Origin of the sequence: Roseateles sp. (genome assembly GCF_047654805.1) — a bacterium.
Classification (GTDB): domain Bacteria; phylum Pseudomonadota; class Gammaproteobacteria; order Burkholderiales; family Burkholderiaceae_C; genus Pelomonas.
The window spans coordinates 4601521-4657667 of record NZ_JASGIV010000001.1 but is presented as its reverse complement, the minus strand read 5'-3'; the positions used below and the strand labels follow the sequence as shown (position 1 = coordinate 4657667).

General features: G+C 69.4%; 54 protein-coding genes (2 of these 54 only partly in view). 31 read left to right on the top strand and 23 right to left on the bottom strand.

The features are described from left to right. The 5 genes from QM732_RS20955 to QM732_RS20935 form a co-directional block, all read right to left on the bottom strand. A protein-coding gene (locus QM732_RS20955; protein WP_415658029.1) for an alpha/beta hydrolase family esterase crosses the window boundary here: on the bottom strand, nucleotides 1–354 show its start. Its footprint begins 609 nt before the window's first position; only the first 354 of its 963 coding nucleotides appear in the window; the start codon lies at nucleotides 352–354; its stop codon lies beyond the left edge, outside the window. A gap of 1 nt (nucleotide 355) precedes the next feature. Beyond that, the gene (locus QM732_RS20950) at nucleotides 356–1735 is read right to left on the bottom strand and encodes an efflux transporter outer membrane subunit (RefSeq protein ID WP_415658028.1); all 1380 of its coding nucleotides are present in this window, start codon (nucleotides 1733–1735) and stop codon (nucleotides 356–358) included. A 2-nt stretch (nucleotides 1736–1737) separates the two neighbouring features. Further along, nucleotides 1738–4878, bottom strand: coding sequence for an efflux RND transporter permease subunit (locus tag QM732_RS20945; protein WP_415658027.1), 3141 nt, complete (start codon nucleotides 4876–4878; stop codon nucleotides 1738–1740). Between the two features lie 14 nt (nucleotides 4879–4892). Next, the gene (locus QM732_RS20940) at nucleotides 4893–6110 is read right to left on the bottom strand and encodes an efflux RND transporter periplasmic adaptor subunit (protein ID WP_415658026.1); all 1218 of its coding nucleotides are present in this window, start codon (nucleotides 6108–6110) and stop codon (nucleotides 4893–4895) included. A gap of 136 nt (nucleotides 6111–6246) precedes the next feature. Beyond that, a complete protein-coding gene (locus QM732_RS20935) occupies nucleotides 6247–7503 on the bottom strand; it encodes a multifunctional CCA addition/repair protein (RefSeq protein ID WP_415658025.1) in 1257 nt (418 codons plus the stop codon). 28 nt (nucleotides 7504–7531) lie between these two features. On the opposite strand from QM732_RS20935, the gene fghA reads away from it, so the two are divergent. Next, complete coding sequence (fghA, locus tag QM732_RS20930) at nucleotides 7532–8380, top strand: S-formylglutathione hydrolase (protein ID WP_415658024.1); 849 nt, start codon at nucleotides 7532–7534, stop codon at nucleotides 8378–8380. Here the strand turns inward: fghA and QM732_RS20925 are convergent. Next, the gene (locus QM732_RS20925) at nucleotides 8352–9473 is read right to left on the bottom strand and encodes an HDOD domain-containing protein (protein WP_415658023.1); all 1122 of its coding nucleotides are present in this window, start codon (nucleotides 9471–9473) and stop codon (nucleotides 8352–8354) included. The two genes, fghA and QM732_RS20925, sit on opposite strands and share 29 nt — an antisense overlap. A 203-nt stretch (nucleotides 9474–9676) precedes the next feature. On the opposite strand from QM732_RS20925, the gene QM732_RS20920 reads away from it, so the two are divergent. Next, on the top strand, nucleotides 9677–11551 hold the full coding sequence (locus QM732_RS20920; RefSeq protein WP_415658022.1) for an ATP-binding cassette domain-containing protein: 1875 nt from the start codon (nucleotides 9677–9679) through the stop codon (nucleotides 11549–11551). Further along, entirely contained in the window at nucleotides 11548–11928 is a 381-nt protein-coding gene (locus tag QM732_RS20915) for a hypothetical protein (RefSeq protein ID WP_415658021.1), read from the top strand. The genes QM732_RS20920 and QM732_RS20915 overlap by 4 nt, the downstream gene beginning before the upstream one ends. Nucleotide 11929: 1 nt before the next feature. Here the strand turns inward: QM732_RS20915 and QM732_RS20910 are convergent, their stop codons facing one another. From QM732_RS20910 to QM732_RS20870, 9 genes are all read right to left on the bottom strand, one after another. Then, nucleotides 11930–12532, bottom strand: coding sequence for a hypothetical protein (locus QM732_RS20910; RefSeq protein WP_415658020.1), 603 nt, complete (start codon nucleotides 12530–12532; stop codon nucleotides 11930–11932). Between the two features lie 98 nt (nucleotides 12533–12630). Further along, nucleotides 12631–13008: a DUF6916 family protein gene (locus tag QM732_RS20905; protein ID WP_415658019.1), complete on the bottom strand. Its 378-nt coding sequence runs from the start codon at nucleotides 13006–13008 to the stop codon at nucleotides 12631–12633. Beyond that, nucleotides 13005–13505: a GNAT family N-acetyltransferase gene (locus QM732_RS20900; RefSeq protein ID WP_415658018.1), complete on the bottom strand. Its 501-nt coding sequence runs from the start codon at nucleotides 13503–13505 to the stop codon at nucleotides 13005–13007. Before QM732_RS20900 ends, QM732_RS20905 begins: the two co-directional genes overlap by 4 nt. Nucleotides 13506–13515: 10 nt before the next feature. Next, complete coding sequence (locus QM732_RS20895; RefSeq protein WP_415658017.1) at nucleotides 13516–14037, bottom strand: phage tail protein; 522 nt, start codon at nucleotides 14035–14037, stop codon at nucleotides 13516–13518. 10 nt (nucleotides 14038–14047) lie between these two features. Continuing rightward, nucleotides 14048–14548, bottom strand: coding sequence for a phage tail protein (locus tag QM732_RS20890; protein ID WP_415658016.1), 501 nt, complete (start codon nucleotides 14546–14548; stop codon nucleotides 14048–14050). Between the two features lie 14 nt (nucleotides 14549–14562). Next, nucleotides 14563–15078 (bottom strand): phage tail protein, encoded by a 516-nt coding sequence (locus QM732_RS20885; protein WP_415658015.1) that lies wholly within the window; start codon nucleotides 15076–15078, stop codon nucleotides 14563–14565. Nucleotides 15079–15087: 9 nt separating this feature from the next. Then, complete coding sequence (locus tag QM732_RS20880; RefSeq protein WP_415658014.1) at nucleotides 15088–15396, bottom strand: DUF6916 family protein; 309 nt, start codon at nucleotides 15394–15396, stop codon at nucleotides 15088–15090. Further along, nucleotides 15389–16111: a PEP-CTERM sorting domain-containing protein gene (locus QM732_RS20875; RefSeq protein WP_415658013.1), complete on the bottom strand. Its 723-nt coding sequence runs from the start codon at nucleotides 16109–16111 to the stop codon at nucleotides 15389–15391. The genes QM732_RS20880 and QM732_RS20875 overlap by 8 nt, the downstream gene beginning before the upstream one ends. 88 nt (nucleotides 16112–16199) lie before the next feature. After that, nucleotides 16200–17648, bottom strand: a complete 1449-nt coding sequence (locus QM732_RS20870; RefSeq protein WP_415658012.1) for a PLP-dependent aminotransferase family protein — start codon at nucleotides 17646–17648, stop codon at nucleotides 16200–16202. Between the two features lie 73 nt (nucleotides 17649–17721). Between QM732_RS20870 and QM732_RS20865 the strand changes: the two genes are divergently transcribed. The 28 genes from QM732_RS20865 to QM732_RS20730 all read left to right on the top strand — a co-directional run bounded on the left by QM732_RS20865 (nucleotide 17722) and on the right by QM732_RS20730 (nucleotide 44908). Next, the gene (locus QM732_RS20865; protein WP_415658011.1) at nucleotides 17722–18639 is read left to right on the top strand and encodes a DMT family transporter; all 918 of its coding nucleotides are present in this window, start codon (nucleotides 17722–17724) and stop codon (nucleotides 18637–18639) included. A gap of 11 nt (nucleotides 18640–18650) precedes the next feature. Next, a complete protein-coding gene (locus QM732_RS20860) occupies nucleotides 18651–18932 on the top strand; it encodes a DUF2917 domain-containing protein (RefSeq protein ID WP_415658010.1) in 282 nt (93 codons plus the stop codon). Then, a complete protein-coding gene (locus QM732_RS20855; protein ID WP_415658009.1) occupies nucleotides 18929–19624 on the top strand; it encodes an aspartate/glutamate racemase family protein in 696 nt (231 codons plus the stop codon). The genes QM732_RS20860 and QM732_RS20855 overlap by 4 nt, the downstream gene beginning before the upstream one ends. Before the next feature lie 28 nt (nucleotides 19625–19652). Next, nucleotides 19653–20861 carry a PLP-dependent aminotransferase family protein gene (locus QM732_RS20850; RefSeq protein WP_415658008.1) on the top strand — a complete coding sequence of 403 codons (1209 nt, stop codon included), beginning with the start codon at nucleotides 19653–19655 and terminating at the stop codon, nucleotides 20859–20861. Between the two features lie 149 nt (nucleotides 20862–21010). Then, on the top strand, nucleotides 21011–22240 hold the full coding sequence (locus tag QM732_RS20845) for an ABC transporter substrate-binding protein (protein WP_415658007.1): 1230 nt from the start codon (nucleotides 21011–21013) through the stop codon (nucleotides 22238–22240). A gap of 154 nt (nucleotides 22241–22394) precedes the next feature. Then, nucleotides 22395–23270 (top strand): branched-chain amino acid ABC transporter permease, encoded by an 876-nt coding sequence (locus QM732_RS20840; protein WP_415658006.1) that lies wholly within the window; start codon nucleotides 22395–22397, stop codon nucleotides 23268–23270. A 3-nt stretch (nucleotides 23271–23273) separates the two neighbouring features. Next, nucleotides 23274–25181, top strand: a complete 1908-nt coding sequence (locus QM732_RS20835) for an ABC transporter permease subunit (protein ID WP_415658005.1) — start codon at nucleotides 23274–23276, stop codon at nucleotides 25179–25181. After that, complete coding sequence (locus QM732_RS20830; RefSeq protein ID WP_415658004.1) at nucleotides 25181–25903, top strand: ABC transporter ATP-binding protein; 723 nt, start codon at nucleotides 25181–25183, stop codon at nucleotides 25901–25903. Before QM732_RS20835 ends, QM732_RS20830 begins: the two co-directional genes overlap by 1 nt. A 1-nt stretch (nucleotide 25904) precedes the next feature. Then, nucleotides 25905–26360, top strand: coding sequence for a GNAT family N-acetyltransferase (locus QM732_RS20825; RefSeq protein WP_415658003.1), 456 nt, complete (start codon nucleotides 25905–25907; stop codon nucleotides 26358–26360). Then, entirely contained in the window at nucleotides 26353–27192 is an 840-nt protein-coding gene (locus QM732_RS20820; RefSeq protein WP_415658002.1) for a PhzF family phenazine biosynthesis protein, read from the top strand. Before QM732_RS20825 ends, QM732_RS20820 begins: the two co-directional genes overlap by 8 nt. Then, on the top strand, nucleotides 27192–27902 hold the full coding sequence (locus tag QM732_RS20815; RefSeq protein ID WP_415658001.1) for an alanyl-tRNA editing protein: 711 nt from the start codon (nucleotides 27192–27194) through the stop codon (nucleotides 27900–27902). The genes QM732_RS20820 and QM732_RS20815 overlap by 1 nt, the downstream gene beginning before the upstream one ends. A 16-nt stretch (nucleotides 27903–27918) precedes the next feature. Further along, nucleotides 27919–28434: a GNAT family N-acetyltransferase gene (locus QM732_RS20810; RefSeq protein WP_415658000.1), complete on the top strand. Its 516-nt coding sequence runs from the start codon at nucleotides 27919–27921 to the stop codon at nucleotides 28432–28434. A 17-nt stretch (nucleotides 28435–28451) separates the two neighbouring features. Then, entirely contained in the window at nucleotides 28452–29345 is an 894-nt protein-coding gene (locus QM732_RS20805) for an SMP-30/gluconolactonase/LRE family protein (RefSeq protein ID WP_415657999.1), read from the top strand. A 160-nt stretch (nucleotides 29346–29505) separates the two neighbouring features. Beyond that, nucleotides 29506–30003, top strand: coding sequence for an ATP synthase subunit I (locus QM732_RS20800; protein WP_415657998.1), 498 nt, complete (start codon nucleotides 29506–29508; stop codon nucleotides 30001–30003). 16 nt (nucleotides 30004–30019) lie between these two features. Next, the gene (gene atpB, locus QM732_RS20795) at nucleotides 30020–30874 is read left to right on the top strand and encodes a F0F1 ATP synthase subunit A (RefSeq protein ID WP_415657997.1); all 855 of its coding nucleotides are present in this window, start codon (nucleotides 30020–30022) and stop codon (nucleotides 30872–30874) included. 66 nt (nucleotides 30875–30940) lie between these two features. Next, complete coding sequence (gene atpE / locus QM732_RS20790) at nucleotides 30941–31207, top strand: F0F1 ATP synthase subunit C (protein WP_409983278.1); 267 nt, start codon at nucleotides 30941–30943, stop codon at nucleotides 31205–31207. Nucleotides 31208–31279: 72 nt separating this feature from the next. Continuing rightward, entirely contained in the window at nucleotides 31280–31750 is a 471-nt protein-coding gene (locus QM732_RS20785; protein WP_415657996.1) for a F0F1 ATP synthase subunit B, read from the top strand. Beyond that, nucleotides 31751–32284, top strand: a complete 534-nt coding sequence (locus QM732_RS20780) for a F0F1 ATP synthase subunit delta (RefSeq protein WP_415657995.1) — start codon at nucleotides 31751–31753, stop codon at nucleotides 32282–32284. A 105-nt stretch (nucleotides 32285–32389) separates the two neighbouring features. Then, nucleotides 32390–33943, top strand: coding sequence for a F0F1 ATP synthase subunit alpha (gene atpA / locus QM732_RS20775; RefSeq protein ID WP_415657994.1), 1554 nt, complete (start codon nucleotides 32390–32392; stop codon nucleotides 33941–33943). A gap of 59 nt (nucleotides 33944–34002) precedes the next feature. Next, nucleotides 34003–34875: a F0F1 ATP synthase subunit gamma gene (gene atpG / locus QM732_RS20770; RefSeq protein WP_415657993.1), complete on the top strand. Its 873-nt coding sequence runs from the start codon at nucleotides 34003–34005 to the stop codon at nucleotides 34873–34875. A gap of 43 nt (nucleotides 34876–34918) precedes the next feature. Next, a complete protein-coding gene (atpD, locus tag QM732_RS20765) occupies nucleotides 34919–36331 on the top strand; it encodes a F0F1 ATP synthase subunit beta (RefSeq protein ID WP_415657992.1) in 1413 nt (470 codons plus the stop codon). A gap of 132 nt (nucleotides 36332–36463) precedes the next feature. Beyond that, nucleotides 36464–36877, top strand: coding sequence for a F0F1 ATP synthase subunit epsilon (locus tag QM732_RS20760; protein WP_415657991.1), 414 nt, complete (start codon nucleotides 36464–36466; stop codon nucleotides 36875–36877). 257 nt (nucleotides 36878–37134) lie between these two features. Continuing rightward, a complete protein-coding gene (locus tag QM732_RS20755; protein ID WP_415657990.1) occupies nucleotides 37135–37521 on the top strand; it encodes a hypothetical protein in 387 nt (128 codons plus the stop codon). Further along, the gene (locus QM732_RS20750; RefSeq protein WP_415657989.1) at nucleotides 37496–38560 is read left to right on the top strand and encodes a CsgG/HfaB family protein; all 1065 of its coding nucleotides are present in this window, start codon (nucleotides 37496–37498) and stop codon (nucleotides 38558–38560) included. Before QM732_RS20755 ends, QM732_RS20750 begins: the two co-directional genes overlap by 26 nt. A 455-nt stretch (nucleotides 38561–39015) precedes the next feature. Further along, nucleotides 39016–39864: a D-hexose-6-phosphate mutarotase gene (locus QM732_RS20745; protein WP_415657988.1), complete on the top strand. Its 849-nt coding sequence runs from the start codon at nucleotides 39016–39018 to the stop codon at nucleotides 39862–39864. A gap of 39 nt (nucleotides 39865–39903) precedes the next feature. Then, nucleotides 39904–40983 (top strand): uroporphyrinogen decarboxylase, encoded by a 1080-nt coding sequence (hemE, locus tag QM732_RS20740; protein WP_415657987.1) that lies wholly within the window; start codon nucleotides 39904–39906, stop codon nucleotides 40981–40983. A 328-nt stretch (nucleotides 40984–41311) separates the two neighbouring features. Beyond that, nucleotides 41312–43381, top strand: a complete 2070-nt coding sequence (locus tag QM732_RS20735) for a primosomal protein N' (RefSeq protein ID WP_415659424.1) — start codon at nucleotides 41312–41314, stop codon at nucleotides 43379–43381. Between the two features lie 18 nt (nucleotides 43382–43399). Next, nucleotides 43400–44908 (top strand): alkaline phosphatase D family protein, encoded by a 1509-nt coding sequence (locus QM732_RS20730; protein WP_415657986.1) that lies wholly within the window; start codon nucleotides 43400–43402, stop codon nucleotides 44906–44908. On the opposite strand, the gene QM732_RS20725 is transcribed toward QM732_RS20730, so the two are convergent. The 8 genes from QM732_RS20725 to QM732_RS20690 form a co-directional block, all read right to left on the bottom strand. Continuing rightward, a complete protein-coding gene (locus QM732_RS20725) occupies nucleotides 44905–45627 on the bottom strand; it encodes a PEP-CTERM sorting domain-containing protein (RefSeq protein WP_415657985.1) in 723 nt (240 codons plus the stop codon). The two genes, QM732_RS20730 and QM732_RS20725, sit on opposite strands and share 4 nt — an antisense overlap. A gap of 140 nt (nucleotides 45628–45767) precedes the next feature. After that, nucleotides 45768–46142 (bottom strand): hypothetical protein, encoded by a 375-nt coding sequence (locus QM732_RS20720; protein WP_415657984.1) that lies wholly within the window; start codon nucleotides 46140–46142, stop codon nucleotides 45768–45770. Nucleotides 46143–46248: 106 nt separating this feature from the next. Further along, nucleotides 46249–48312, bottom strand: a complete 2064-nt coding sequence (locus QM732_RS20715) for an ATP-dependent helicase (RefSeq protein ID WP_415657983.1) — start codon at nucleotides 48310–48312, stop codon at nucleotides 46249–46251. 10 nt (nucleotides 48313–48322) lie between these two features. After that, nucleotides 48323–50920, bottom strand: a complete 2598-nt coding sequence (locus QM732_RS20710) for a hypothetical protein (protein WP_415657982.1) — start codon at nucleotides 50918–50920, stop codon at nucleotides 48323–48325. A gap of 228 nt (nucleotides 50921–51148) precedes the next feature. Further along, nucleotides 51149–52180 carry a serine/threonine protein kinase gene (locus tag QM732_RS20705; RefSeq protein WP_415657981.1) on the bottom strand — a complete coding sequence of 344 codons (1032 nt, stop codon included), beginning with the start codon at nucleotides 52178–52180 and terminating at the stop codon, nucleotides 51149–51151. Between the two features lie 160 nt (nucleotides 52181–52340). Continuing rightward, entirely contained in the window at nucleotides 52341–53411 is a 1071-nt protein-coding gene (locus QM732_RS20700) for a PEP-CTERM sorting domain-containing protein (RefSeq protein ID WP_415657980.1), read from the bottom strand. Nucleotides 53412–53469: 58 nt separating this feature from the next. Then, on the bottom strand, nucleotides 53470–54834 hold the full coding sequence (locus QM732_RS20695; protein WP_415657979.1) for a sensor histidine kinase: 1365 nt from the start codon (nucleotides 54832–54834) through the stop codon (nucleotides 53470–53472). Next, nucleotides 54834–56147 carry the 3' portion of a sigma-54-dependent transcriptional regulator gene (locus QM732_RS20690; RefSeq protein ID WP_415657978.1) on the bottom strand. Its footprint extends 36 nt past the window's final position, so only the last 1314 of its 1350 coding nucleotides appear in the window; the start codon falls outside the window, past its right edge; it ends in the stop codon at nucleotides 54834–54836. Before QM732_RS20690 ends, QM732_RS20695 begins: the two co-directional genes overlap by 1 nt.

Below are 56147 nucleotides of genomic sequence, written 5' to 3'. Positions count from 1 at the left end.
CCAGGTTGCAAAGCGGCCGCCCGGCAGCTTGCTGTAGCCATTGGGGAAGGCGACGACGAAGCCGGCCTCGTCGGCCTTCTTCTGCAGGCCGTAGTTGGCGTCGTCGGCCATGTGCCCGGCATTGCCGCCGCCGCCATGGAAGGCCAGTACCAGTGGCGCGGGCCGGGCCGCGTCATAGCCGGCTGGCAGGTGGAGCAGTACCTTGCGGCCCTGCACCTGGAGTTCCTGCAGGCCGCCCTTGTCAGCGCGGCGCTCCTCGAGACGGGCCTTGATGCGCTCGCGCATCGTCCCTTCGGCCTGCGCTGCGGGCAGCAGCGCGGCCAGGGCGATGGCGAGCACCAGCAGGCCGCGCACTTCAGCTGCCTCCGCCGCCCAGGGCGCGGTACAGCGCGACGAGGTTCTGCGCGCGCTGGCTTTGCACCTGCACCAGCGTCTGCTGGGCGGCAAAGAGCGAGCGTTGCGCATCCAGCCGGTCCAGCGCGTTGGACACGCCGGCCGTGTAACGCTGCTCGGCCGCGTTCAGGCGGCGCGTCTCGGCGTCCACCTGTGCGGCCAGAGCAGCGCGCTGCTCGGCCAGCGTGGCGCGCCCGGCCAGGCCATCCGCGACCTCGCGGAAGGCCGTCTGGATGGCCTTCTCGTACTGGGCCAGCGCGATGTCGCGGGACGCGCGGGCGCTCTCCAGGTTGGCACGGTTGCGCCCGGCGTCGAACAGCGGCTGCACCAGCGACGGCGCGAAGCTCCAGGCCGAGTTCTTGAACAGGTCCGACAGGTGGCCGCTGGCCGTGCCGACGCTGCCGGTCAGCGTGATGCGCGGCCAGAAGGCGGCGCGGGCGGCATCGATGTTGGCGTCCGTCGCGCCGAGCTGGAACTCGGCCTGGCGGATATCCGGGCGGCGCGTCAGCACCTCCGACGGCAGGCCTGCGGGCAACTCGGCCAACGGCTCGAAGTCGGCCAGGTCGCCGGTGGGTGCGGGCAGGTCGGCCGGCAGCGGACCGCCGATCAAGAGCGCCAGAGCGTTCTCGTCGAGCTGGCGCTGGCGCTGCGCCTGGGCGTAGACGGCGCGCGCGGCCTGCCACGACGACTCGGCGGTACGCAGGTCGATCTCGGCGGATACGCCGCCCTCGAAGCGCTGGCGGGTCAGCGACAGCGACTGCTCGCGAGAGGCCAGCGTGTCGCGCGTGATCTTCAGCAGCGCCTCGTCGGCCTGCAGTGCGATCTCGGCGTTGGCCACGCCGGCGACAAGGGCCGTGCGCACGGCCTGCTGCGCCGACTGTGCGGCCAGCACCTGGGCCGCGGCGGCGGCGCTCAGGCCGCGCAGGCGACCGAACAGGTCGAGCTCGTAGGCCGAGACCTGCAGGCCGGCCTGGTAGAGGCTGTTGATGCCGCCGGCGGCCGTGGGTGTGCGCGAGCCGTTGAGGCCGGCGTTGACCGTGGGCCACAGGTCGGCGTCGCGTGCGGCGGCCGCGGCGCGGGCGGTCTCGATGTTGAGTGCCGCGATGCGCAGGTCGCGGTTGTTGGCCAGCGCCAGCGGGATGAGCTTTTGCAGTCGCTCTCCCTTGAAGGCCTGGGCCCAGGGCAGCTCGACCGCGGCGGCTCCGCCCGCGCCGCCTGCCTGCGGGAAGGCGTTTGGCACTGCGGCAGCGGCGGCCTCGGACGCGACGGGGCGCCTGGGTTCAGGGCCCGCGCAGGCGGCGAGCAACGTGGCCAGAGCGATGAGACTGAGGGTGGCTTTCATGCTCAGTCCTCCTGGGGCAGGTGGGCATCGTGGCGGTGCTGCCGCTCGCTGCCGGGGAAGCGCTTGCGCACGACGACGAAGAAGACCGGGACGAGGAAGACGGCGAAGACAACCGCGGTGATCATGCCGCCCATCACGCCGGTGCCGATGGCACGCTGGCTGGCGGAGCCGGCGCCGCTCGCGAGCACCAGCGGCAGCACGCCGAGGATGAAGGCCAGCGACGTCATCAGGATGGGGCGGAAGCGCAGGTGCGCGGCCTCCACGACCGCTTCGAACAGGTCGCGGCCCTGCGCGTGCAGGTCCTTCGCGAACTCGATGATGAGCACCGCGTTCTTCGCCGACAGGCCGATGATGGTGATCATGCCGACCTTGAAGTAGACGTCGTTCTCCAGCCCACGCAGGTTGGCCCCCAGCACCACGCCCAAGATGCCCAGCGGCACGACCAGCAGCACGGCCATCGGGATGCTCCAGCTCTCGTACAGCGCGGCCAGGCACAGGAACACGGCCAGCAGCGAGAAGCCGAACAGGATGAAGGCGGTGGAGCCCGAGAGCTTTTCCTCGCGCGACTGGCCCGTCCACTCGTAGCCGAAGCCCTCTGGCAGCTCGGCGGCAAGGCGTTCCATCTCGGCCATGGCCGCGCCCGTGGACACGCCCTTGGCCGGCTCGCCGGCGATGCGCATTGCGGCGTAGCCGTTGTAGCGCACCGTCTGCATCGCGCCGGTGATCCACTTGCTGCTGGCGAAGGCGCTCAGCGGCACCGGCTGGCCGGCGCTGTTGAGCACGTTGAGCTTGAGCAGGTCCTCGGGCTGCATGCGTGCGGGCGCGTCGGCCTGCACGATGACGCGCTGCAGCCGGCCGGTGTTGGGGAAGTCGTTCACGTAGCTGGAGCCCAGCGACGTGCCCAGCACCGCGTTGACGGCGCTGATGTTCAGACCCAGCGCCATCGCGCGCTCGCGGTCGATGCTCAGCTCCAGCTGGGCGGCGTCTTCCAGGCCGTCTGGGCGCACGGCGGTCAGCAGGGGGCTCTTGGCGGCGGCTGCCAGCAACTGGTTGCGCGCGGCCAGCAGTTCGGCGCGCGTGTGGCCGCTGCGGTCCTGCAGGCGGAACGCGAAGCCGTTGGCGCGACCCAGGTCGCGGATGGGGGGCGGGCTGGTCGGGAAGATGACCGCGTCGCGGATCTTGCCCAGCTCGGGGAAGGCGCGCGACACCAGGCCCTGGGCGGAATGCTCGGCGCCATGGCGCTCGTCCCAGGGCTTGAGCGTGACGAAGGCCAGGCCCGCGTTCTGGCCGGAGCCGGCGAAGCTGAAACCCACCACGCCGACCATGCTCTCCACCTCGGGCTGCTTGAGCATGTAGTCCTCGACCTGCTTCACGACCTCCAGCGTACGCGCCTGCGTGGCGCCGGGCGGCAGCTGGATGTTGACGAGGATGTTGCCCTGGTCCTCGTTCGGCACGAAGGACGTGGGCAGGCGCTGGAACATCAGCACCGCCGCCGCGATGACGGCGGCATAGATGAAGAAGGACCGGCCCGCGCGGTGGATGAGCCTGGCCACCGCGCCTTCGTAGCGCTTGGCCGTGCGGTTGAAGCCACGGTTGAACCAGCCGAAGAAGCCGCGCTTGTCCAGGTGGTGGCCGGCCTGCACGGGCTTGAGCAGCGTGGCGCACAGCGCCGGCGTGAACGACAGCGCCATGAAGGCCGAGAACGCGATGGAGCTGACCATCACCGCCGAGAACTGGCGGTAGATGTTGCCGATGGAGCCGCTGAAGAAGGCCAGCGGCACGAACACCGAGATCAGCACCACGGTCACGCCGATGATGGCGCCCGAGATCTGGCCCATGGCCTTCTTGGTGGCCTTGTAGGGCGACAGGCCCTCCTCGCTCATGATGCGCTCGACGTTCTCCACCACCACGATGGCGTCGTCCACCACGATGCCGATCACCAGCACCATGCCGAACATGGTCAGCACGTTGATGGAGAAGCCCAGGGCCAGCAGCGTGGCGAAGCTGCCCAGCAGCGCGATGGGCACGACCAGCGTCGGGATCAGCGTGTAGCGGATGTTCTGCAGGAACAGGAACATCACGAGGAACACGAGGAACACGGCCTCGATCAGCGTCTCGACGACCTGCGAGATGGAGATGTCGATGAACAGCGAGCTGTCGAAGGGGATGGAGGCCTTCACGCCCTGCGGGAAGTAGGGCTCCAGCGTCTTGAGCTTTTGCTTGATGAGCTTGGCCGTCTGCAGCGCGTTGGCCGACGGCGCGAGCTGCACGCCAACGCCGACGGAGGGCTTGCCGTTCAGCCGCGTGGAGCGGCCGGTGTAGCTGTCGGCGCCCAGCTCGATGCGGGCCACGTCCTTGAGCCGCACGGTCGAGCCGTCGGCATTGGCACGCAGCACGATGTTGCCGAACTGCTCGACGCTGGCGAGCTGGCCGCGCACGACCACCGTGGCAGCGACTGGCTGCCCCGGCACGTTGGGCAGGTCACCGATGGAGCCGGAGCTGACCTGGGCGTTCTGGGCCTGGATGGCGGCGTTCACGTCGGCGGGTGCCAGGCGCAAGCCCACCAGCTTCGCCGGGTCCAGCCAGATGCGCATGGCGCGCTCGGTGCCGAACAGCAGTCCCTGTCCGACGCCGGGCACGCGCTGGATCTCGGGCAGTACGGTGCGCGCTGCGTAGTCACCCAGCGCGATGGGGTCGAACGCCGGGTTGTCGCTCGACATGATGATGAAGAGCAGGAAGTTCGGATTGGCCTTGTCGACACGCACGCCCTGCTGGATGACGGCGGCCGGCAGGCGTGGCGTGGCGCGGGCCAGCCGGTTCTGCACGTCCACCTGCGCCAGGTCGGGGCTGGTGGCGGGGTCGAAGCTCATCGTGAGCGAGCCCGTGCCGTCGGCCTGGGCCACGGCCTCCATGTAGATGAGGCCGGGGGAGCCGTTCATCTCGCGCTCGATGACGCTGATGACGGAGTCCTCCAGCGTCTGTGCCGAGGCGCCGGGATAGGTCACCGACAGCACGATGGACGGCGGTGCCACGGGCGGGTACTGCGAGATCGGCAGCTGCGTGACTGCCACGCCGCCGATGACGAGGACGAAGAGGGCGATGACCCACGCGAAGATGGGTCGGTCGATGAAAAACTGCGCCATGGTGGGTCAGGTCCTCAGCGCGATGCGGCGGAGGCCGGGGCGGTCGCTGGCGCCGCAGCCGGGGCTGCGCCCGCGGGCACCCAGGGCACGGGCCGCGCCTTGCCGCCGGCCTTGACGCGCTGCAGGCCGTCGACGACGACCTTCTCGCCCGCCCTCAGGCCGCTCAGCACCAGGGCCTTGCCGCCCTGGGCCAGGCCGAGCTTGACGGGCCGCGCGCTGACGCCGCCGTCCTCGGCCACGACCAGCACGCTCTCGCCCGTCGAGCCGCGTGCCACCGCCTGCTGCGGCAGCCAGATGGCGTCGGCCACCTCGGCCTGCGCCAGGCGCACCCGCACGTACAGGCCGGGCAGCAGCAGGCCCTTGGAGTTGGGCAGCTCGGCGCGCAGCGTGATCTGCCCGGTGGTGGTGTCCACGCTGAGGTCGGAGAACAGCAGCCTGCCGGTCTCGGGGTAGATGCTGCCGTCCTCCAGCAGCACCTGGACCTGCGCGGTTTCCTTGCCGCCGGCGCGCTGCAGCCGCCCCTCGGCCAGCGCCTGGCGCAGCCGCATGACCTCGGCGGCAGACTGCGTGAAGTTCACATACAGCTTGTCGACCTGCTGCACGACGGCCAGCGGCGTCGCCTCGCCCTGGCCCACCAGTGCGCCTTCGGTGACAAGGGCGCGGCCGATGCGGCCTGCGATGGGTGCGGTGACGGCGGAGTAGCCGAGGTTGATCTGCGCGGTCTGCACGGCGGCCTTGCCGGCAGCCACGTCGGCGCGCGCCTGCTGGGCTGCGGCCTGGGCGTTCAGTGCCTCTTGCTGGCTGACGGCCTGGGTCTTGGCCAGCGGCGCGTAGCGGTCGGCCAGCGCCTGGGCCTGCGTGAGGTTGGCTTCGGCGCGCGCGAGCTGGGCCTGGGCGCTGGCCAGCGTGGCGCGATAGGGTGCCGGGTCGATCTCGAACAGCGCCTGGCCCGCCTTCACGTCGCTGCCTTCGATGAACAGCCGCTTTTGCAGGATGCCGGCGGCGCGGGCGCGCACCTGGGCGACGCGAAAGGCCTCCAGGCGGCCCGGCAGCTCGGTGGCCAGGTCGGCCCGGCCCGGCGCCACGGTGACGACACCCACCTCGGGCGGCGGCGGTGCGGCCGGCGTGGTCGGGCTGCTGGACTGGCCGCAGCCCGCCAGCAGGGCGCCCAACCCGGTACTCAGGACGACCATCGCGCCCATGCGGACGTTGCTACCCCATGCCAACTTCATCTTTGTGACCTTGTTCGATTGCCGGTGGGCCTGCCCCGCCGCCGTTGGCCGTTAGGGCAAAACCGGCAACTGTAGCGAGGCGTCAAGACACGTGTTGGTGAAGCAACGCAAAGCCCCGGGCCCGCGCCGGGCCGCGTCAGTCCTGGACAGAAGTCACGTTGTCCAGGGGCGAAGCGTGCAGGGCCTGCAGCCGGGCGCGCTGCACGGCGCGCCCGATCTCCGGCCCCTTGGCCCCGCGCGCGATGGCCTCGGCGCTGGCAGCGGCGAGGTCCACGCCCTGGGTTGCGCGCAGGTCGGCCATGAGGCGTTCGCGCTGCGGGTAGTCGCGCTCCTCCAGTCCGAGGCGGCCGCGGGCGTCGCATTCGCAGGCCCACAGCAGTTCGGCAAAGCGCTCGGGCCGGCGCCAGGCGTCGCAGCGCTCCAGCAGCCGCAGCCGGGCCTCGGCGCTGAAGCCCTGGCTCTGGTGCACATGGGTGTGCTCGCGTGCGACCAGCTCGGCCAGCTCGCGGCAGTCGGTCGGCACCTTCCAGCGCGCGCTCACGCCACGGGCGAGCTTCTCGCTGCGGCCCTCGTGGCCGATGTGCCGGGGCAGCTCCTCCTTGCGCGTGGTGCCCTTGCCGAGGTCGTGGCAGAGGCAGGCGTAGCGCACGGTCAGCGGCGCCGCCAGCCGGGCGCACTGGTCCAGGACCATCAGCAGGTGCAATCCGGTGTCGACTTCCGGGTGATGGGCCTCGGGCTGGGACACGCCGAACAGTGCCTCGACCTCGGGCAGCAGCCTGGCCAGCGCGCCGGCCTCGCGCAGCACCTCGATCATGCGCGAGGGCCTTCCTTCCATCAGGCCGCGCGAGAGCTCCTGCCAGACGCGCTCGGCCACCAGCGCGTCCACCTCGCCGGCGGCCACCATCGAGCGCATCAGCGCGACGGTCTCGGGTGCCACGGTGAAGTCGGCGAAGCGCGCGGCGAAGCGGGCCAGCCGCAGGATGCGCACGGGGTCCTCGGCGAAGGCGGGCGAGACATGGCGCAACACCTTGTCCTGCAGGTCGCGCCGGCCGCCGTAGGGGTCGATGACCTGGCCGGCCTTGTCCTCTGCCATCGCGTTGATGGTCAGGTCGCGGCGCGCCAGGTCCTGCTCCAGCGTCACGTCGGGTGCCGTGTGGAAGGCGAATCCGTGGTAGCCCGCGGCGGTCTTGCGCTCGGTCCGGGCCAGGGCCACTTCCTCGTGCGTGGCGGGATGCAGGAAGACGGGGAAATCCTTGCCCACGGGCTGGTAGCCAGCGGCCAGCAGGTCCTGGGGCGACGCACCGACGACGACCCAGTCGTGGTCCTGCACCGGCAGGCCGAGCAGGCGGTCGCGCACGGCGCCACCGACGAGATAGGTCTGGAATTGGGGCATTGCCGCATTCTGCGGCCACACTCGCGGTATGCAGATCCTCAGTGAACACCTTGCCTTCGGCGGCGCCCAGCGCTTTCACCAGCACGACTCGGCCGAGATCGGCCTGCCGATGCGCTTTGCCCTCTTCCTGCCACCGGCGCCGCGGGCGCTGCTGGTCTTCCTGGCCGGACTGACCTGCACGGAAGAGACCTTCACGATGAAGGCTGGCGCGCAGCGCCTGGCCAGCGAGCTGGGCCTGGCCCTGCTGATGCCAGACACCAGCCCGCGCGGCGCTGGCGTGCCCGGCGAGAGCGAGGCGTGGGATTTCGGCGTCGGCGCCGGCTTCTACCTCGATGCGACGCGCGAGCCCTGGGCCCGGAACTGGCGCATGGAGAGCTGGCTGATGAAGGAGCTGCTGCCGCTGGTGCAGCGCGAAACCGGCCTCGAGCGCGTCGGCCTGTTCGGCCATTCGATGGGCGGCCATGGTGCGCTGACGCTGGCCCTGCGCCACCCGGGGCGCTTCGCGTCGCTGTCGGCCTTCGCGCCCATCGCCGCGCCCATGCAGTGCCCCTGGGGGCAGAAGGCCTTCACCGGCTACCTCGGCGACGACCGCGCGGCCTGGGCTGCGCATGACGCCAGTGCCCTGATGCAGGCGCAGGCTTCAGCGCCCTATCCCCAGGGCATCCTCATCGACCAGGGCCTGGCGGACAAGTTCCTGGCCGAGCAGCTCCATCCCGAAGCCTTCGAGGCTGCCTGTGCCGCCGCCGGCCAGCCGCTGACGCTGCGCCGCCACGCCGGCTACGACCACGGCTACTACTTCATCGCCAGCTTCGTCGACGACCACCTGCGCCACCACGCGGCGCAGCTGCTCAGCGCGCCGGCCCCATCAGCCGGCTGACCACGCGCAGCATCGCCGGCGCGTCCAGCTCCTGCGCCAGCCCGTCCAGCGGCGGGCGGGACAGGCGCGGGCGCAACGCGGCCATGTCGGGGCGCGTGTCGTGCGCCGGGTCGAACAGCGCCTTGCCCACCTGGCCGCGGGCGATGCGCTCGCCCAGCATGGCGCACAGGGCGCCAAGGGCGAGGGCGGCCTCGCGCTGCGGTGGCACGGTCCGTTCGGGGTCGAAGCGCAGCGCCGACAGCGTGCGGGCATCGTCAGCGAGGTCCCGCGGCACGTCCCAGGCGCGCATCAGCAGATGGCCCAGTTCGTGAGACACCAGCCCTAGCGACTGCTCCTCGTGCAGGGCGCGCTGGTAGGCGTCCATGCCGTCAAGATCGGCTTCGTCCAGCAGCGCCGCACAAGCCTGCCGGCCCAGGAAGGACAGCACCAGCAGCGTGACCAGCGAGGCCGTTTCCGGCACGCGCAGCCGCGTGGCGAGCTGCTGGTAGAGCTCGCCGGCGATGCTGCTGGCCCGCCAGAGCAGGTCGAACTCGCGCTGCTGGGCGGCGTCGCGCGGCTTGAAGCAGTCGGCCAGCAGGTGCTGCAGGCACTGCTGGCGCACGCTGGCCAGGCCCAGGAACGTGATGGCCTGCCCCACGCTGGTGACGGGTTGCTGCAGCCCGTAGAGCGGCGAGTTGGCCGCCGCGACCACCCGCGCGGCCACGGCCGGCTCGCCCATCACGAGGGTCGCCAGCTCCGCGGAAGAGGCCGCCTGCACGAACTGGGGCGACATCAGCGTGTGAATCGCACGCGGCGGCCGCGGCAACTGGCGCAGGGCCTGCACCAGCAGCTCGGCCTGCGGCCCGTCCAGCAGCTCGGCGGCGCGCAGCGGCAGCGCCACGGGCGGCAATGGCGGCAGTGGTGCGGAGCCGTCGTCGGGCGGCGTGGCGGTCCGGGCCTGGCCGGCCGGCAGCGCGGAGGGCCCGGCGTCCTGCCCGTCCCGTCGCGCGGGGGGACGGGGCCTGGCGGGTGGCGCGGCGGGGCGCGAATGCAACCACCACCAGGCAGCGACCGCCACCACCAAGCCTGCCAGCCCCAGCAGCATCAGCGCCATGCGAATCCCTCCAGTCCTTGTGCAGTGTCAGCCGCCCAGCATAAGCACCAGCGGCGGCCGCGCGAACCCGGTGGGTGCGAGATTGCGCAGGACTGGCGCCTGCCATGTGTCCGCTATATACCCGCCTGGTGCCCGCCTGATGCCCGCCCCGAGTCCACCCTGTGTCCGGCGCGCGGCCCCGCAGCGTCAAGGACAATCCGTCGATGGCAGTCCTTTCCCTCACCAACGCCCACCTCGCATTCGGCCACGTCGCCCTGCTGGATGGCGCCAACTTCGCGCTCGAGACCGGCGAGCGGGTAGGCCTCATCGGCCGCAACGGCACCGGCAAGTCCTCGCTGCTGAAGATCCTCGCCGGCATCGAGAAACTCGATGACGGCCTGCTGCAGCAACAGCAGGGCCTCACCAACGTGTATGTGCCGCAGGAGCCCGAGCTGCGTGGCGACGCCACCATCTTCGACGTCGTCAGCGAGGGCGTGGCCGAGGCGAAGTCGCTGCGCGAGCGCTACGAGCGCCACGACGAGGGCGACGACCTGGCCTGGGTGCAGGAGCGCATCGAGCACATCGGTGCGTGGAACTGGGAGCAGCGCGTCGATGAGACGCTGCACCGCCTGGGGCTGGACGGCTCGCGGCTGGTCGGGAGCCTGTCCGGTGGCCTGAAGAAGCGCGTCGCGCTGGGCCGTGCGCTGGTGGCCCAGCCCGACGTGCTGTTGCTGGACGAGCCCACCAACCACCTGGACCTGGACGCGATCACGTGGCTGGAGGGCCTGCTGAACGATTTCAAGGGTTCTCTGCTGCTGATCACGCACGACCGGCAGTTCCTCGACAACGTCGCCAACCGCATCGTCGAGCTGGACCGCGGCCAGTTGCGCGGCTACCCCGGCAACTTCGCTGCGTTCCAGGCCGCCAAGGCTTATGAGCTGGAGAATGAGGCGCTGGCCAACGCGCGCTTTGACAAGCTGCTGGCGCAGGAGGAGGTGTGGATACGCAAGGGTGTGGAGGCGCGGCGCACCCGCTCCGTCGCCCGCGTGCAGCGCCTGCACGAGATGCGCGAGCAGCACGCCGCGCGACGCGACGTGCAGGGCAAGGTCAGGCTGGACATCGACACCGGCGCCAGCAGCGGCAAGATCGTCGCGGAGCTGGAGAACGTGTCAAAGAGCTTCGGCGAGCGCGCCATCGTGCGCGGCTTCACCAGCACCATCCTGCGCGGCGACAAGGTGGGCCTGATCGGCCCCAACGGTGCCGGCAAGACGACGCTGCTGAAGATGATCCTCGGCGAGCTGCCGCCCGACAGCGGGAGCGTGAGGCTGGGCTCGCGGCTGACGGTGGCCTACTTCGACCAGATGCGCGACACGCTGAACCTGGATGCGACGCTGGCCGACACCATCAGCCCCGGCTCGGAGTGGATCGAAATCGGTACGCAGAAGAAGCACGTCAAGAGCTACCTGGGCGACTTCTTGTTCTCGCCCGCGCGCGCCAACTCGCCGGTGCGCACGCTGTCGGGCGGCGAGCGCAACCGCCTCTTGCTGGCGCGGCTGTTCGCGCGGCCGGCCAACGTGTTGGTGCTGGACGAGCCCACCAATGACCTCGACATCGAGACGCTTGAGCTGCTGGAGGAGTTGCTGGCTGACTACGACGGCACGGTCTTTCTCGTCAGCCACGACCGGCGCTTCCTGGACAACGTCGTCACGTCCACCATCGTCTACGAGGGTGAGGCGCGCTGGCGCGAGTACGAAGGCAGCGTGCAGGACTGGCTGACGCAGTCCAGGCGCGCGGCGGCGCTGCAGGCGCAGGCCGCGCCGGCCGTCGCGGCTGCACCGCCGCCGCCCGCGCCCGAGCCGGCCCCGGTCGTCGCGACCAAGCGCAAGCTCAGCTACAAGGAGCAGCGCGAACTGGACGAGATCCCCGGACGCATCGCCGCGCTGGAAGCCGAGCAGACCCAGCTCAACGCGCTGCTGGCCGGCACCGAGCTCTACGCCCAGGGCGCGGCGCGCATCCAGGCCGTTACCGAGCGTGCAGCCGAGGTGGACGAGGAATTGCTGGTGTTGCTGGAACGCTGGGAAGTACTGGAAGCGAAATGAACGCCTTGCACCACGAATGGCTGGCGCTGCAGGCGCAGTACGAGCGCTACGAAACCCTGGCCCTGGCCGTCAAGTTGCTGGCGTTCGCGGCGGTGGTGCTGGTGCCCGACAACGGGCTGGCGCTGGCGCTGCTGGCCCTGCTGTGGCTGCAGGAGGCTGTGCTCAAGACCTTCCAGGGCCGGCTGGGCGAGCGCCTGCTGGTTGTCGAGGGGGGGCTGAAGGTGGGCGATGGCGTTGTCGCGATGCAGCTTCACGGTGAGTGGATGGCGCACCGCCCGCGCGGTGCGGCACTGCTGGCTCAATACCTGAAGAGCGCGCTGCGCCCTACGGTGGCCTTGCCCTATCCCTTGCTGATGGCCCTGGTCGTGGCGATCTGATTCAGGCCGGCAGCAGCTTGTCGACGGGCACGAAGCTGCTCTGCCCCTTGAGCAGGACGACCGTTCCGCCGTTGCGGTGTACGACGTGCTCGGCCACGTGCAGGCCGCCGTTGAAGCGCACGCGGTCGCCGGGCTTGACGACGAGCTGAGGCGGCAGCACGGGCCGCGCCGCCGTGCGGGTGCCGCGCGCGGCATCCCGCGCTGGGGCGGGTGTCTTCCAGGCCAGCGCCTCCAGAGAACGCGTCATCTCGGCCTTGAACTGATCGGCCGTGAACGGCTTTCTCAGCAGGAAGCGGGCGCCGTGGGCCTCGGCCTCGAACTGGTGCTGCGGCGTCAACTCGAAGCTCAGCAGCGACAGATGCAGCGAAGGCTGTTCCTCGCGCAGGCGCTGGCAAAGCTGGATGCCGGTGAGCGCGGACTTGGGGAACCAGTCCGTGATCAGGAAGTGCGGCTTGAAGACCAGGCCCTGGACCAGGGCCGTGTCGGTGTCGGCGCAGCAGAGGATGTTCTCGGCCGCAAAGCCGTGGCCTTGCAGCAGCTGGCGCGCAAAGGTCTGCACGCCGGCCAGGGGGTCAACAACGAGGAATTTCAGGGAGTCGCGCATGTCCACATCGGATGCCGCGGCCGCGGTGCCGCCAGGCGACGCGGATTCTGCAGGCAGCGATGTGCCGGCACCTCGAGTAACCGGTGCCGGAACGAGAACTATTTGTCGGCTAGCAGGCGACAGAAATCGGCGCGCAGCCCCTGGGGCGTTCGTGCCAGGTACAGGGGCTGGGTGCCGCTGCCTTCGCGGGTTAGGGCGTGGATGGCGTCGCCCATGCCGGCTGGCAATGCACCGACAAAGTGCAGGCTGAACTGCTCGCCCGGCTGCCGGCTGGGGCGGGCGCTGGCGGCCTGCAGGGTGACGGCGTGGCCATCGACCTCGAAACGCTGGCCGACATGGGCCTGCCAGCTGGCCAGCCCGGCCTGGGCGCCGAGGCTCGGGCGCGCGGCCGCCACCGAGGCTGTCGCGCCGGCGCTGGTGGCGCTGGCAGCGATCACGGCGCCGCTGCTCTTCAGGAAATCGCGCTTGTTGATCACGGCAGGCACTCCTCGGGTTGCGGATGGCGGACGCCGGCGGGCCTGACCATGGCCTGGTAGAGGCCCTGTGGCGCGCCATCGGCGACGAAGCCCAGCCGCTCGTAGAGCCGCCGGGCAGGGTTGTGGACTTCGACGTGGATGCTCAGCGTGCGCGCTGCGGCCTTTGCGGCCAGAGCCCGCAGGCAGCGCGTGCCCAGACCCCGGGCGCGCCACGCTGGCAGCAGGGTGATGTCCAGGATGTGCACGCGGTCCGGGCACTCGTCCAGCCAGAGCCGGCCGGCGACGGTGTCGCCGTCCACGAGGACGAGGTGGCAGACCGAGCCGGGGAAGTGGCGGTGGTAGTGCTGCTGCTGGGCGGCATGCTGGTGGCGCACGAAGGCTGCGCACTGCTCGGGCGGCCAACCGGTCAGGGCCAGTTCCTCGGCGCGTGTGCTGGCGTAGATGGCCAGTTGCCAGGCCTCGTCGGCCGGCGTCGCCGGGCGCAGGCGGTAGTCCATGGCCGGGGCCCTAGTTGCGCGCCGGGAAGATGCCCTGCAGCGCGATGCAGAAGTTCAGTGCCAGATAGGGCTGGCGGTTCTCGTGCGGCAGCCCTGCGCCTGCAGCGCTGATCGCGACGCCGGCCATGGGCGCGACGGAGCCGGGCGCGCGGTAGACGTTGCCGCCGCCGACGGCGGTCGGCGCCATCACGTTGCCGGCGGGGCTCGTCGAGGTGGGCGTGAGGCCGGCCATCAGGCCATGGCCATGGGCAGGCATCTGGCTGGCGGGCAGCGAGACGGTAGGCTGGCCGACGCTTTCGCCGACGGTGCGCGGGCTGAGCCCCGGTCCCTGGCCCGAGCTCATCGCGAACCTGCCGCCGAGGTTGGGCAGCGCGAAAGTGGTCCGCCCGTCGCCGCCGTAGTTGGTGCCCAGCAGCGAGAACAGGGCGGTGTTCTGGCTGATGGGCATCAGCTGGCCGTCGCACTGGGCCCAGCCCTGGGGTGCGAAGTTGTAGGGCATGACGCGGATCTCGGCGAGGAAGGGGGTGGACATGTCACGCTCCTCAGTTCTGCGACGGGAAGATGCCGAACATCGAGATGATGTAGTTCACCGTCAGCGTCGGGGCCATGTTCTCGTGCGGCTGCGAGCCCCCCGCCGGGCCGACGGCGCCGGGGGCCATGGCCGTGGTCCCGGCAGCCGTGTCGTAGCTGGCAACGCTGGTGGTGGCGAGCAGGGCGCCGCCCGGCGTCGTGCCTTCCGCGGCGGCCGTGCTGGCATGCATGGCATGCGTGTGCTGCGGAATCTGCGCCGCGCTCAGCGTGACGGTTTCGCTGCCCAGCACCTCGCCCTGGATGTAGCCGGCACCGGCGTGCATGGGGATGCGGCCGGCCAGGTTGGGTAGTGCAAAGGTGGACTGGCCATCGCCGCCGTATGTCGTGCCGATCAGCGTGAACAACACCTCGTTCTCGGCAATGGGCAACAGCTGTCCCTGGCAGAAGGCCCAGCCGACCGGCGCGAAGTTGCCGGCAAAGAGGCGGATCTCGCCCACAAAGGGATCGGACATGGCGCTCTCCTCGTTCAGTTGCGGCTCGGAAAGATGCCGACCAGCGCGATGACCCAGTACATGGCCAGGCTGGGCTGCATGTTGGAGTGGGGCTGGCTGCCACCGGCGGACGTGAGCGAGCTGGTGCCCATCACGGTGTCGCTGCCCACCGGGGCATAGCGGTTCATGCCGCCACGCGGCTTGGCCGCGGGCACGGCGCCGCCCGGTACGCCGGCATTGGCGAGATCGCTGGTCGCGAGCAGTGCGTGCGAGTGGGCGGGTAGCTGCGACGCCGTCAGCGTCACGGCCGAGGCGCCCGCCCGCTGGCCGAGTGAGATGCCTTCGGTGCCGCCGTAGTGCAGCGGCGCACGGCCCTGCAGGTCGGGCAGCGCGAAGGTCACCCGGCCATCGCCGCCGTAGGTGGTGCCAAGCAGCGAGAACAGGGCCTGGTTCTGGTTGATGGGCAGCAACTGGCCGTTGCAGAACGCCCAGCCCTTGGGCGCGAAGGTAAAGCCAATCAACTTGAGTTCGCCGAGGAAGGGAGTGGCCATGAGCGTCTCCTAGCCGAACACGGCTTCGTAATGCAGCCCGGCAGCCGAACGGGCCACGGGCACGAGGAAGATGTCCATCGCCTCGAGCTGCGGGTGCTCGAGGCGGTAGATGCGTTGCGGCAGGGCGGGTTCGGCGGGGGCCTGGAAGGTCAGGCTGAACGGCTGACGGCCTGCCAAGCCTGTGCCCAGGTCCACGCGCACGCCGGCGCGAGCCGCGATGAGCCTGGCGGGCAGCTCGGCCGCGCCGTCCAGTCGCAGCGAGAAGCTGCTGCCGACCAGCGGCTCGAAGCACGCCAGCGTGAGCGCACCTTCAGGCACGGCGCCGCGCCACCCGGGCGCCCAGGGCCGCGACCGCGAACAGCGCCAGCGTGGCCGGCTCGGGCAATTCGTTGCCGGGGCCGGTGCCGTTGTCCCGCGTGATGAGCTGGATGCGGAACTCGGCGAAGTTGTTGCTGCTGCCGGCAATGCGCTTGGCGATCTCCAGCGTGTCGAGGTCGAAGGTCACGGTGTCGCCGTCGATGAAGTGCGCCAGGCTGCCCAGCACGGCCGGGTTGCCCAGCCCGCTGTCGGTGCCTGTCGTGCCGAAGCCGTCCCAGGCGTAGAGGCTCACGCCGACGATGGTCTTGCCGACGATGCTCAGGCCATCGAACTGGTAGAGCGCGTGGTCGTTGATGCCAAGGCCCAGGTAGCCGGTCGTGTAGACGCCGCCGGTGGTGTCGTTGCCGACGCCGATGCGCAGCTTGATGCTGTCGTCCTCGAAGAAGACCTTCTCGCCGTCCAGCATCCAGCCCGAGCCGATGGCGCCGCCGTCGCCGGCCTGCACGCCATTGACCAGATCGGCCAGCGCCACGGTCTGTTGCGCGCTGACGGGCGCCGGGTCGATCGAGCTGCCGTTGTTGATGCCGCCCGGGGCCACCAGCTTGAGCGTGATGTCGCTGGCGAAGGCGGCGTGCGCCGACAGCGAGCACAGGGCCAGCATTGCGCCGGCAGTGGCAGCGCACAGGCTGCGGACGGGTGACGAAGCGAGTCGCATAAACCCTCCCTGGCAGGGGCGAGCCGCGAGTTGACTCGCCGCCGCGGGCGGGCGCCAGGGGGGCGTCCCGTGAATGAGGGGGAAGAAACTAGGGGGGCGTCATCGGACTGCGGATGTCGTCCACGGCGGCGCGCAGCGCGCGCCAGAAGGCCGGGTCTTGCGAGGTGGCCATGTTGATGCGCATCAGCGAGCCTGGCCGGCGCGTGGCGCTGAAGAGGGCGCCGGGCGCGATCAGCCAGCCTGCGTCCAGCAGGGGCTGGGCCAGGCGCTCGGTGTCGACGCCCACGTCCAGCCAGCCGAACAGGCCGTCCGGCGGCGCGGCCCACGCGAAGCCCTGCTTGGTGGCCAGGGTCGCGATGCGCTGGCGCGCCGTGGCCAGGCGCTCGCGCAGGCGCTGCGCGTGGCGGCGCAGCCGGCCCTGTTCCAGGCACAGCGCGACGGCGCGCTCTAGCACCGGCGAGCTGGTCAGGCCGTCCAGCAGCTTGGTGTCGGTCAGCGCGGCCAGGCGCTCGGGGGCGGCGGCCAGGTAGCCGACACGCCAGGCCGGCGTCAATACTTTGGAGAAGCCCGACACGTAGGTCACGCGGCGCAACCCATCCAGGGCCGCCAGCCGTGGCAGGTGCTCGGGCGCGAGGAAGCCGTAGCTGTCGTCCTCGACGATGAAGAAGTCGTGCTCGTCGGCCAGGCGCAGCAACTGGTGTGCGGTGGCCAGGTTGAGGCTGTGGCCCGTGGGGTTGTGCAGTACCGACACGGTCAGGTAGGCGCGCGGGGCATGCTGGGCCGCGAGCGCCGCGAGCACGTCCAGGTCGGGGCCCTGGGCGCCCTGGCTGGAGCGCGGCACCGGCAGCAGCCGGATGCCGGCCTGCGTGAGCCGCGCGAAGATGATGGCCCAGCCGGGATCGTCGACGAGGACCGCATCGCCGGGCTGCAGCTGTGTGCGGATGATGAGGTCCAGCGCATGCGTGGCGCCGTTGGTCGTCAGGATCTGGGCCGGGTTGGCATGGATGCCGAGGTCGTCAAGCCGCCGCGCCAGTGCGGCGCGCAGGTGGATGTCGCCGTTGGGCTCGCCGTAGCTGACCTGCACGGCCAGCGCGTCGGCCGCGTTCAGCCGCCGCAGCGCGGACTGCAGCAGCGTCGGGTCCAGCCAGTCGGCCGGCAGCGTGCCCAGGCCGGGGGAGCGCGCGGCATCGGCCTCGAACATGCCGCGGATCAGCGCGGTCGCGTCCATGGGCGCCTGGCGTGGCATGGGCGCGGGTGGGCGCGCGGCGGCGCGCGCGTTCGCCGGACGGCTCTCGCGCACGAAGAAGCCCCGCTGGCGGCGGGCCTCCAGCAGGCCGGCGGCCTGCAGCTGGTCATAGGCGGCGACGACGGTATGGGGGCTCACGCCGTGTTGGCGGGCGCAGTCGCGCACGGAAGGCAGGCGGGCGCCCGGCAGCAGCAGGCGTTCGCGGATGCGCTGGGCGTAGCGTTCGGCCAGTTGCCCGGCCAGGGGCTGGCTGGCGCCGCGCTGCAGCGGCGGGTGTGTACCGGTAGGCATGGCAGTACAGATTCGTGGTCTGGTTGGCTGACTGTACCGGTTCTGTATCGGTTGCATGCCTCAGACTGAAGCCATGTCCGGGTTATCCACGTCCTCCACCGTCTCGACCACCACGGCGTCCGATGCAGCGCGCGGCCTGCTGCTCGGGCTGGCCGGCGTCGTCATGTTCGCCCTCAGCATCCCGATGACGCGGCTGGCCGGCGGGAGCGCCGCAGCGCCGCAGCTGGACCCGGCCTTCGTCGCCTTCGGGCGTGCCGCCGTCGCGGGGCTGCTGTCGGTGGCCTACCTGTGGGTCACCGGCGCGCGCCGGCCGCGTGGCAGCGAATGGCGGCTGCTGGCCTTCACGGCCAGCGGCGTCGTCTTCGGCTGGCCGCTGCTGCTGGGCTTCGCCGTGCGGCATGTGGACGCGGTGCATGCCTCCGTCGTCTCTGGCGTGCTGCCGCTGGCCACGGCCGTCATCGCGGCCGGGGTGCTGCGCCAGCGGCCCAGCGTCGGCTTCTGGGCATGCGCGCTGGCCGGCCTGGCGCTGGTCATCGGCTTCGCGGCCTGGCGCGGCGCGGGCGGCCTGGAGATGGCGGACGGCCTGCTGCTGGGCGCCGTGGTCTGCGCCTCGGCCGGCTATGTCAGCGGCGCACGCCTGTCGGGGGTCATGACGGCCGAGCAGGTCATCTGCTGGGTGCTCGTCATCAGCCTGCCCATCACCGTGCCGCTCGCGGTGCTGGCGCGGCCGACCGCACCGGTCGCGGCCTCGGCCTGGCTGGGCTTTGCCTATGTCTCGCTCTTCTCGATGTGGATCGGTTTCTTCGCCTGGTACCGCGGCCTGGCCCTGGGGGGCACGCTGCGCGTCAGCCAGGTGCAGGTGCTGCAGCCTTTTCTGTCCATGCTGTTCGCGGTGCCCCTGCTGGGCGAGCAGCTGGACGCGATGACCGTCGTCTTCGCCGCCGCCGTGCTTGCGGTCGTGTGGTGGGGCAAGCGGCAACCCATCCACTGAAGGAGACTTTCATGGACGACAGCTTCACGACCCGGCTCGCGCCTGGCCAGGCGCTGACGCTGGCCGCTGCGCGCGGGCCGCGCCGCCTCGTCGTGACTTGCGGCCGGCTGTGGCTGACCGTGTCCGGCTGCACCGACGACCATTGGCTGCGGGCCGGCGAGGGGCTGACGCTGGCGGCCGGCCAGGAGGCCGTCGTCGAGGCCTGGCCGGATGCCGCCTTCCAGCTGCTGCAGCCCGCACCGCGGCGGCGCCTGGCCCCGAAGCCAGGACTCAACGGGCTGGCCGCAGCATGAAGACGCTGGGCATCCTGGGTGGCATGAGCTGGGAGTCCACCCAGCACCTGTATGCCTTGATCAACCGCGGCGTCGCCGCCCGCCTGGGCGGCCTGCACAGCGCGCGGCTGGTGCTGCACAGCGTCGACTTCGCGCCCATCGCAGCCATGCAGTCGGCCGGGCAGTGGGCCGAGGCGGCGAGGGTGCTGGGCGATGCCGGCGCAGGCCTGCGCCGCGCCGGGGCCGAGGCGCTGCTGATCGCAACCAACACCATGCATCTCGTCGCCGCCGAGGTCGAGCAGTCGGCCGGCCTGCCGGTGCTGCACATCGTCGACGCGACGGCCGAGGCCCTGCGCGCCGCGGGCGTGAGGCGCGCCGGCCTGCTGGCCACGCGCTTCACGATGGAACAGGGTTTCTACCGCGAGCGGATGTGGGAGCGCTTCGGCATCGAGCTCATCGTGCCCGACGAGGCCGGCCGGGCCGAGGTACACCGCCTCATCTATGACGAACTGTGCCGCGGACGCTTCGAGCCGGCCTCGCGCGATGCGCTGCGCGCGCAGGTCGCGGTACTGGCCGAGCGGGGCGCCCAGGGCGCCATCCTCGGCTGCACCGAGCTCGGTCTCTTGCTGCCGGCCGGCAGCGACGCCGCGCTGCCCTTGTTCGACTCCACCGACTTGCAGGCCCGTGCCGCAGTCGACTGGATGCTAGGCTGACTCCTTTGAAATCCACCGTCACTCCATCATGAGCACCGTCTGGACCCAAGCCCGCCGCGCCGCGCGGATGAACCCATCCATCATTCGCGAGATCCTCAAGGTCACCGAGAAGCCCGGCATCCTTTCCATGGCCGGCGGCCTGCCGAGTGCCGACACCTTCCCCGTCGACGCGCTCAAGGCCGCCTGCGACCGCGTGCTGAGCCAGGCGCCGCGCGAGGCCCTGCAGTACGCGGCCAGCGAGGGCTTCGGCCCGCTGCGCGAATGGGTGGCGGCGCGGGTCGCGGCGCTGGGCATGAAGGTGACGCCCGACCAGGTGCTGGTCACCAGCGGCTCCCAGCAGGGGCTGGACCTCGTCGGCAAGATCCTCTGCGACGCTGGCGCGCCGGTGGCCGTGGAGACGCCCACCTACCTGGGCGCGCTGCAGGCCTTCACGCCTTTCGAGCCGCTGTTCACCAGCCTCGTGAGCGACCAGGAAGGTCCCCGCCCCGAGGCTGTCGCGGCCCTGCCGCATGACGCGCCCGGCACGCGCTTCAGCTACCTGCTGCCCAACTACCAGAACCCGACCGGCCGCGTCATGGGTGCCCAGCGCCGCGTCGAGATCGTCGAAGCCGCCCGCCGCGCCGGCGTGCCCATCGTCGAGGACAACCCCTATGGCGACCTCTGGTTCGACGAGCCGCCACCGGCCGCACTGTCCAGCCTGTGGCCCGAGGGTTCGCTCTACCTCGGCTCGTTCTCCAAGGTGCTGACGCCAGGCTTCCGCCTGGGCTACATGATCGCGCCGCCCGAGCTATACCCCAAGCTGCTGCAGGCCAAGCAGGCCGCCGACCTGCACACCCCGGGCTTCAACCAGCGCGTCGTCCACGAGGTCATCCGCGACGGCTTCCTGGACCGGCACATCCCCTCCATCCGCGCCCGCTACAAGGCCAACCGCGACGCCATGGCCGAGGCCCTGCGCGAGCACCTGCCGCCGGGCTGCGACTGGCAGGCCCCGCGGGGCGGCATGTTCTTCTGGATCCGCCTGCCGGCGGGGCTGGACGCCATGGCGCTGCTGCCCCGGGCCGTGGAGGCGGGCATCGCCTATGTGCCCGGTGCGGCCTTCTACGCGCACCAACCTGATGCACGCACGCTGCGGCTGTCCTTCGTCACGCTGACGCCGGACCTCATCCGCGAAGGCGTCGAGAAGCTCGGCCGGCTGCTGCACGAGGCGCTGGAGATCGCCGCCGAGCCCGCGCCCTAACCCCCAAGGCTGACACATAGCTGAAGGCCAGGGAGCCCGGGGCTCCCGGGTTTCCATATCCCCAAGATCGTTGCCGCTCTGGCATCGTATGCAATCGGTCCCGGCAAAGGCGCCGGGTGGATCGCATAACGAACGGAGACGAGGCAACGATGAAGCAGGTTTGGACAGCCGTGGCTGCAGCGGTTTTTGCAGTGGGTTCTCATGCGGCCGAGCCGATCAAGATCGGGGTGGCGGGGCCCTTCACCGGTGGCTCCTCGTCGATGGGCGTCAGCATGCGCGATGGCGTGCGCCTGGCAGCCGAAGAGATCAACAAGGCCGGTGGCGTCCTCGGCCGCCAGATCCAGCTCGTCGAGCGCGACGACGAGGCCAAGAATGAGCGCGGCGTGCAGATCGCCCAGGAGCTCATCAACAAGGAAAAAGTGGCCGCCACCGTCGGCTACATCAACACCGGCGTGGCGCTCGCCTCGCAGCGCTTCTTCCAGGACGCCAAGATCCCGGTGATGAACAACGTGGCCACCGGCTCCGTGATCACGCTGCAGTTCAAGGACCAGCCCGACAACTACATCTTCCGCAACGCGGCGCACGATTCCATCCAGGCGCCCATGATCGTGGAGGAAGCCGTCAGCAAGCGCGGTTTCAAGAAGGTTGCCATCCTGGCGGACAGCACCAACTACGGCCAGCTCGGTCGCGCCGACCTGGAGGCTGCGCTGAAGCTCAAGGGCATCACGCCGGTCGCCGTCGAGAAGTTCAACATCAAGGACGTCGACATGACGGCCCAGCTGCTGAAGGCCAAGGAGGCCGGCGCGGAGGCCGTGCTGACCTACGGCATCGGCCCCGAGCTGGCCCAGATCGCCAACGGCATGACCAAGCTGGGCTGGAAGGTGCCCATGATCGGCTCGTGGACGCTGTCGATGGCCAACTACATCGACAACGCCGGCCCCGGTGGCGAGGGTGCGCGCATGCCGCAGACCTTCATCCAGGAGCCCACGACCCCGAAGCGCCAGAGCTTCATCATCAACTATCTGAAGACCTTCAACCCGAAGAACTCGCGCATCGACTCGCCGGTGTCTGCCGCCCAGGGCTACGACTCCATCTACCTGCTGGCCGCTGCCATCAAGCAGGCCGGCTCCACCGACGGCCCCAAGATCAAGGCCGCGCTGGAAGACCTGAAGACGCCGGTGGAAGGCGTCGTGACGACCTACAACAAGCCCTTCTCCAAGGGTGACCACGAGGCCATCACGGCCAATATCCCCGTCATGGGCGAGGTCAAGGGCCAGCGCGTCATCTACGCCTACCCGGACGACTTCAAGAAAGCCTCCGAGGTGCGTCTGAAGGACGTGAACGCCAAGGGCGCGATGGAACAGAAGAAGCGGCAGTAACCCACCCCGCCCCCTCGGCCCGTGGCCCTTGGCGGGCGCGGGGAGTCGGCAGGACTCCTTGCGCCCGGCCTCAGCCCCCTCGAGGGGTGCCATTGGCGGCCTGGCAAAGCCAGTTCCGCGGCTCTTGCCGGGGGAGGCACTACGCAGGACTGATATGCAGATATTGACCCAGCTCGTGTTCAGCGGCATCGCGCTGGGCATGATCTACGCCGTCATCGCGTTCGGCTACCAACTGACCTTCGCGACCAGCGACACGCTGAACTTCGGCCAGGGCGAGGCATTGATGCTCGGTGCCCTCGTCGGCCTGACCCTGGTCGGCTGGGGCGTGAACTACTGGCTGATGCTGCCGCTGGTGTGCCTGTTCGGCGCCTTCCAGGGTGCCGTCGTCGAGCGCATCGGCGTTCGGCCTGCCATCAAGATGAAGAGCGAGTTCGGCTGGATCATGTCCACGATCGCGCTTGGCATCATCTTCAAGAACGTGGCCGAGAACGTCTGGGGCCGGGATGACCTGCGCTTTCCGTCGCCGCTGCCGGAGGCGCCGCTGAAGCTGCTGGGTGCCAACGTGCTGCCCATGGAGCTGCTGGTCATCGTCGGCGCGGTGGGCATGATGCTCGCCGTCGAGTTCTTCAACCGCAAGACCATCTACGGCAAGGCCGTCGTCGCCACCTTCAACGATCGCGACGCCGCCAAGCTGATGGGCATCAACACGGGCCTGGTCATCACGTTCTCGTACGCGCTGTCATCGCTGACGGCCTCGTTCGCCGGCGTGCTGATCGCACCGTTGACGCTGACCGGTGCGACCATGGGCGCCGTGCTCGGGCTCAAGGCCTTCGCGGTCGCCATCATCGGCGGCCTGACCAGTGGCATGGGCATCATCGTGGGCGGCATCATCCTCGGCGTGGCCGAGACGACGACGGGCTTCTACCTGTCGACGGGCTACAAGGACGTGCCCGGCCTGGTGCTGCTGCTCATCGTGCTGGCCGTCAAGCCCGCGGGCCTGTTCGGCAAGACCGCCATCAAGAAGGTCTGAGCCTTGAACCTCAAGAAACTGATCCTCGGCGCGCTTGCCATCGCGGCGCTGGCCGTCTTCCCCATCGCCTCCGGCAACCCGTACTACATCCACCTGGTCGAGACCATCATGATCTACGCGATCGTGCTGTTCGGCCTGGACATCGTCGTCGGCTACACCGGCCAGGTCTCGCTGGGCCACGCGGGCCTGTTCGGCATCGGCGCCTACACGGCCGGCGTGCTCATCCTCAAGCTGGACGCGCCGGTCTATCTGGCGCTGCCAGCCGCCATCGCCGTGGCCGCCGCCTTCGGCGCGGTGCTTGCGCTGCCGGCGCTGCGCGTGACCGGGCCGTACCTCGCGATGGTGACGCTGGCCTTCGGGACCATCATCCAGATCCTCATCAACGAGATGACCTTCCTGACCGAAGGGCCGATGGGCATCACGTTGACCAAGCCGACGCTGTTCGGCCACATGCTGGACGAGACGGAGTACTACTGGCTGGTCATGGCTTGCCTGATCGCGTCGCTGGTCTTCGTGCACCGCGTGCTGCATTCGCAGCTCGGCCGCGCCTTCGAGGCGCTGCGCGGCAGCCCGGTGGCGTCGGACTGCATGGGCGTGTCGGTCTACCGCTACAAGGTCTATGCATTCGTCATCTCGGCGGCGCTGGCCGGCCTGGCGGGCTCGCTGTACGCCTACTCCGAGCAGTACATCAGCCCCAACACCTACAACTTCGAGCTGACGGTGATGTTCCTGCTGGCCATCATCATGGGAGGCCGCAAGACCCGCACCGGTGCGCTGCTGGGCGCCACCATCATCGTGCTGCTGCCCAAGCTGCTGGACGACCTGCAGATGTTCCGCATCGGCGCGGTCGCGCTGGCCGTCATCGTCGCGATCTCCGTTGGCGTGGCGATGAAGCGGGGCAAGATGACGGGCCAGCTCGCGGCCATTCCGGTGGTGGGCACCATCGCGCTGGCGCTGGTCTCCTTCAGGCTGGAGACCATGACCGACTGGCGCCTGTCCATCTTCGGCCTCATCACGCTGTTCGTCGTCTACTACCTGCAGGACGGCATCGTCGGCTTCGTGCGCAATGCGCTGAACCTGAAGGCCAGGCACGAGCGCGACGCCACGGTTGCGCAGGCCGCCGCGCTGACGCGTGCCAGCGTCGAAGGAGCGCCCGAGCTCTTGAAGGCCGAGGGCGTGCTGATGCAGTTCGGCGGCCTGAAGGCGCTGAACAACGTGGATCTCGTCGTCAAGCGCGGCAGCATCCATGGCCTCATCGGCCCCAACGGTTCCGGCAAGAGCACGATGATGAACGTGCTGACCGGCATCTACCAGCCCACGGCCGGCACCGTGGTGTTCGCGGGGCGCGAGGTCAACGGCCGCACCTCGTCGGACATCGCGCTGTCGGGCATCGCGCGCACCTTCCAGAACGTGCAGCTGTTTGGCGAGATGACGGCGCTGCAGAACGTGCTGGTGGGCCTGCACCACAGCTTCCGCAGCAACCTCCTCGACATCGCGCTGCACCTGCCGCGCTACCTGCGCGAGGACCGCGAGCAGCGCGCCCGCGCCCATGCGCTGCTGGAGTTCGTGGGCCTTGACGAGCTCGCCGGCGAGGAGGCCCGCAACCTGCCTTACGGGAAGCAGCGCCTGCTGGAGATTGCCCGCGCGCTGGCGCTGGATCCGCAGCTGCTGCTGCTGGACGAGCCCGCCGCCGGCCTGACCGCGCCCGATATCAAGGAGCTGCTGGAGATCATCCGCAAGATCCGCGCGGCCGGCGTCACCGTCATCCTCATCGAACACCACATGGACGTCGTGATGAACCTGTGCGACCGCGTCTCGGTGCTGGACTTCGGCCAGAAGATCGCCGAGGGCCTGCCCGCCGAGGTGCAGGCCAATGAGAAGGTCATCGAGGCCTACCTGGGAGGTTCGTGATGCTGGCGATCAAGAACCTCAGCGCCGGCTACGGCAAGGTCCAGGTCCTGCACGGCATCTCGCTGGAGGTGCCCAAGGGTCAGGTCGTCACGCTGATTGGCTCCAACGGCGCCGGCAAGACCACCACCATGCGCGCCGTCAGCGGCATGATCAAGCCCAGCGGCGGCGAGATCACGCTCAACGAGCGCCGCATCGACGGCCTGGAGAGCTACCACATCGCCCGCCGCGGTCTCGCGCATTCGCCCGAAGGCCGGCGCGTGTTCGCGACGATGACGGTCACCGACAACCTGCGCCTGGGCGCCTTCCCGCGCTACACGGGCGAGCGTCCCAAGGGGGATATCGCTGGCGACCTGGAGCGCGCGCTGGAGCTGTTTCCGCGCCTGAAGGAGCGTCGCACGCAGCTCGCGGGCACCCTGTCGGGCGGCGAGCAGCAGATGCTGGCCATGGCGCGTGCCGTCATGCTCAACCCCGAAGTGGTGCTGCTGGACGAGCCCTCCATGGGCCTGGCGCCCATCCTTGTCGACGAGGTCTTTCGCATCATCGAAAGCCTGAAGGCCCGCGGCGTGACGATGCTGCTGGTCGAGCAGTTCGCTGCCGCCGCGCTGAAGGTGGCCGACTACGGCTATGTGCTGGAGAACGGCCGCATTGCCGTGCACGGCCCGGCCGAGAAGCTGCGCAGCGACCCCGCGGTGCAGGCCGCCTACCTGGGCGGCGGCCACTGAGTTGGACCGCGCCGGCTACCGCCTCGGCTTCGCGGCCGAGGACATCGACGCCGTCGCGGCCCATGCCTTTCTGACGAAGGCCTACTGGAGCGAGGGCATTCCGCTGGCGACCGTGCAGCGGGCCATCGCGAACTCGCTGTGCATCGCGCTGCATGCAGACGGGCAGGGGCAGGTGGGCTTCGCGCGCGTTGTCACGGACCGCTCGACCTTCGCCTATCTTTGCGACGTCTATGTGCTGCAAGCCCACAGGGGACAGGGGCTGGCCGATTGGATGGTTCAATCGCTGCTGGCCCACCCGGACCTGCAAGGCCTGCGCCGCTTCATGCTGTTCACGAAAGACGCCCACCCGCTCTATGCCCGCCACGGCTTCAAGCCGCTGGCGGCGCCGGAGCGCGGCATGGAGGTCGTGCGGCCGGGGATCTACCTGACCGCAACGCCTCGTGCCGACCATGCCTGAACTGCGCCGTTTCGTCCAAGTCGACGTCTTCACCGCCACCCCGCTGAGGGGCAATGCGCTCGCCGTCGTCGTCGATGGCGCCGGCCTGGCGGACGACGAGATGGCCGCCTTCGCGCGCTGGACCAATCTGTCCGAGACCACCTTCTTGCTCGCACCCACCGATCCCGCGGCCGACTACCGCGTGCGCATCTTCACGCCGGGTGGCGAGCTGCCCTTCGCTGGCCATCCCACGCTGGGTAGCGCCCACGCCTTCCTGGCCAGTGGGGGTGACGCGAAGAAGCCCGGCGAGGTGGTGCAGCAATGCGCCATCGGCCTGGTGCGCGTGAAGCGCGACGGTGCCCGGCTGGCCTTCGCCGCGCCTCCCTTGAAGCGCAGCGGCGCGGTCGACGAGGCCACGCGCGCCCAGGCCGCGGCCTCGTTGCGCCTGCCGGACGAGGCGCTGCTGGACGCGGCCTGGGTCGACAACGGCCCGGGCTGGATGGCCGTGCGGCTGGCCGACGCCGCCAGCGTGCTGGCGCTGCAGCCGGACTTCGTCGCGATGAAGGGGCTCAAGCTGGGTGTCGTCGGCGCCCACCCGGCCGGCAGCGAATGCCAGTTCGAGGTGCGCGCCTTCGTGCCGGACCTCGGCGTGCCGGAAGACCCGGTCACGGGCAGCCTCAACGCGGGGCTGGCGCTGTGGCTGCAGGCGTCGGGACTTGCCGGGGATCGCTACGTCGCGGCCCAGGGCGCGGCGCTGGGCCGCGCCGGGCGCGTGCATGTGCACCGCGATGGCGAAGTGACCTGGATAGGCGGCGACGTGGCGCCGCTGATCCATGGGCAGGTGAGGTTGTGATGACGCAGGAGCTGTTCCGTGAAGACGCGACGCTGCTGCATTGCGAGGCGGTGGTGGTCGCGCAAGGGGAGGGTGGCGTCGTCCTTGACCGCACCGCCTGTTACCCGCTGGGTGGTGGCCAGGCCGGCGACACCGGCTGGCTGATCGCTGGCGGGCAGCGATGGCGCGTCACCGACACGCGCAAGAGCAAGGAGTTCCCCGGCGCCATCGTGCATCTGATCGAGGGCGAGCCGCCCGTCGTCGGCACGGCCGTGCAGGTCGAGGTCGATGCGGCGCGCCGCCAGGCACACCGGCGCTTCCATACGGCAACCCATCTGTTGTGCGCGCTGCTGCCCTATCCGGTCGACGGCTGCTCCATCACCGAGACCTATGCTCGGCTGGACTTCCACACCGACGAGCCCTTTGACAAGGACGCCATCCAGGCGGGCCTGGACCGGCTGGTGGCCGAGGCACATCCGGTGCGCCACCGCTGGATCAGCGAGGAAGAGCTCGATGCCAACCCGGGCCTGGTGCGCTCCATGAGCGTGCAGCCGCCGCGCGGGCTGGGCCGTGTGCGGGTGCTGGAAGTGGAGGGCGTGGACCTTCAGCCCTGCGGCGGCACCCATGTCGCCAACACTGCCGAGATTGGCGCCGTGGTCGTGACCAAGATCGAGAAGAAATCAGCCAAGACCCGCAGGGTCGTGCTCGGCTTTGCCGGTCGGGGTGGTTGACTAAACTGCGGCGCCTATGGCCGGCCCCGACATCCAGCTCATCACGCCCGAGTCCCCCGCGGACTGGCAGGAGACCCGTCTCATCCTGCGCGACTACGCCAACAGCCTCGACGTGGACCTCGACTTCCAGGGGTTCGAGCAGGAGCTGGCGGAGCTGCCTGGCGTCTACGCGCCGCCCGGCGGCCTGCTGCTGCTGGCGACCGTCGATGGCGCCGTCGCCGGCAGCGGAGCCTTTAGGCCGCTGCCTGATGCGGACTATCCCAACGCCTGCGAGATGAAGCGCCTCTTCGTGCGCCCGGCCTTCCGCCGCTTCGGCCTGGGTCGCCTGCTGGCCCAGGCGTTGATGGACCGCGCCACCGAGGCGGGCTACTCGTCCATGCTGCTCGACACGCTGGACGACATGGAGGCCGCGCGCGGCCTCTACGATAGCCTGGGCTTCGCCGAAGTGCCGCCGTTCTACTACAACCCCATCCCCGGCGCGCACTACTTGAAGGCCGAACTGGGCGCCTTCCGTCCCAGTTACCTCGGATAACGGCCTAGAGTGCCGGCATGGCACTCCAAGACGACATCCTGCCCCTGGGCTCCCACCGCTGCCTGCTGGGCGAATCGCCGCTGTGGCATCCCACCGAACAATGCCTGTACGCGGTCGACATCCCCGGCCGCCAGGTGCTGCGCTGGCGCGAGGGCGTGAGCGAGCCCGATGCCTGGGCGCAGGATGCCGAACCCGGCTGCATCGCGGCGCGCGCGAGCGGCGGCCTGCTGGTCGCACGGCGTGACGGACTGTGGTCGCTGGACACCGGCAGTGGCGCGCAGGCGCTGATCGCGCCCCCGCCCTACGACGCGGCCCGGCTGCGCTTCAACGATGGCAAGGTCGACCCCGCAGGCCGGCTGTGGGTGGGCAGCATCTCCGACGCCCGCGAGCCGGAAGCCGCGCTCTATCGCTTCGACGGCACGGGCTTCTCGGCCCGGGTGCCGGGGCTGACGACCTCCAACGGTCTGGCCTGGAGCCCAGACGGACTCCGCGTGCACTGGTCGGATACCAAGGCGCATCGCATCTACGTTGCCGATTTCGATGCGGCTGCCGGTGCGCTGTCCGCGCCGCGCGTCTTCGCCGAGTTCCAGCCGCGCACACCCGCAGCGGCCTACGGCGGCCGGCCCGACGGCGCGGCCATGGACGCCGAGGGCTGCTACTGGGCCGCGATGTTCGAGGGCGGCTGCCTGCTGCGCATTGCGCCGAGCGGCGAGGTGCTGCGCCGCGTGGAACTGCCTGTCGCCTGCCCCACCATGCCCGCCTTCGGTGGTGCGGACCTGCGGACCCTCTTCATCACGACGGCGCGCGAGAAGCGCCCCGTCGAAGAGCTGGAACGCCAGCCGCTCGCCGGCGCAGTGCTGCAGCTGCGTGTCGATGCGCCGGGGTTGCCGGCAACGCTGACACGGGCCTGAATCCCGCGCGAACCGGTGGGGCTGGTTTACCCCGGTGTAACTCGTCACATATAATGAGGGGCTTTGTTGGGTGGCGCCTGTGCGTCATCCAGGTGCAACCGGCCCCTGGCAGTCTTCGTTTGAAGTGGGGGTCGAGCCGCCCACCCCAGGATCTGGCGCCATGACCGAGAACGGCCCCCGAAAGACCTGGCCCCCCGCCGCATCCGCGGCTGGCGGCTGGGACGACGACAACGAGGAGCCGCCCGTCAAGGCGCTGAGCCCGGAAGAGGCGGCGGCATTGAAGTCCGCGTTGCCGATGCTGTCGCCCTGGCGTGTGCTGGGTCTGCAGCTGGTGGTGGGGCTGGCGTGCGTGGCCGTGATCCGGCTATGGACGGGGTCCGGCGTGGTCATGGCTTCGGCGCTGTACGGCGTCGCGGCGGTGGTGCTGCCAAACATGCTGCTGGCGCGGGGCATGACGAAGCGTGTGGATTCTGCAGTCGGTGCGGCTGCCGGGTTCATGGGTTGGGAATTTTTGAAGATCGGTGCATCGATCGCGATGCTGGTGCTGGCGCCAAAGGTGGTGCCGGGCCTGAGCTGGCCAGCCCTGCTGGTCACCCTCGCGGTGTGCATCAAAGTGAACTGGCTGGCGCTCGCGTGGCGCGGCCGCAGACTGAACTGACGAGGCAGAACGAAACATGGCAGCAGAAGGCCACGCAACAGCAGCCCCGACCGCTGGTGAATACATCATTCACCACCTGCACCACGCACAGAGCGGCACCCAGAAGGGCATCGTCGACTTCTCCGTCGTCAACCTCGACTCCCTGTTCTTCAGCATCCTGCTCGGCGTGCTGGGTTGCTTCTTCCTGTGGCGCGCCGCGAAGTCTGCTACGTCGGGCGTGCCCGGCCGTTTTCAAGCTGCCGTCGAAATCCTCGTCGAGATCGTGGCCGACCAGGCCAAGGGCATCGTCCACAACGCCAACAGCCGCAAGCTGGTGGCTCCCCTGGCGCTGACCGTCTTCGTCTGGATCTTCCTGATGAATGCGATGGACCTGCTGCCGGTGGACCTGCTGCCCTGGGCCTGGCAGAACATCACCGGCGATCACCACGCCTACCTGCGCGTCGTGCCGACGGCCGACCTGTCCATGACGATGGGCCTGTCCCTGGGCGTGCTGGTCACCTGCCTGATCTACAACGTCAAGATCAAGGGCGCCGGCGGCTGGGGCCACGAGCTGATCTCTGCGCCGTTCGGCGACAAGGTCGCGCTGTACCCGATCAACCTGGCCATGCAGCTCATCGAGTTCGTCGCCAAGACCGTCTCGCACGGCATGCGACTGTTCGGCAACATGTACGCCGGCGAACTGATCTTCATGCTGATCGCCCTGATGGGTGGTGCCTGGAGCCTGTCGGCGACCGGCATCGGCCTGGCGATCGGTCACATCATCGCGGGTTCGGTGTGGGCCATCTTCCACATCCTGATCATCACGCTGCAGGCCTTCGTCTTCATGATGCTGACGCTGGTCTACATCGGTCAGGCCCACGACGCGCACTGAAGCGGCGCACAACCCCAAGCAGTTTTTCTCAACCCCTTCTCTCTCTAAATCCCCTAAGGAGTCATCGTGGAAGTCATTAGCTTTGTTGCTCTCGCCGCTGGTCTGATCATTGGTCTGGGCGCCTTCGGTGCTTGTATCGGTATCGGCATCATGGGCAGCAAGTACCTCGAGTCCGCCGCTCGTCAGCCCGAGCTGATGAACGAACTGCAAACCAAGATGTTCCTGCTGGCCGGCCTGATCGACGCGGCCTTCATTATCGGCACCGGTATCGCCCTGTGGTTCGCCACGGCCAACCCGTTCCTGGGCCAGATCGCCCAAGTCGTCGCCAAGTAATTCGACGTTGCCGCCCCGCCCTCGGACTCCTGGGGGCGGCTTCAAGCACTCGAAACTTTGTGAGGCACCACCGTGTTTATTAACGCGTCGCTCATCGTTCAGATGATCGTGTTCCTGATCCTGGTCGGGTTCACGATGAAGTATGTGTGGCCGCCGATCATCAAGGCGCTCGACGAGCGTGCCGCGAAGATCGCCGCTGGCCTGTCCGCTGCCGACAAGGCCAAGGCCGAGCTGGCCGGCGCCGAAGCGCAGATCGCCAAGGAACTGGCGCAGACCAAGGCCGAATCCGGCAAGCTGATCTCGGATGCCGAGAAGCGTGCCGCCGCCATCGTCGATGCCGCCAAGGGCAAGGCCGAAGAAGAAGGCGCCAAGATCCTGGCCGCCGCCAAGGCCGATGCCGAGCAGCAGGTTTCCCGCGCCCGCGAAGCCCTGCGCGAGCAGGTCGCCGCGCTGGCCGTCAAGGGCGCCGAGCAGATCCTGCAAAAGGAAGTCAACGCCGGCGTCCACGCCGATCTGCTGGCTCGCCTGAAGACGGAGCTGTAAATGGCCGAGATCGCCACCATTGCCCGGCCCTACGCCGAAGCCCTGTTCCAGGTTGCCAAGTCGCACGACCTCGCGGCCTGGGGCCAGCAGCTCGACGCGCTGGCCCAGGTGGCGCAGGACGCCGATCTGCGCCAGTTCGCCGATCACCCGAAGGCTGAAGCCCAGCAGGTCGTCGCGGTCATGACCGCCGCCGTCAAGCAAAGCCTTGCCGCCGGCGTGCAGAACTTCCTGCAGACCGTCGTCGAGAACGGCCGCCTCGCCGCGCTGCCCGAGATCGTGGCCCAGTACCACGTGCTGGCCAACGCCGCCTCCGGCGTGTCCGACGCGCAGATCTTCAGCGCCTACGAGATCAGCGACGCGCAGCTCGCCGAGCTCAAGGCCACGCTGGAAAAGCGCTTCGGCCGCAAGCTCGACGCCCATGTGCAGCTGGAGCCCGGCCTGATTGGCGGCGTTCGCGTCGTCGTCGGCGACGAGGTGCTGGACACCTCCGTCAAGGCCCGCCTGGAACGCATGAAGGTTGCGCTGACTGCCTGACCCGCAGAGCCGCTCACCCGCACGCCACGCAAGACATTCCGATTCACCCCCGCGTCTGACCCCGCCCTTGATCCGGCGACGGAACGGCCAACTGGGAGACCAAGCATGCAACTGAATCCCGCTGAAATTTCCGAACTGATCAAGAGCCGCATCGAGGGTCTTGGTGGCAGCACGGACATCCGCAACCAGGGCACCGTCGTGTCCGTTTCCGACGGCATCGTCCGCGTCCACGGCCTGTCGGACGTGATGCAGGGCGAAATGCTCGAATTCCCGCCGACGGCTGACGGCACGCAGACCTTCGGTCTGGCCCTGAATCTCGAGCGCGACTCCGTCGGCGCCGTGATTCTGGGTGCCTACGAGCACGTCTCGGAAGGCGACACCGTCAAGTGCACGGGCCGCATCCTGGAAGTGCCGGTCGGCCCCGAGCTGATCGGCCGCGTCGTGAACGCACTGGGCCAACCCATCGACGGCAAGGGCCCGATCAACGCCAAGATGACCGACGTCATCGAGAAGGTCGCCCCGGGCGTGATCGCCCGTAAGTCGGTCGACCAGCCCGTGCAGACCGGCCTGAAGTCCATCGACTCCATGGTGCCGATCGGTCGCGGCCAGCGCGAGCTGATCATTGGTGACCGTCAGACCGGCAAGACCGCCGTGGCGATTGACGCGATCATCAACCAGAAGGGTCAGAACATGACCTGCGTCTACGTCGCCATCGGCCAGAAGGCGTCGTCGATCAAGAACGTCGTGCGCTCGCTGGAGCAGGCCGGCGCGATGGAATACACCATCGTCGTCGCCGCCTCGGCCTCCGAGTCCGCCGCCATGCAGTACGTGTCGGCCTACTCCGGCTGCACGATGGGCGAGTACTTCCGCGACCGCGGCCAGGACGCGCTGATCGTCTATGACGACCTGTCCAAGCAGGCCGTGGCCTACCGCCAGGTCTCGCTGCTGCTGCGCCGCCCGCCGGGCCGCGAAGCCTTCCCCGGCGACGTGTTCTATCTCCACAGCCGCCTGCTGGAGCGTGCCGCCCGCGTGAACGCCGACTACGTCGAAGCCTTCACCAAGGGTGAGGTCAAGGGCAAGACGGGTTCGCTGACGGCCCTGCCCATCATCGAGACGCAAGCCGGTGACGTTTCCGCGTTCGTGCCGACCAACGTGATCTCGATCACCGACGGCCAGATCTTCCTGGAAACCAACCTGTTCAACGCCGGTATCCGCCCCGCCATCAACGCCGGTATCTCGGTGTCGCGCGTCGGCTCGTCGGCCCAGACCAAGCTCATCAAGGGCCTGTCCGGCGGTATCCGTACCGACCTGGCCCAGTACCGTGAACTGGCTGCGTTCGCGCAGTTCGCCTCCGACCTCGATGCCGCGACGAAGAAGCAGCTGGACCGCGGTGCCCGCGTGACCGAACTGCTGAAGCAGGCCCAGTACTCGCCGCTGTCGATCAGCCTGATGGGCGCGTCGCTGTACGCCGCCAACAAGGGTTTCCTGGACGACATCGCCGTGAACAAGGTGCTCGCCTTCGAACACGGTCTGCACCAGCACCTGAAGACCAGCCACGCCGCACTCGTTGCCAAGCTCGACAACGACAAGGCGATGGACAAGGACGCCGAGGCCGAGCTGAACGCCGCGATCACTTCCTTCAAGAAGTCCTTCGCCTAAGCCACGGAACACGCGGGGCTGAGCCTCAAAACCCAACCCCGCACTGACTAGGAGTTCGAATGGCTTCAAGCAAAGAAATCCGCGGCAAGATCAAGTCGGTCGAGAACACCAAGAAGATCACCAAGGCGATGGAGATGGTCGCCGCGTCCAAGATGCGCAAGGCGCAGGAACGGATGCGCTCGGCCCGCCCCTACGCCGAGAAGATCGGCAACATCGCGGCCGCCCTGGCCCAGGCCAACCCCGAGTACCGCCACCCCTTCCTCGTGAAGAACGAGAAGGCGACGGCAGCCGGCATGGTCGTCGTCACGACGGACAAGGGCCTGTGCGGTGGTCTCAACACCAACCTGCTGCGCGCGGCCACGGCCAAGCTCAAGGATCTGGAGTCTGCGGGCCAGAAGGCCGACGTCGTCGCTATCGGCGGCAAGGGCTTCGGTTTCATGAACCGCGTCGGCGCCAAGGTCGTGGCTCACGCCACGCAACTGGGCGACCAGCCGCACATCGAGACGCTGATCGGCCCCGTCAAGGTGCTGCTCGACGCCTATGCCGCAGGCAAGCTCTCGGCCGTGTACCTCTGCTACACCAAGTTCATCAACACGATGAAGCAGGAGGTCGTCGTTCAGCAGCTGCTGCCGCTGAAGGCCGACGACATGGCCACGGAGAAGGCCGGCCATGCGTGGGACTACATCTACGAGCCGGACGCCGCTACCGTCATTGACGAGCTGCTGGTGCGCTACTCGGAGGCCCTGGTCTTCCAGGCCGTCGCCGAGAACATGGCCAGCGAGCAATCCGCCCGCATGGTGGCCATGAAGGCCGCGACCGACAACGCCGGCACGCTGATTGGCGAGCTGAAGCTGGTCTACAACAAGACCCGCCAGGCCGCCATCACGAAGGAACTCTCCGAGATCGTCAGCGGCGCCGCCGCTGTGGGTTGATCGAGTTCGGCACGCACAAGATTTGAATTGAAGGAACGCACAAATGGCTAACACTCAAGCCCAAGGCAAGATCGTTCAGTGCATCGGCGCCGTCGTGGACGTGGAATTCCCCCGCGACCAGATGCCCAAGGTCTACGACGCCCTGAAGATGGAAGGCTCGGCCCTGACGCTGGAAGTCCAGCAGCAGCTGGGCGACGGCGTGGTCCGCACCATTGCGCTGGGTTCGTCCGACGGCCTGCGCCGCGGCACCCAGGTCTACAACACCGGCGACACCATCCAGGTGCCGGTGGGCAAGGCCACGCTGGGCCGCATCATGGACGTGCTGGGCAACCCCATCGACGAGCGCGGCCCGGTCGCTTCCGAGCTGACCGCCTCCATCCACCGCACGGCCCCGGCCTATGACGAGCTGAGCCCGTCGCAGGACCTGCTGGAAACCGGCATCAAGGTGATCGACCTGATCTGCCCGTTCGCCAAGGGCGGCAAGGTGGGCCTGTTCGGCGGCGCCGGTGTCGGCAAGACCGTGAACATGATGGAGCTCATCAACAACATCGCCAAGGCGCACAGCGGGCTGTCCGTGTTCGCCGGCGTGGGTGAGCGTACCCGCGAGGGCAACGACTTCTATCACGAGATGTCGGACTCCGGCGTCGTCGTGCAGGAGAAGCTCGAAGACTCCAAGGTCGCCATGGTCTACGGCCAGATGAACGAGCCCCCGGGCAACCGTCTGCGCGTGGCGCTGACCGGCCTGACCATCGCCGAGTCCTTCCGTGACGAAGGCCGTGACGTGCTGTTCTTCGTGGACAACATCTACCGCTACACGCTGGCCGGTACCGAAGTGTCCGCACTGCTGGGCCGCATGCCCTCCGCCGTGGGCTACCAGCCGACGCTGGCCGAGGAAATGGGTCGCCTGCAGGAGCGCATCACGTCGACCAAGGTCGGCTCGATCACGTCCATCCAGGCCGTCTACGTCCCTGCGGACGACCTGACCGACCCGTCGCCTGCCACGACCTTCGCCCACTTGGACGCCACCGTCGTGCTGTCGCGTGACATCGCCGCGCTGGGCATCTACCCCGCCGTCGACCCGCTGGACTCCACCAGCCGCCAGATCGACCCCAACGTCGTCGGCGAAGAGCACTACTCGACGACCCGTGCCGTGCAGCAGGTGCTGCAGCGCTACAAGGAACTGCGCGACATCATCGCCATCCTGGGCATGGACGAACTGTCGCCGGAAGACAAGCTGGCCGTGGCCCGCGCCCGCAAGATCCAGCGCTTCCTGTCGCAGCCCTTCCACGTCGCCGAAGTGTTCACGGGCACGCCGGGCAAGTACGTGCCGCTGAAGGAAACCATCCGCGGCTTCAAGATGATCGTCAACGGCGAGTGCGACGCGCTGCCGGAGCAGGCCTTCTACATGGTCGGCACGATCGACGAGGCCTTCGAAAAGGCGAAGAAGATTCAGTAAGACTTCGCACTCGGGCGCCATGCGTCGTTGCCGTGCTCGCTGGACGCGAGTCCAGCTCCGCGCGGCGCCTAGCCTGGCACCCGACTGCTCGCTTACTGAACCTTCTTCAACATTCGCTAAGGAAGATTGAACATGGCAACCCTCCACGTCGACGTGGTCTCCGCCGAGGAGCAGATCTTCTCCGGCGAGGCCAAGTTCGTCGCCCTGCCGGGCGAGTCCGGTGAGCTTGGCATCCTGCCCAAGCACACGCCGCTCATCACCCGCATCAAGCCGGGCGCCGTGCGTATCGAGCTGGCCGATGGCAATGAAGAGTTCGTCTTCGTCGCCGGTGGCATCCTCGAGGTGCAGCCGAACCGCGTGACCGTGCTGGCCGACACCGCCATCCGCGGTAAGGACCTCGACGAGGCCAAGGCGGTGGAAGCGAAGAAGGCGGCCGAGGAATCGCTGCGCAACGCCAAGGACAAGCTGGACCAGGCCGCCATCCAGAGCGAGCTGGCCATCCAGGCCGCGCAGATCGCGGCGCTGCGCAAGTTCCTGAAGAAATAGGTCACAGACAGAGCCGCTTCTTTGAGGCGAGCGCATATGAGGTGGGCGGCAGATCACTCTGTCGCCCATTTCCATTTCCGGACGCCGCCGGTCGCGGTGCTGCGATGGACCGGATTGCAGACACGGAGAGCCCTGGATTTCGAATGGGGAATATTGCTCATCGGACACCGTGACTCCTTCGCGCAGCACACGTAGCATTGCGGGCTTGCCGATTCCGCCCCATGGTTCGCAGTGGGGTGGCTTCAACGGAGGGTTCTATGAACTTCAAGTACGTGTTCTTTGGCCTGATGAGCATGCTGTCTGTAGCAGTGCTGGCTCAGGTGCCTTATGTGTTCAGTTACAACCCTGGGCCGAACCGGGGCACGAAGTGGATGGCCAAAGCCTCTGATGGTCAGACTGAATCGTCCGTTGCGGTATTGATGTCTGCGCCTCGCGCCGTGTGGGCTCGGGTCTGCTACAGCATTGGCCCCTCGGAAAGTTCCGTCACTGTCTACACCCAGACACGCAATGAAGCGATCCACTCGTCAGAGATTACCTGGGGTGGTTGCACGGACGTCTTCGGCACCAACATCTGGATTGGCAATCCCCACGGCCAGACGGTGGGGGGCTACTACGGCATTGCGCCTGCCACACCCGGAGATTGAAAGAAAAGAAGGCGTTGGACCTTCGCTCTACTTCACTTGGCGTTACCCTTCAGAACGCTTGCACACCAGGAGCATTTACATGACAGCATTGAACAGCGCAGTCCGTGCCGCGCGCACCACCGGTCTATTCCTCAGTCCGCTACTGCTGGCTGGTTGCCTGGCGACGGCGCCGAAAATGGGTGAAGACAAGGGCACGGTTTCCGGCGCCGCAGGCGGCGCCCAGGCCGAGAACCAGAACAATCAGTTGGAGCGCTGCGATGAGACGCTGGGCACCATCGCGCTTCAGGAGGACACACAAGCACCCTGGTGGTTCCAACTGCGTGAACATCAGTTGGGTTCCACCATCCCGGTGTTGCGCCTGATGGTCCAGCAAAGCAATTGCTTCGTCGTCGTTGAGCGTGGCAAGGCGTTCGCCAACATGGAGCGCGAGCGTGCGTTGATGCAATCAGGTGAGAGCCGTTCCGGCAGCAATTTCGGGCAAGGCCAGATCGTGGCTGCGGATTACACCCTGAGCCCGGAGATCCAGTTCTCCGGCAAGACTGGCGGCGGCGGTGGGGGCTTTGGCACGGGCGCCATCGGGTTGCTGACGGCTGTGGCAGCAAGCGTCAGCAAGAACGAGGCGTCGACGACGCTGCTGCTGGTGGACAACCGATCTGGCGTGCAGATTTCGGCATCCGAAGGCACGGCCAAGAATTTCGATTTTGGGGTTGGTGGCTTCAGCTTCCTGGGCGGCGGTGCGCTCGGTGGCAGCGCCTATGCGAAGACCCCGCAAGGCAAGGTCATCGTTGCCGCCTTTGCTGACTCGTTCAACCAGATGGTCAAGGCGCTGCGCAACTACAAGGCGCAAACCGTGAAGGGTGGCCTGGGCACGGGTGGTCGCCTGGGCGTTCAGGGGGGCTCGACAGCCGCCTCCAAGGAAGTGGACGCAGCTGCAGCGCCTGCGCCGGCACCCAAGGCCGCGCCGAAGCCGGCGGCCAAGCCAGCAGCCAAGCCGGCGGCTAAGTCATCGACCTCGACGACACCAAAGACTGGTGGTTGAATATGCGCGGGGCGCCTTGAGTTGCTCAGCTTGAGCAATCTAAGGCACCTGGCGATTCGAGATATGGAGCGGCGGGCCCTGTGCCTGCCGTTTTCCATTTGATGGCCTGATGAAGAGCACTCTGGCCCTCGAGTTCGTCGCCCAGAACGGCGCACAGTCGCAGTTCGCGGTGGGTGACACCAAGCAAGGTCACCTGCGGCGCCGCTTCAATGTGCTGCCCCGCAGTTCACAGAACACGCTCCGGTGCCCAGTCAGGGGCAGGTCATTCGCTTGCCAGTGAAGAGGCTTACCGGTTGAAGGTGTCGCAGCCAGGATGTCGAACCGCTTGTGCGGTATGCCGAAGGGCACACCGCGATGACTGACAATTCTAGGTTGGCGGGTTCCAGGCATGCAGCGTGGATGCCGGGCCTTATGTTCATGGGGTTCTTTGAAGGACTCCCCTCAACACCGAATTTATGCTTTCCTCCGGCGACTATGGCTCTGACATCGTTGTGCTGACAGCGCCCGATGGCGCTGCCGCTTCACTGTCTTTGCAAGGCGGCCACCTGCTGTCCTGGCAGCCCGCCGGCGCGCCCGAGCAGCTCTACCTGTCCCCCTGCAGCGAGTTCACGCCCGGCAAGGCCATCCGCGGCGGCGTGCCGGTGTGCTTCCCGCAATTCGCCGAGCGCGGCCCGCTGCCCAAGCACGGCTTTGCACGCGTCCTGCCCTGGGAGCTGGTCAGCCAGGAGCAGGGCAAGGACGACGCGCTGGCTGTGCTGCGCCTGCGTGACAGTGACGAGACGCGCAAGCTCTGGCCCCATGCGTTCGAGCTGGAGCTGAGCGTGCGCGTGAGCGGCCGCAGCCTGGACGTCGAGCTGGCGTGCGAGAACCCGGGCGATGCCCCGCTGCAGTTCACCGCTGCGCTGCACACCTACCTGCGCGTGGCGGACCTGGACGCGGTCAGTGTCGAGGGGCTGGCCGGCCTGCGCTATTTCGACAGCGTCAAGCAGGCCGAGGCGCTGCAGCGCATGGATCTGCTGCTGACCGGCGAGAAGGGGGTGCTGGACCTGGACCGCATCTACTTCGGCGTCAAGGAGCGGCCGCTGCTGGTGGCCGAGGACCGCCGCCAGGTGCTCGTCACGCAGCAGGGCTTCGACGACGCCGTGGTCTGGAACCCCGGCCCCGAGCGCTGCGCCAAACTGGCCGACATGCCGCCCGAGGGCTGGAGCGAGATGCTCTGCGTGGAGGCGGCCAGCATCGGCCGGCCCGTCGAGCTGCAGGCGGGCGAGAGCTGGGTGGGGCGGCAGAGCCTGGCCTTGCTCTGAGTCAGACGCCGGCGCCGGGGTGCGGCCGATAATCCGTCGATGTTCGCCCCGCTGCAAAACGACACCTTCCTGCGCGCCTGCCTGCGCCGGCCCACCGACCACACGCCCGTCTGGCTGATGCGCCAGGCCGGCCGCTACCTGCCGGAGTACCGCGCCACGCGCGAGAAGGCCGGCAGCTTCATGGGGCTGGCGACCAACACCGACTACGCCACCGAGGTGACGCTGCAACCGCTGGAGCGCTACCCGCTGGACGCGGCCATCCTGTTCAGCGACATCCTCACCGTGCCGGACGCGATGGGCCTGGGCCTGAGCTTCCAGCAGGGCGAAGGCCCCAAGTTCGCCAAACAGGTGCGCGACGAGGCCGCCGTCGCGGCGCTGCAGGTGCCCGACATGGACAAGCTGCGCTACGTCTTCGACGCGGTCACGTCCATCCGCCGCGCCTTGAACGGCCGCGTGCCCCTGATCGGCTTCTCGGGCAGCCCCTGGACGCTGGCCTGCTACATGGTGGAGGGCGGCGGCTCGGACGACTACCGGCTCGTCAAGAGCCTGATGTATGCGCGCCCGGACCTGATGCACCGCATCCTGGACGTGAACGCGCGCTCGGTGGCGGCCTATCTGAACGCGCAGATCGCGGCCGGCGCCCAGGCCGTCATGCTGTTCGACTCCTGGGGCGGCGTGCTGGCCGATGGGGCCTTCCAGCAGTTCAGCCTGGCGTACTCGCGCCAGGTGCTTGCTGCAGTCAAGACCGAGCACGAAGGCCAGCGCATCCCGCGCATCCTGTTCACCAAGGGTGGTGGCCTGTGGCTGGACGAGATCGCCGGCGCCGGCGCTGACGTGGTGGGCCTGGACTGGACGGTGAACCTCGGCGCGGCGCGCGCCCGCGTGGGCGACCGCGTTGCGCTGCAGGGCAATCTCGACCCCAATGTGCTCTTCGCGCCGCCCGAAGCCGTGCGCGCGCAGGTGCGCGCCGTGCTGGACAGCTTCGGCCGTCCCGCGGCGGGCAGCGGCCATGTCTTCAACCTGGGCCACGGCATCAGCCAGTTCACGCCGCCCGAGAGCGTGACCGCGCTGGTGGACGAGGTGCACAGCCACTCCCGCAGGCTGCGCGCGACGCCCTGACGAGGCTTCCGGCACCGCACTTGGCGGCCGACTTATCCCCAAATATCGGGATGCGGGCACGGCTGGCGGATTTTGATGCGGCGCAGCTAAGAGTTTTCCCGAGTCATTCCTAAGTGTTTGATTTCAAAGGAGCTTCGAAAAACACCGCCGCGGGCCCCGGTGCGGTGGCTCGGGCAGCCAGGGCGCGTTGCCAGCCGCTGCCGGGCGATTTGCTCACAAACTTATCCACAGAAATTGTGGGCAACCCAAGAGCCTTTAAGAATCATGAACTTGCGGTCGCTTGCTGAGCCATCGCTTCACAAGAAGCACGGAGCTGCGCGTGGCTGACATGGGCGGCCCCATGACGGTGCACGTCGCCGTGGATGCGCCTCAGCACAGCGGCCTGAGCGGCCCGCTTGACTACGCCAGTGAGCAGGCGCTCGCATCGGGCACCTTGGTGCGGGTGCCGCTCGGCAAGCGCGAGTTGCTGGGGGTGGTCTGGCCGGGCGGGGGCGGCGCGGCGCCCGACGTCGCGCTGAGGCCGGTGGCCGCGGTGTTTGACGCGCTGGCGCCGTTGGGCGCCGACTGGTGCCGGTTGCTGGACTTTGCCGCCGGCTACTACCAGCGCAGCGTCGGTGAGTTGGCCAGTTCGGTGCTGCCGCCGCAACTGCGTGAGCTGTCGCCCGAGCAGTTGGCGGCGCGGCTGCGCAAGCTGGAACGCAAGGCAGCGCGAGCTGCCGATCCGCCCGAGCCCCTCAGGCCCGAGCTGGCGCCCGAGCAGGCCGGGGCGGTCGCCGCCATCCAGGGCCAGATCGCCGGTGGCGCGCTCAAGCCGCTGCTGCTGTTCGGCGTCACCGGCAGCGGCAAGACCGAGGTCTATCTGCGCGCGGCCGAGGCCGCGCTGGCCGCCGGCCGCCAGGTGCTGGTGCTGGTGCCCGAGATCAACCTGACGCCGCAGCTGGAGGCCCGCTTCACCGAGCGCTTCGCGGCACTGCTGCCCGAGCCGCTGGCCATCGTGTCGCTGCACAGCGCGCTGACGCCGGCCCAGCGCCTGCAGAACTGGCTGGCCGCCCACCTGGGGCGCGCGCGCCTGGTGCTGGGCACGCGGCTGGCGGTGTTTGCGTCGCTGCCAGGGCTCGGGCTGATCGTCGTCGACGAGGAGCACGATCCTTCGTACAAGCAGCAGGATGGGGCACGCTACTCGGCGCGCGACCTGGCGGTCTGGCGCGCGCACGACCTGAAGATCCCGGTCGTGCTGGGCTCGGCCACGCCGTCGCTGGAGAGCTGGCAGCACGCCGAGAGCGGCCGGTATGAGCGCCTGACGCTGGCCACCCGCATCGGCGGCGGCGCCCTGCCCAAGGTGAGGCTGTTCGACATGAAGGCCTTGCCGCCCAGCCCCGGTGCCACGACCGCGCTGACCGCGCCGCTGCTGGCAGCGCTGAAGGAGCGGCTGGAGCGCGGTGAGCAGAGCCTCGTGTTCCTGAACCGCCGCGGCTACGCGCCGGTGCTGCATTGCGGCGAATGCCAGTGGAAGAGCGACTGCCCGCACTGCAGCGCCTGGCGCGTCTTCCACAAGCGCGACCGCACGCTGCGCTGCCACCACTGCGGCTTCACCGAGCGCGTGCCGCGCGCCTGCCCCAATTGCGGCAACCATGACATCGCGCCCATCGGCCGCGGCACGGAGCGGCTGGAGGAGCAGCTTGCCGAAGCGCTGCCGGACGCGCGCGTGCTGCGCATCGATGCCGACTCCACGCGCCGCAAGGGCGAGCTGGAGGCGCAGCTGCAGGCCGTGCACGACGGCGAGGTGGACATCCTCGTGGGCACGCAGATGATCACCAAGGGCCACGACTTCCGCCGCATCCGCTTCGTCGCGGCCGTCAACCCGGACGGCGCGCTGTTCAGCAGCGACTTTCGGGCGCCCGAACGGCTCTTCGCCTTGCTGATGCAGGCCGGTGGCCGCGCCGGCCGCGACGCGGCGGGCGAGGGCCAAAGCGAGATGTGGGTGCAGACCTGGCACCGCGACCATGCCCTGTACCAGGCGCTGGCGCAGCACGACTACGCACGCTTTGCCAGCAACCAGCTCGCCGAGCGCCGCTCGGCGGGCTTGCCGCCGTTCTCGCACCTGGCGCTGCTGCGCGCCGAGGCGCGCACGGTCGAGGCGGCCAAGGCATTCCTCGACGCGGCGGCGGCGCTGGCCCGCGACGATGGCGTGCTGGTCTACCCCCCGGTGCCCCACGCTGTGGCGCGGGTGGCCGACGTGGAGCGCATGCAGATGCTGGTGGAGGCCACGCAGCGTGCGCGGCTGCAGGCCTTCCTGCGCGGCTGGGTGCCGGAACTGCTGGCGCTCAAGCGCGAGCGCTCCTCGGAGTTCCGGGCCGTGCTGCGCTGGGCCGTGGACGTGGACCCGTTGGCGATCTGAGGCATCCACAATGCGGCGATGCATACCCATCGCCGCCACCTGCTGCAACTGTCATTGGCCGCGGGCCTTGCGCCTGGCCTGCTGCGCCATGCGCGTGCCGACGCGTCGCCGCGCTTCGCGCTTGGCATCGCCTCGGGCCACCCTAGCGCCGAGGGCATGGTGCTGTGGACGCGCCTGACTGGCGTCGACCTGCCGGCCCGCGTGGAGGTGCGCTGGGAGGTGGCCGAGGACGAGACCTTCCGCCGCCTCGTGGCCTCGGGCACCGAGACGGCCGAAGCCGGTTGGGCGCACAGCGTGCACGCCGAGCCCGTCGGCCTCAGGCCGGGACGCTGGTACTGGTACCGCTTCGAGGCGCTGGGCCAGCGCAGCACGGCCGGCCGCACGCGTACCGCGCCGGCGGCGGACGCGCTGGAGCCGCTGCGTTTTGCCATTGCCAGCTGCCAGCGCTGGGACCATGGCTTCTTCGCCGCCTGGCGCCACATGCTGGCCGAGGAGCTGGATCTGGTCATGTTCCTCGGCGACTACATCTACGAGTACGGGGCTGCGCCGGGCCGCGTGCGCAGCGTCGAGGGGGGCGCGGCGGTCACGCTGCCCCAGTACCGCGCGCGGTATGCGCAGTACAAGTCCGACCCCGCCTTGCAGGCCATGCATGCCGCCGTGCCATGGCTGTTCGTCTGGGACGACCACGAGGTGGAGAACGACTACGCCGGGCTGCGCGGAGAGAAGATCGCGCAGGACTTTCCCGCCCGTCGTGCGGCGGCCTACCAGGCCTATTGGGAGCACCAGCCGCTGCCCAAGGCCTGGCGACCGCGGGGCGTGGACATGCGCATGCACGGCCGCAACGCCTGGGGGCGGCTGGCGGTCATCCATGCGCTGGACGACCGCCAGTACCGCGATCCCCAGCTGTGCACCAAGGCGGACAAGTACGGCAGCAATACGCTGCCGTTGCGCGAATGCCCGGAGCTGCTGGATCCCCGGCGCACGCTGCTCGGTGCGGCGCAGGAGCGCTGGCTGGCCGAGGGCTGGGACGTGACGCCCGGCCGCTGGAACCTGGTGGCGCAGCAGACGCTGATGGCGCGCATGAACCGCAGTGCCAAGGAGCCCACCTACTGGACCGACGGCTGGGATGGATATGCGCCTGCCCGCAACCGGCTGCTGGCCGAGGTGCGCCAGCGCCAGGTGCCCAACGTCGTGGTGCTGGGAGGCGACGTGCACAGCCATGTCGTGGCGGACCTGAAGGCGGACTTCGACGACCCGGACTCGCCGACCGTGGCGAGCGAGTTCTGCGGCAGCTCCATCACGAGCTGGGGCGGGCAGCGATCGCTGGATGGCCTGCGGACGCTGAACCCGCACCTGCACTACGCGCGCAACGACCAGCGTGGCTACATGGCCTTCCAACTGGATGCGCGCGACGGCCTGCGGGCCGCTGTGCGGGTCCTGGACGACGCACTGAAGCTCGACAGCGGCATCAGCACGACGGCGAATTTCGTCGTGTCGCCCGGCCGCGCCGGCGTGCTGCCGGCCTAGCCCCTGTCCGCGCCGCGGCAGCCCGCCGGCACGGGTGCGGCCAGCGCGGCCGCCAGCGCCTGGGCGCGGCGCGCTTCGGCGCGGCGGCGCAGCGACGCCGGCAGCAGCAGGCAGCCCGCCAGGGCGGCGAGCGTCAGGGCCAGCGTGCCGGGTTCGGGGACGTGGCTCGTCAGGCTGACGTTGTCGAGGTTGCCACCCAGGCTGTCGCTGCTGCCGACGGCCGCGAAGCTCAGCAGGTTGCGACCGGCCTGGGCCGTCAGCCGGTATTGGTGCAGCGTCCAGTCGTTGTCGCTGCCGCCGTCGCCCGTCAGCGTCCCGCCGAGCTGCACGCCGTTCCAGTACACCTGGATGCCATTGGTCGACGCGGGCTGGAACACGCGCGGCGAGTACCAGAAGCTCAGGTCGTAGGAGGCGCCAGCAGCGAGGTTGTCCAGGTACTGGCCGATCAGCGTGTTGCCGGTGGTGTCCAGCTCGATGAAGTTGCTGCCTTCCTGGGCCTGGCCGGCGACGTTGTTGCGGATCTCGAAGCCGCTGCCGGGGCCGCCCAGCCAGGTCCAGCCGGGCATCGCCGCGACATTGACCCAGGTGCCGCCAGCCAGGACGACGCTCTCGAAGCCGCCGTTGACGAGCAGGTTGCTGGTGGTGACGGGCGTGGCGATGGCATGGGTGCCGGCGCTCAGCAGCGTGGCGAGGGCGACCAGGGGCAGCGTGCGTTTCATGGGCGGACCGATAGGCGTTGCGGATGGCCGTGATTCTTCGGCCTCGCTTGCCCGGCGCCGGGTGCAGACTTCACGCCCGCGAAAACAACCCCCCTCAGGCCGGTGCCCGGCTCGTGACGCAATTCACCGTGGCGGCTTCTTCAGCTGCGCGGGGGCTGGCCCAGGGTGCTGGCCAGCGCCGTGGCGCGGCGGTGCTGCTCCTGGCGGCGCAGTGCACGGGTGACCGGACGGGCCACCGCCACGGCCAGCACGCCGAGGGCGATGAGCAGGGTGCCGGTGTCCACCTCGGGCGCGGGGCTGTCGAAATCGGCCTCGGCCTGGCGGTTCTGCGAAGCCCAGGGGGCGCCGTTGCCGTTCAGCGAGGTCAGGCTGGCCGAGCCCAGCCGGCTGGCATCGGCGATCACGCCGGCCGCCGTTTTGTCCACTGCGGCCTGCGGGTGTTCATCGCGCGTGGCACCAGCCAGGGCGAAGGAACTGAGGGCAGCGAGGGCAGCAGCGAGGAGCAGGGCTTTCATGCGGGCTCACCATGGAAAAGAAGGGCAGAACGCATTGTTCGCAGCCTAGCGCGACTGGGATGTGAAGACTTCACGCGCACGTGGGGGACCCCCGCGAATGAGCGATTCAGGCTTGACCTTCAGAGGATGCCCGCGCGGCGGCCTTGGCAGCCAGCTCCTCACGCATGCGCTTGAGCTTCTCGCGGGGATCCTCGCGGGTGCTGCCCTCGTTCAGCTTCATCTCGGCAAGGAATCGGCTGGGAATGCCCACGACGGTGTCGCGGCCTTTTTTACGTCTGCGCAACGTCGACACCGCCAGCGTCGTGCGTGCGCGGGTGATGCCGACGTACATCAAGCGCCGTTCCTCCTGGAGTGCCTCGGCCGTCAGCTCGGCCTCCTCGCGCTTGAAGGGCAGCAGGCCCTCGTTGACGCCGGCCAGCACCACGTGCGGCCACTCCAGGCCCTTGGATGCGTGCAGTGTCGTCAGCGTGACTTGATCCTGCTCGTCGCCGCGCTCGGCCAGCGACAGGATGACGGAGATGGTCTGCGCCACGTCCAGCACGCTCTGCTTGGGTTCGGTGAAGCTGACGCCGCCTTCCTCGCTGTGCTGGCCGCCGCAGCGCTTGGACACCCAGTCGACGAAGTCCAGCACGTTTGCCCAGCGCGCCTGGGCCACCTTCTCGTTCTCCTCGTTGTCGAGCAGGTGGGCTTCGTAGCCGATGTCCTTCAGCCACTCCATCAGCAGCGCGTGGGCGGCGGTGTGGCCCTCGGTGTGCTTGGCGCGGTACTGCAGCTCGTTCACGGCGCGCCCGAACTCGTGCAGGCCGGCCAGCGCCCGGGCGGTGACCGCCGTGGCCAGGCTCTCGGAGAAGAGGGCCTCGAACATGCTGCACTTCCACTGCGCCGAGAAGGTGCTGAGCGCGCCGAGCGTCGTGTGGCCGATGCCGCGCTTGGGCGTCGTGATGGCGCGCAAGAAGGCGGGGTCGTCGTCCTGGTTGACGAGCAGCCGCAACCAGGCACACAAGTCCTTGATCTCGGCCTTGTCGAAGAAGCTCTGGCCTCCGGAGACCTTGTAGGGGATCTGCGCGCGGCGCAGCGCCTGCTCGAAGACGCGGGCCTGATGGTTGGCGCGGTAGAGGATGGCGAAGTCCTTGAAGGCCGGCCCCTTGCCGTCGGCGCGCAGTTGCTGGATGCGCGCGACGGCGCGCTCGGCTTCATGCTCCTCGCCGTCAGCCTCCAGCAGCGCGATGGGTTCGCCATCGCCGTACTCGCTCCACAGCTTCTTCTCGAACAGCTTGGGGTTGCCGGCGATGACGTGGTTGGCCGCGCGCAGGATGGCGCCGGTGGAGCGGTAGTTCTGCTCCAGCGGGATGACCTTGAGGGCCGGGTAGTCGTTGGGCAGGCGCTTGAGGTTCTCGATGGTGGCGCCTCGCCAGCCGTAGATGGACTGGTCGTCGTCGCCCACGGCCGTGAACATGCCGCGCTCGCCCACCAGCGCCTTCAGCAGCTCGTACTGCACGGCGTTGGTGTCCTGGTACTCGTCCACCAGCACATAGCGCAGCTTGTCCTGCCATTTCGTGCGCGCCTCGGCGTCGTCGGTCAGCAGCTTCAGCGGCAGCGTGATGAGGTCGTCGAAGTCCACCGCCTGGTAGGCCGACAGGCGTTCCTGGTAGCGCACCATCACGGCGGCGGCGGCGCGCTCGTCGTCGTCCTGGGCCGCGTGCGCGGCCTGGGCCGGGTTCAGGCCCTGGTTCTTCCACAGCGAGATGGTCCATTGCCAGCGCCGTGCCTGGTTCATGTCGGTCGTGCCGCCGGCGTCCTTCAGCACGTTGAGCACGTCGTCGCTGTCGAGGATGGAGAACTGCTCCTTCAGCCCCAGGCGCGAGCCTTCCTCGCGCAGCAGCCGCACGCCCAGGCTGTGGAAGGTCGAGATGGCCAGGTCCCTGGCCGCCTTGTTGCCCACCAGCGCCTTGGCGCGTTCGCGCATTTCCTGGGCGGCCTTGTTGGTGAAGGTGATGGCCGCGATCTGGCCAGGGCGGTAGCCGGACTGCAGCAACTGCCAGATCTTGGTCGTGATGACGCGCGTCTTGCCCGAGCCCGCGCCGGCGATGACGAGGCAGGGGCCGCTCAGGTGGTGTACGGCGGCGAGCTGGGCCGGGTTCAGGCCAGCGGAAGGCGGGGCGAAGGACATGGGGCGCGCATCATGCCACTCGCGCCACGCCCTCTCCCGGCAGGGCTCTCAACCCCAGGCCCAGTAGCAGCAGTGTGAAGAAGATGAAGCCGATGCGCGGCGCGTCCAGCAGGCTGTCGAAGGCGCCCACGACGCCGAAGCCGATCAGCGCGGCGACGATGGCGGGCGCGAGCGGATGGTCGCGCCCGCGGCCGAAGGACAGGCGCACGAGAGCCAGCAGGTAGGCCCCGCCCAGCAGGGCCAGGCCCACCAGCCCCTGCTCGAACAGCACGTGCAGGGCCGCGTTCTTGATGTGCCAGGGCAGGTGATGGCGGTCGCTCGAGAAGAACCAGTGCGCCATCTCATGGCTGAAGTCACCGTTGCGCAGCAACGGGCGGCCCTGCGCGTCCTGCATCTCGATGCTGGCGATGTCGACGCGGCCGCCGCGGGTGTCCAGCGACATCGAGAAGGTCACGAAGCGGGGTGCCCACCAGTCTCCGCCCAGCCGCGGGACCGGTCCGAGCTTGGCGTGCTTGGTTTGCCAGCCGCCCGGGGGCTGGGCTTCATCGGCTTGCGGTGGCTTCAGAAGGATCCGGCTGCTGCTGCAGTTGTCCGGGTAGAGCAGGTTCTTCTCGCAAATCTCCAGCGCGATGTTGGCATCGGCCGCACGGCCGACGAGGCTGACCTGGACAGCCCCGGGCGCGGGGGGCGCGATGCGTTGGCTGACGCGGAACAACCCGCCGTAGCTCTGGGTGTGCTGGCCCGCGGTCAACGCGAGATAGGTTCCGCCGTTCTCGTCGGTTCGCTGGCGATAGTCCCCGATCTGCGCGCTGGTCGGGCCTTCGTAGAAGTTGCTGGGCACGAAGCGCCCCGAGCCCCTGCCGAGCAGCCATTGCTGCCCGCCGTGCAGCAGCCTCAGGCCTTCGCGCCAGTGCGTCAGTCGGGTCTGGCCGTCTTCCTTCCAGGTGGCGACGCGGTCGCGCAGATAGGCCCCGCCGCCCAGCGCCGCCACGATGGACATGACGAGCAGGAGGCCGGCCACGAGCAGGGCGCGCTTGCGCCAGCCGGCCTTGCCGGTGCTGCCGGCGCCTTGCAGGGGCCACAGCCGCGGCTCCAGCAGCATCGCCGCCCAGATGCCTGCCAGCGCCAGGCCGGCGGTCAGCGCCGTCCAGCGACCGGCCGTGCCACCCCAGTAGTCGGCGACGATGACCATGGTGGCAAGCAGCCAGAACCAGCAGGTCGACACCAGCAGCACGTAGACGGGTCTTGCCTGACCCGGCTCGTCGCGCCAGCGCAGCAGCACGCAGCACGCCAGCGCAACGGCGTTGAGCACATAGGCCGCATAGGGCACGGCCAGCGACAGCGCCCAGCTCGCGCCGCCAAGCACCAGGGCGAGCAGCCCCCCCATGACGAGCGCCGTCAGGCGCTGTCCCACGGGCGGCAGCCACAGGCTGGCCGGCATGGTCAGCAGGACCACCATGACAAAGAACAGCGCCAGCAGGCCGCGGTAGCCGCCGCCGCCAAAGACGAGGGCCGCGGCGAGGGCGAAGGCCGCTGCCATGGCCAGGGCGCCGATCTTGGCGGCGCGCGGCATGGGCTCGTCGACGGCACCCAGCCCGCTGTCGATGTGGCTGCTCTCCGCCCCCTGGGCCGCGGCGCGGCGGCGCTGCGCATCGGCCAGCAGCACCATGGGAATCAGCCCCAGCGGCAGTGCGAGGTAGACGCCGCGCGAGAACGTCGTCAGGCAGGCATAGGCCGCCAGCAGCACGATGGCCAGGCCCACGCCGAAGTGCCATGGCGAGCGCGTGCGCAACAGCGCCAGCAGCGCGAACGGCAGGGTCAGCACGAGGAAGCCGTCCAGTGCGGCACCGCCGACGTGCATCTCCCAGAACAGTGCGGTCGTACGGTAGTCGGTGGAGAAGTCCAGCAGGCCCGTGTAAGCCAGCCGCTCCCACAGCGCCGCGGCGCTGCCACCCGCCAGCGCCAGCACCAGACCCAGCAAGAGGCCGCGCGAGAAACCCTTGGGCCGTGCCGCAGCTGCCGCCGTCCACAGTGGCAGCAGGGCCAGCACGAGGAAGATGGCCTTGGCGTTGCGCACGGAGTTCATCGCCTCGTGGTAGCCCTGGAACCACCCGAAGACGAAGCCGCCGGCGTCGGCGAAGCCGCGCTTCATGCTCCAGGCCGCGGACAGCGCCAGCGCCAGGATCAGCACCACGACGGCGGGCGAATAGACGAGGGCATGGCGCCAGGCCGGCGCCCGGTCGCGCGCATTGAGCTGCAGCGCATAGGCGAGGTAGCCGCCGCAGCCGCAGGCCGTGACGAGCAGGTCCATCTCCTCGAAGCTGATCCAGCCGCTCCAGGGCGCCAGCCCGAGCACCGGCAGCGGCGCCATGAGCAGCAGAGGGGTCTTGACCCAGAACAGCGCCGCCAGCAGCGCCACGGCACCCCAGGCCGCGAGCGCCAGCGGGCCCGACAGCGGGTGGTGCCAGGCCAGCTCGGCGCCGATGCCTCCCAGGCCCAGGCCCGCAGCCAGTGCCAGCCATTGCAGCCGCGAGCCGGGCAGAGTGAGCTGGAGCTGGCCCAGGCCCAGCAGGCCTGTGCTGGCGGATGGGGTGCCGACGGCCGCCATCAGCGTTGCCCCCCAGGGGCGCAGACGCCGACGATCGTCATGGCGCCGGTGGCCGCGGTGAGCAGCGGCGGGAGAGTGCAGGCGGCAATCGGCATCGCACGCGGCGAACGGGCCATGAGGACCTCCGGGATGGGGCTCGCATTCTTGCCGAGGCCTGCCCGGCGCGCACCCCCACACAATCCCCCAGGCTCGCGGTGCCTGGCCTGCGGGCGACCGACGCGGCGGGGTTCAGCCGTGTGGCTGGCTCTGGGAGCTCGCCGTCGGCTCGGCCGTATCGGCGACGCGCGCGGCCATGGCCAACAGACCCAGCCCGGCTGCGGCACCCAGCCACAGCCAGCGCTTCCACCAGGCCGCCGGCTTGGTGGGCGCCGGCTCGGCCGGCGCCGTCGCGCTGCGCGGCGGGCTCAGGCCCAGCCATTCGCGCAACTCGTCCGCCAGGCCTTCCGCACCGCGGGTGCGCAGCTCGGGCGACTCGGCCATGGCGGCGCGCAGCAGCATGTCGAGCTTGGTCCGCTGCGCCTCCTTCAGCCTGGGCCACTGCTGGCCGGCGCCGCTGCGCAACGGGGCAAGGCCCTTGGGCGTGTCCTCCCAGCCGCAGACGAAGACGCGGCACAGCGCGCCGAGGCCATAGACCTCGCTGGCCAGGCTGGGCGGCTCGCCGTTGCGACGTTCGGGCGCGATGAAGGCCGGCGACGCGCCCAGACTCAGGCCGCGGTCGAAGGGATCGGTCGGGTCGGGGATGCGGGTCAGGCCCAGGCCCATCAGGCGCACGTTGCCCTCGGGATCCAGCCAGATCATGGCGGGATCGATCTCGGCAAGCAGCCAGCCCTGCTGGTGGGCGGTACGCAGCGCTTCGCACAGCTGCACGAGGAGCTCGACGCGCTCGCGCAGCTCAAGCTGCTCGAGCCGCGGCAGCAGCGGCTCGCCGTGCGTTCCTTCGAGGATCAGATAGGGGTGGGCGTCGGGCGTCACGCCGCTGTCGCTGGGTACCGCGATGTGCGGGTGCTGCAGCTTGGCGAGGTCGCCGGCCTGATCGGCGTAGCGCAGCATGACGCCGGCGCCCTGGTCGCTGCGATCCAGCACGAGGACGGCAGCCTGCTGTTCCGTGGCCAGTGCATGGCGGGCGCTGTACCACTGGCCTGCATGCGCCTGCTCGCCGTCGGGCAGCGGCCGGATCAGGCGCCACACGCCGAGGGCCTGGCCTTCCTCCAGCGGAGCGGCGGCGGCCGGTGGCGGCAGTGACAGGTTGGGCATGCGCATGGCGCAGCATATTAGGGGTGACCCCAGGGCGCCGCCATCCCCCGGCGTTGCAAACCGGGCCGCCCCGCGCATTCGCTCACGGCAGCCGCGCCGCGCGAGACCTGCGCGGCCTGGCCCGGGCCGCGAGGCCGGCCAAGGCGTGTGTCCTGGCCAGGGACTTTCAGCGGCGGCGCCGGCGCACCACCCAGGCCACGATACCCAGGCCCGACAGCAGCATCGCGTAGGTGCCGGGCTCGGGGACGGGGGGCGAAGCACCGACCGCGCACGCCAGATCCTGGCAGATCGTGCCGTTGCCATTGCCGGCGAAGAAGATGCCGTAGTCCGCCGCGCTGGCGCCGGACATCACGAAAACCGTGGCGTCCTGCGGCAGCGACATGCCGGTGAACTGGACCGTGTTGGAGAAGTCGGCCGAGCCGTTGCCGGAGATGCTGGTGACCAGCTCGGACTTCAGGTAGAGCGCTGCGCCATAGGTGAAGCTGTAGCCGCCGATGACGTCCGCGTTGATCGTCAGCGGGCCGTTGCCGGTGGTGTTGGTCCACAGGCCGTTGCTGAACACGTTCATGGACCACAGGTCGGCGGCCGCGTCGTAGGACGCATTGACGGACGCGACGAGCTGGTTGGAGAAGGTCTTCAGCGACCAGTCGAGGGTGGCGGTGCCACTGCCCAGGGTTCCGGCCAGCGTGCCGTCGATATGGACGGTGCCGGTGAACTGGCCGGTGCCGGTGCCGCCGCCAATCTGGTAGAGCTCCTCCCAGGTCGAGCGCCCGACGGCATAGCTGGCATTGCTGCTCTCAACGTGCATGGGCCAGGTGTTGCTGCCGACGATGAACTGGCCGTCATAGCTGCGGCTGACCGGCGTGAAGCCCGAAGTCGAGGCGCTGGCGTGATTGCTGCCCCAGTCGGTCATGCCGTAGGCGTGGCTGGTCACCGTCGTCATGCCCTGGCTGGCGTCGCCGGCCCACGTGCCGCCGGCCGTCACGCTGGGCAGGGACGTGAGCTGGTCATAGGCGGCGGCGCTGGCGTAGTCGACACCGTAGTTGATGGTGCCGTAGACGGTGTTGGGGTTGCCGCCGGGGTCCAGGCCGAAGACGGGGCTGGTCGTCTGGACGTCGTTGTAATAGCGCCCGTAGGCCTCGGCGAAGACGCGGAACTGCGACTGGGCCTGGACGGCGCATGCCAGGGCCGAGAGGCTGAGCAGGGCCAGGGTGCGAAGGGATACGCGGAAGAACATGGCGACGGCTCCCAGGGTGGCGGGCCGGCAGCGGCCCGGACACAATTTGTGCAGTCTGTCACGAACTGCCGGGCTTGCCATCCCTATTCGACAGGACGCCAGGCTGCGGCAGCCGGATGGTCACGCGCAGTCCGCCGCTGCGCCGGTTGGCCAGCGCGATGCGGCCGTCGTGGGCCTCGGCGACCTCGCGCGCCAGCGCCAGGCCCAGGCCGGTGCCGCCCTGGGAGCCAGGCTCGGTGCGCTTGGTGGAATAGAACGGCAGCAGGGCCTGCGCCAGCACGGCCTCGCTCATGCCGGGGCCGCGGTCCAGCACCTCGATGGCGATCTCGGCGCCCTGAGGCCGCAGGCGCAGCAGGATCTCGTCGGGGTCGCTGCCCGACTCGTGCGCGTTCTTGATCAGGTTCAACAGGGCCTGCTCGATCTGCGCCGCGTCGAACCAGCCGGGCTGGCCGGGCAGCTCGCTGTCGAGATGGAACTCGCCCAGCAGGGCCAGCCGGTTCAGGAACGCCGCCCAGTCCACCTCCGCGCGGCGCGGCGCGGGCAGCTTGGCGAAGCTGGCGTAGCCCGCCAGGAAGCCGTGCAGATGGGCCGCACGCTCTCCGATGCTGGCCAGCACCTGCGGCAGGCGTTCGACGTCGCCACGCCGGGCCAGCTCGGCGCCGCTGTGGGCCAGCGACGAGATCGGCGCCAGCGAGTTGTTCAGTTCATGGCTGAGCACGCGTATGACGCGTTTCCACGTCGCCACCTCGGCGCGCGACAGCTCACGCGTCATTCGCCGCAGCAGCCGCAGCCGGTGCGGCTGGCCCTGCAGGCGAAACGCCCGGGTGCTGTGATGGAAGGTCTCCTCGGAGCCATCGGGCAGCGTCACCGCGAAGAGCCGGTCGCCGTCGCCCGCCAGCGCCTCGCGCAGGGTTTCCGGCTGTGCCGCGATGACGGTGGCGAAGTCCAGTCCGGTCAGGCTGCGGCCGTCGCCCAGCAGCTGGCGTGCAGCCAGGTTGGCGATGGCGATGCGTTCGCTCGCCGCGGTCAGCACCAGCGCGACCGGCGTGTTCTGCACGATGGTGTCCAGCAGCAGTTCGCGCTGCGTGAGGTGCTGGCGCTGCTCGCGCAGCGCCAGGCCCAGCTCGGCATGCAGCCGCGTCAGCTCGGCCAGCTCGCGCGGGCCGTTGGGGGCGAGGTTGAGGCTGAAGTCGCCGTCGCGGTAACTCAGCACGGCGCCCTCTAGCGCGCGCGTCAGCCGCAGCAGTGGCGCCAGCCAGAACGCCGCCAGCCAGCCCGTCAGCGGCAGCATCACGAGGATGGCCGCAGCCAGGGCCACGCCCGCCTCGAGCCCGGCACGGCGCACGCCCAGGATGACCAGCGGAGGCACGACGGCTGCCGCCGCCAGCGACAGCAGCGCGCGGGCGCGCAGCGACAGCGGCATCAAGGCGCGATCCCGTAGCGCTCCAGCCGCCGGTACAGCGCCTGGCGCGACAGTCCGAGCTGCCCGGCCGCGCGGCTGACGACGCCGCCGGCGGCGTTCAGCGCCGCGACGACCGTCTCGCGGCTGGGCTCGTCGAGATTGCGCCATGCGCCGCCGCCGTTACCGTTGCCGCCGGCATCCTCCAGCCCCAGCAGGGCTGGCGTGATCTCGCCGCCCTGGCAGAGCAGGGCCGCGCGCTCGACGGCGTTCTTGAGCTCGCGAACATTGCCCGGCCAGCGGTGCGCCATCAGCGCCTCGCGCGCGGCGTCGCTCAGCCGCGCGCGCCCGGCCAGGAAGTGCTCGGCCAGGGGCAGCACGTCCTCGCGGCGCTCGGCCAGGGCGGGCAGCTTGAGCTCGATGAGGTTGAGGCGGTAGAACAGGTCCTCGCGGAAAGTCCCGGCCTTGACCATGGCGCGCAGGTCGGCGTTGGTGGCCGACAGCACGCGCACGCGGGTCTGGCGCGTTTTGCTGGAGCCCAGGCGCTCGAACTGGCCCGTCTCCAGCACGCGCAGCAGCTTGACTTGTCCCGCCAGGGGCAGGTTGCCGATCTCGTCGAGGAAGAGGGTGCCGCCGTCCGCCGCCTCGAAGCGGCCCACGCGGGCCTTGGCCGCGCCCGTGTAGGCGCCGCTGTCGCTGCCGAACAGCTCCGCCTCGATGAGGTCGGCCGGCAGCGCGCCGCAGTTCAGCGCGACGAAGGCGCCGTCGCGCGCGGCCGAGTTCGCATGCACGAATGCCGCGATGCGCTCCTTGCCCGCGCCATTGGGTCCGGTGATCAGCACCGGCACCGGTGCCGCTGCGACCTGGCCGGCCAGTTCCAGCAGCGAGAGCATCATGTCCGAGCCGAACACCAGGCCGGCCAGGTCGTGGCGCCGTACCAGCGCTGCGCGCCGCTCGCGCCGCGCCTCGCGCAGTTGCGCGATCTCGCGATTCGCCTCGCCAAGCTCCATCAGGTTCTCCACCGTGGCGACCAGCTTGGCGTCGTCCCAGGGCTTGGCCAGATAGTCGGCCGCGCCTGCCTTCACCAGCGCCACGGCGGCGTCCAGCCGCGTCCAGGCCGTCAGCAGGATGACCGGCAGGTCCGGCCACCGGGCGCGGATGGCGCGGAACAACTGCTCGCCTTCCTCACCCGACGTGGTGTCGGCCGTGAAGTTCATGTCCTGGATGACCAGGCCGAAGGGCCGCGCCTCCAGCAGCGCCAGGCCTTCTTCGGGGCTGGCGGCGACGCTGGCCTCGATGTCGTGCAGGGACAGCAATAGCTCCAGGGCCTGGCCCAC

Bases quoted from the DNA above. Each gene is read 5' to 3' on its own strand.
- QM732_RS20910 (WP_415658020.1), bottom strand. From the start codon at position 12,532: ATGCGCGACTCCCTGAAATTCCTCGTTGTTGACCCCCTGGCCGGCGTG.
- QM732_RS20935 (WP_415658025.1), bottom strand. From the start codon at position 7,503: ATGCCCCAATTCCAGACCTATCTCGTCGGTGGCGCCGTGCGCGACCGC.
- QM732_RS20805 (WP_415657999.1), top strand. From the start codon at position 28,452: ATGGCACTCCAAGACGACATCCTGCCCCTGGGCTCCCACCGCTGCCTG.
- QM732_RS20895 (WP_415658017.1), bottom strand. From the start codon at position 14,037: ATGTCCACCCCCTTCCTCGCCGAGATCCGCGTCATGCCCTACAACTTC.
- QM732_RS20695 (WP_415657979.1), bottom strand. From the start codon at position 54,834: ATGCCGCTGTCGCTGCGCGCCCGCGCGCTGCTGTCGCTGGCGGCGGCA.
- QM732_RS20860 (WP_415658010.1), top strand. From the start codon at position 18,651: ATGGACGACAGCTTCACGACCCGGCTCGCGCCTGGCCAGGCGCTGACG.
- QM732_RS20820 (WP_415658002.1), top strand. From the start codon at position 26,353: ATGCCTGAACTGCGCCGTTTCGTCCAAGTCGACGTCTTCACCGCCACC.
- fghA (WP_415658024.1), top strand. From the start codon at position 7,532: ATGCAGATCCTCAGTGAACACCTTGCCTTCGGCGGCGCCCAGCGCTTT.
- QM732_RS20945 (WP_415658027.1), bottom strand. From the start codon at position 4,878: ATGGCGCAGTTTTTCATCGACCGACCCATCTTCGCGTGGGTCATCGCC.
- QM732_RS20715 (WP_415657983.1), bottom strand. From the start codon at position 48,312: ATGTCCTTCGCCCCGCCTTCCGCTGGCCTGAACCCGGCCCAGCTCGCC.
- atpD (WP_415657992.1), top strand. From the start codon at position 34,919: ATGGCTAACACTCAAGCCCAAGGCAAGATCGTTCAGTGCATCGGCGCC.
- QM732_RS20755 (WP_415657990.1), top strand. From the start codon at position 37,135: ATGAACTTCAAGTACGTGTTCTTTGGCCTGATGAGCATGCTGTCTGTA.
- QM732_RS20890 (WP_415658016.1), bottom strand. From the start codon at position 14,548: ATGTCCGATCCCTTTGTGGGCGAGATCCGCCTCTTTGCCGGCAACTTC.
- QM732_RS20810 (WP_415658000.1), top strand. From the start codon at position 27,919: ATGGCCGGCCCCGACATCCAGCTCATCACGCCCGAGTCCCCCGCGGAC.
- QM732_RS20760 (WP_415657991.1), top strand. From the start codon at position 36,464: ATGGCAACCCTCCACGTCGACGTGGTCTCCGCCGAGGAGCAGATCTTC.
- QM732_RS20705 (WP_415657981.1), bottom strand. From the start codon at position 52,180: ATGCGCATGCCCAACCTGTCACTGCCGCCACCGGCCGCCGCCGCTCCG.
- QM732_RS20735 (WP_415659424.1), top strand. From the start codon at position 41,312: ATGGGCGGCCCCATGACGGTGCACGTCGCCGTGGATGCGCCTCAGCAC.
- QM732_RS20745 (WP_415657988.1), top strand. From the start codon at position 39,016: ATGCTTTCCTCCGGCGACTATGGCTCTGACATCGTTGTGCTGACAGCG.
- QM732_RS20870 (WP_415658012.1), bottom strand. From the start codon at position 17,648: ATGCCTACCGGTACACACCCGCCGCTGCAGCGCGGCGCCAGCCAGCCC.
- QM732_RS20830 (WP_415658004.1), top strand. From the start codon at position 25,181: ATGCTGGCGATCAAGAACCTCAGCGCCGGCTACGGCAAGGTCCAGGTC.
- QM732_RS20710 (WP_415657982.1), bottom strand. From the start codon at position 50,920: ATGGCGGCCGTCGGCACCCCATCCGCCAGCACAGGCCTGCTGGGCCTG.
- QM732_RS20840 (WP_415658006.1), top strand. From the start codon at position 22,395: ATGCAGATATTGACCCAGCTCGTGTTCAGCGGCATCGCGCTGGGCATG.
- QM732_RS20800 (WP_415657998.1), top strand. From the start codon at position 29,506: ATGACCGAGAACGGCCCCCGAAAGACCTGGCCCCCCGCCGCATCCGCG.
- QM732_RS20900 (WP_415658018.1), bottom strand. From the start codon at position 13,505: ATGGACTACCGCCTGCGCCCGGCGACGCCGGCCGACGAGGCCTGGCAA.
- QM732_RS20875 (WP_415658013.1), bottom strand. From the start codon at position 16,111: ATGCGACTCGCTTCGTCACCCGTCCGCAGCCTGTGCGCTGCCACTGCC.
- hemE (WP_415657987.1), top strand. From the start codon at position 39,904: ATGTTCGCCCCGCTGCAAAACGACACCTTCCTGCGCGCCTGCCTGCGC.
- QM732_RS20885 (WP_415658015.1), bottom strand. From the start codon at position 15,078: ATGGCCACTCCCTTCCTCGGCGAACTCAAGTTGATTGGCTTTACCTTC.
- atpA (WP_415657994.1), top strand. From the start codon at position 32,390: ATGCAACTGAATCCCGCTGAAATTTCCGAACTGATCAAGAGCCGCATC.
- QM732_RS20815 (WP_415658001.1), top strand. From the start codon at position 27,192: ATGACGCAGGAGCTGTTCCGTGAAGACGCGACGCTGCTGCATTGCGAG.
- QM732_RS20850 (WP_415658008.1), top strand. From the start codon at position 19,653: ATGAGCACCGTCTGGACCCAAGCCCGCCGCGCCGCGCGGATGAACCCA.
- QM732_RS20845 (WP_415658007.1), top strand. From the start codon at position 21,011: ATGAAGCAGGTTTGGACAGCCGTGGCTGCAGCGGTTTTTGCAGTGGGT.
- QM732_RS20940 (WP_415658026.1), bottom strand. From the start codon at position 6,110: ATGAAGTTGGCATGGGGTAGCAACGTCCGCATGGGCGCGATGGTCGTC.
- QM732_RS20865 (WP_415658011.1), top strand. From the start codon at position 17,722: ATGTCCGGGTTATCCACGTCCTCCACCGTCTCGACCACCACGGCGTCC.
- QM732_RS20730 (WP_415657986.1), top strand. From the start codon at position 43,400: ATGCATACCCATCGCCGCCACCTGCTGCAACTGTCATTGGCCGCGGGC.
- atpB (WP_415657997.1), top strand. From the start codon at position 30,020: ATGGCAGCAGAAGGCCACGCAACAGCAGCCCCGACCGCTGGTGAATAC.
- QM732_RS20780 (WP_415657995.1), top strand. From the start codon at position 31,751: ATGGCCGAGATCGCCACCATTGCCCGGCCCTACGCCGAAGCCCTGTTC.
- QM732_RS20920 (WP_415658022.1), top strand. From the start codon at position 9,677: ATGGCAGTCCTTTCCCTCACCAACGCCCACCTCGCATTCGGCCACGTC.
- QM732_RS20855 (WP_415658009.1), top strand. From the start codon at position 18,929: ATGAAGACGCTGGGCATCCTGGGTGGCATGAGCTGGGAGTCCACCCAG.
- atpG (WP_415657993.1), top strand. From the start codon at position 34,003: ATGGCTTCAAGCAAAGAAATCCGCGGCAAGATCAAGTCGGTCGAGAAC.
- QM732_RS20950 (WP_415658028.1), bottom strand. From the start codon at position 1,735: ATGAAAGCCACCCTCAGTCTCATCGCTCTGGCCACGTTGCTCGCCGCC.
- QM732_RS20915 (WP_415658021.1), top strand. From the start codon at position 11,548: ATGAACGCCTTGCACCACGAATGGCTGGCGCTGCAGGCGCAGTACGAG.
- QM732_RS20700 (WP_415657980.1), bottom strand. From the start codon at position 53,411: ATGTTCTTCCGCGTATCCCTTCGCACCCTGGCCCTGCTCAGCCTCTCG.
- QM732_RS20725 (WP_415657985.1), bottom strand. From the start codon at position 45,627: ATGAAACGCACGCTGCCCCTGGTCGCCCTCGCCACGCTGCTGAGCGCC.
- QM732_RS20925 (WP_415658023.1), bottom strand. From the start codon at position 9,473: ATGGCGCTGATGCTGCTGGGGCTGGCAGGCTTGGTGGTGGCGGTCGCT.
- QM732_RS20720 (WP_415657984.1), bottom strand. From the start codon at position 46,142: ATGAAAGCCCTGCTCCTCGCTGCTGCCCTCGCTGCCCTCAGTTCCTTC.